General features: G+C 55.4%; 56 protein-coding genes, 1 tRNA gene and 1 rRNA gene (1 of these 58 only partly in view). 28 read left to right on the top strand and 30 right to left on the bottom strand.

All coding sequences use genetic code 11. The features are described from left to right. Together lysS and prfB are read right to left on the bottom strand one after the other, a co-directional pair. A protein-coding gene (gene lysS, locus INT20_RS03360) for a lysine--tRNA ligase (protein WP_193055188.1) crosses the window boundary here: on the bottom strand, window positions 1-1,074 show its 5' portion. The gene continues 438 nt to the left of window position 1, outside the view; 1,074 of the gene's 1,512 nt are visible here — the first part of the coding sequence; the start codon lies at window positions 1,072-1,074; its stop codon lies off the left edge, out of view. A 34-nt stretch (window positions 1,075-1,108) separates the two neighbouring features. Further along, window positions 1,109-2,207, bottom strand: a protein-coding gene (gene prfB, locus INT20_RS03355; RefSeq protein ID WP_172118525.1) for a peptide chain release factor 2 whose coding sequence is annotated in 2 segments (ribosomal slippage) — window positions 1,109-2,131 and window positions 2,133-2,207 — 1,098 coding nt in all. Because the reading frame shifts where the segments join, the coding sequence is not laid out codon by codon here. Here prfB and INT20_RS03350 point away from each other — a divergent pair. After that, window positions 2,206-2,376 (top strand): hypothetical protein, encoded by a 171-nt coding sequence (locus INT20_RS03350; protein WP_193055187.1) that lies wholly within the window; start codon window positions 2,206-2,208, stop codon window positions 2,374-2,376. The genes prfB and INT20_RS03350 overlap by 2 nt on opposite strands. A gap of 84 nt (window positions 2,377-2,460) precedes the next feature. Here the strand turns inward: INT20_RS03350 and INT20_RS03345 are convergent, their stop codons facing one another. Next, entirely contained in the window at window positions 2,461-3,813 is a 1,353-nt protein-coding gene (locus INT20_RS03345; protein WP_193055186.1) for an OmpP1/FadL family transporter, read from the bottom strand. 304 nt (window positions 3,814-4,117) lie between these two features. On the opposite strand from INT20_RS03345, the gene INT20_RS03340 reads away from it, so the two are divergent. Then, window positions 4,118-4,546: a MerR family transcriptional regulator gene (locus INT20_RS03340; protein WP_193055185.1), complete on the top strand. Its 429-nt coding sequence runs from the start codon at window positions 4,118-4,120 to the stop codon at window positions 4,544-4,546. Further along, a complete protein-coding gene (locus INT20_RS03335; protein ID WP_226912031.1) occupies window positions 4,543-7,053 on the top strand; it encodes a heavy metal translocating P-type ATPase in 2,511 nt (836 codons plus the stop codon). The genes INT20_RS03340 and INT20_RS03335 overlap by 4 nt, the downstream gene beginning before the upstream one ends. 73 nt (window positions 7,054-7,126) lie before the next feature. Here the strand turns inward: INT20_RS03335 and INT20_RS03330 are convergent, their stop codons facing one another. The 11 genes from INT20_RS03330 to INT20_RS03280 form a co-directional block, all read right to left on the bottom strand. Further along, window positions 7,127-7,744 carry a YitT family protein gene (locus INT20_RS03330; protein WP_193055184.1) on the bottom strand — a complete coding sequence of 206 codons (618 nt, stop codon included), beginning with the start codon at window positions 7,742-7,744 and terminating at the stop codon, window positions 7,127-7,129. A gap of 69 nt (window positions 7,745-7,813) precedes the next feature. Next, window positions 7,814-9,568 (bottom strand): single-stranded-DNA-specific exonuclease RecJ, encoded by a 1,755-nt coding sequence (locus INT20_RS03325; protein WP_193055418.1) that lies wholly within the window; start codon window positions 9,566-9,568, stop codon window positions 7,814-7,816. 63 nt (window positions 9,569-9,631) lie between these two features. Continuing rightward, the gene (gene thrC, locus INT20_RS03320; protein WP_193055183.1) at window positions 9,632-11,020 is read right to left on the bottom strand and encodes a threonine synthase; all 1,389 of its coding nucleotides are present in this window, start codon (window positions 11,018-11,020) and stop codon (window positions 9,632-9,634) included. A 6-nt stretch (window positions 11,021-11,026) separates the two neighbouring features. Next, window positions 11,027-12,343, bottom strand: a complete 1,317-nt coding sequence (locus INT20_RS03315) for a homoserine dehydrogenase (protein ID WP_172118532.1) — start codon at window positions 12,341-12,343, stop codon at window positions 11,027-11,029. A gap of 209 nt (window positions 12,344-12,552) precedes the next feature. Continuing rightward, complete coding sequence (locus tag INT20_RS03310; protein WP_172118533.1) at window positions 12,553-13,344, bottom strand: DsbC family protein; 792 nt, start codon at window positions 13,342-13,344, stop codon at window positions 12,553-12,555. After that, a complete protein-coding gene (xerD, locus tag INT20_RS03305) occupies window positions 13,319-14,200 on the bottom strand; it encodes a site-specific tyrosine recombinase XerD (protein WP_193055182.1) in 882 nt (293 codons plus the stop codon). Before xerD ends, INT20_RS03310 begins: the two co-directional genes overlap by 26 nt. A 138-nt stretch (window positions 14,201-14,338) precedes the next feature. Continuing rightward, a complete protein-coding gene (rplS, locus tag INT20_RS03300) occupies window positions 14,339-14,695 on the bottom strand; it encodes a 50S ribosomal protein L19 (RefSeq protein WP_087110090.1) in 357 nt (118 codons plus the stop codon). A 191-nt stretch (window positions 14,696-14,886) separates the two neighbouring features. Next, the gene (gene trmD / locus INT20_RS03295; protein ID WP_193055417.1) at window positions 14,887-15,648 is read right to left on the bottom strand and encodes a tRNA (guanosine(37)-N1)-methyltransferase TrmD; all 762 of its coding nucleotides are present in this window, start codon (window positions 15,646-15,648) and stop codon (window positions 14,887-14,889) included. A 62-nt stretch (window positions 15,649-15,710) separates the two neighbouring features. Continuing rightward, the gene (rimM, locus tag INT20_RS03290) at window positions 15,711-16,256 is read right to left on the bottom strand and encodes a ribosome maturation factor RimM (RefSeq protein WP_172118535.1); all 546 of its coding nucleotides are present in this window, start codon (window positions 16,254-16,256) and stop codon (window positions 15,711-15,713) included. A gap of 45 nt (window positions 16,257-16,301) precedes the next feature. Beyond that, complete coding sequence (gene rpsP, locus INT20_RS03285; protein WP_009724081.1) at window positions 16,302-16,550, bottom strand: 30S ribosomal protein S16; 249 nt, start codon at window positions 16,548-16,550, stop codon at window positions 16,302-16,304. Between the two features lie 274 nt (window positions 16,551-16,824). Next, window positions 16,825-17,814 carry a LacI family DNA-binding transcriptional regulator gene (locus INT20_RS03280; protein ID WP_193055181.1) on the bottom strand — a complete coding sequence of 330 codons (990 nt, stop codon included), beginning with the start codon at window positions 17,812-17,814 and terminating at the stop codon, window positions 16,825-16,827. Between the two features lie 211 nt (window positions 17,815-18,025). Here INT20_RS03280 and INT20_RS03275 point away from each other — a divergent pair, with 211 nt between their 5' ends. The 5 genes from INT20_RS03275 (at window position 18,026) to INT20_RS03255 (ending at window position 22,785) form a co-directional block, all read left to right on the top strand. Continuing rightward, complete coding sequence (locus INT20_RS03275; protein WP_193055180.1) at window positions 18,026-19,066, top strand: ABC transporter ATP-binding protein; 1,041 nt, start codon at window positions 18,026-18,028, stop codon at window positions 19,064-19,066. Continuing rightward, complete coding sequence (locus INT20_RS03270; protein WP_193055179.1) at window positions 19,063-20,196, top strand: extracellular solute-binding protein; 1,134 nt, start codon at window positions 19,063-19,065, stop codon at window positions 20,194-20,196. The genes INT20_RS03275 and INT20_RS03270 overlap by 4 nt, the downstream gene beginning before the upstream one ends. Window positions 20,197-20,296: 100 nt before the next feature. Beyond that, window positions 20,297-21,178, top strand: a complete 882-nt coding sequence (locus tag INT20_RS03265) for an ABC transporter permease (protein WP_226912030.1) — start codon at window positions 20,297-20,299, stop codon at window positions 21,176-21,178. Continuing rightward, the gene (locus INT20_RS03260; RefSeq protein ID WP_193055178.1) at window positions 21,175-21,987 is read left to right on the top strand and encodes an ABC transporter permease; all 813 of its coding nucleotides are present in this window, start codon (window positions 21,175-21,177) and stop codon (window positions 21,985-21,987) included. The genes INT20_RS03265 and INT20_RS03260 overlap by 4 nt, the downstream gene beginning before the upstream one ends. Before the next feature lie 30 nt (window positions 21,988-22,017). Beyond that, window positions 22,018-22,785, top strand: a complete 768-nt coding sequence (locus INT20_RS03255; RefSeq protein ID WP_193055177.1) for a metallophosphoesterase — start codon at window positions 22,018-22,020, stop codon at window positions 22,783-22,785. A gap of 77 nt (window positions 22,786-22,862) precedes the next feature. Here INT20_RS03255 and ffh read toward each other — a convergent pair whose 3' ends face one another. After that, window positions 22,863-24,290 carry a signal recognition particle protein gene (ffh, locus tag INT20_RS03250; protein WP_172118541.1) on the bottom strand — a complete coding sequence of 476 codons (1,428 nt, stop codon included), beginning with the start codon at window positions 24,288-24,290 and terminating at the stop codon, window positions 22,863-22,865. Window positions 24,291-24,499: 209 nt separating this feature from the next. Here ffh and INT20_RS03245 point away from each other — a divergent pair, with 209 nt between their 5' ends. Together INT20_RS03245 and INT20_RS03240 are read left to right on the top strand one after the other, a co-directional pair. Further along, entirely contained in the window at window positions 24,500-25,297 is a 798-nt protein-coding gene (locus INT20_RS03245; RefSeq protein WP_193055176.1) for a cytochrome C assembly family protein, read from the top strand. An 87-nt stretch (window positions 25,298-25,384) separates the two neighbouring features. Beyond that, entirely contained in the window at window positions 25,385-26,665 is a 1,281-nt protein-coding gene (locus tag INT20_RS03240; protein WP_172118542.1) for an HlyC/CorC family transporter, read from the top strand. A gap of 88 nt (window positions 26,666-26,753) precedes the next feature. Here INT20_RS03240 and INT20_RS03235 read toward each other — a convergent pair whose 3' ends face one another. After that, window positions 26,754-27,359 (bottom strand): 1-acyl-sn-glycerol-3-phosphate acyltransferase, encoded by a 606-nt coding sequence (locus INT20_RS03235; RefSeq protein WP_225733772.1) that lies wholly within the window; start codon window positions 27,357-27,359, stop codon window positions 26,754-26,756. 53 nt (window positions 27,360-27,412) lie between these two features. After that, complete coding sequence (locus INT20_RS03230) at window positions 27,413-28,027, bottom strand: TetR/AcrR family transcriptional regulator (protein ID WP_172118544.1); 615 nt, start codon at window positions 28,025-28,027, stop codon at window positions 27,413-27,415. 190 nt (window positions 28,028-28,217) lie between these two features. On the opposite strand from INT20_RS03230, the gene INT20_RS03225 reads away from it, so the two are divergent. Both INT20_RS03225 and INT20_RS03220 read left to right on the top strand, forming a co-directional pair. Then, a complete protein-coding gene (locus INT20_RS03225) occupies window positions 28,218-28,904 on the top strand; it encodes an SOS response-associated peptidase (protein ID WP_193055173.1) in 687 nt (228 codons plus the stop codon). Next, entirely contained in the window at window positions 28,904-31,744 is a 2,841-nt protein-coding gene (locus INT20_RS03220; protein ID WP_193056434.1) for an insulinase family protein, read from the top strand. Before INT20_RS03225 ends, INT20_RS03220 begins: the two co-directional genes overlap by 1 nt. A gap of 13 nt (window positions 31,745-31,757) precedes the next feature. Here the strand turns inward: INT20_RS03220 and sbcB are convergent, their stop codons facing one another. From sbcB to minC, 4 genes are all read right to left on the bottom strand, one after another. Beyond that, a complete protein-coding gene (gene sbcB / locus INT20_RS03215; protein ID WP_193055171.1) occupies window positions 31,758-33,251 on the bottom strand; it encodes an exodeoxyribonuclease I in 1,494 nt (497 codons plus the stop codon). 82 nt (window positions 33,252-33,333) lie between these two features. Next, window positions 33,334-33,585 (bottom strand): cell division topological specificity factor MinE, encoded by a 252-nt coding sequence (gene minE / locus INT20_RS03210; RefSeq protein ID WP_018918334.1) that lies wholly within the window; start codon window positions 33,583-33,585, stop codon window positions 33,334-33,336. Beyond that, window positions 33,582-34,400, bottom strand: a complete 819-nt coding sequence (minD, locus tag INT20_RS03205; RefSeq protein ID WP_172118548.1) for a septum site-determining protein MinD — start codon at window positions 34,398-34,400, stop codon at window positions 33,582-33,584. Before minD ends, minE begins: the two co-directional genes overlap by 4 nt. A 148-nt stretch (window positions 34,401-34,548) precedes the next feature. After that, entirely contained in the window at window positions 34,549-35,301 is a 753-nt protein-coding gene (gene minC / locus INT20_RS03200; protein WP_193055170.1) for a septum site-determining protein MinC, read from the bottom strand. A 183-nt stretch (window positions 35,302-35,484) separates the two neighbouring features. Here minC and INT20_RS03195 point away from each other — a divergent pair, with 183 nt between their 5' ends. Continuing rightward, on the top strand, window positions 35,485-38,301 hold the full coding sequence (locus INT20_RS03195; RefSeq protein ID WP_193055169.1) for a DUF349 domain-containing protein: 2,817 nt from the start codon (window positions 35,485-35,487) through the stop codon (window positions 38,299-38,301). Between the two features lie 99 nt (window positions 38,302-38,400). Here INT20_RS03195 and phbB read toward each other — a convergent pair whose 3' ends face one another. Beyond that, window positions 38,401-39,147: an acetoacetyl-CoA reductase gene (phbB, locus tag INT20_RS03190; protein ID WP_193055168.1), complete on the bottom strand. Its 747-nt coding sequence runs from the start codon at window positions 39,145-39,147 to the stop codon at window positions 38,401-38,403. Window positions 39,148-39,421: 274 nt separating this feature from the next. Between phbB and INT20_RS03185 the strand changes: the two genes are divergently transcribed. Then, window positions 39,422-39,498: transfer RNA gene (locus tag INT20_RS03185), tRNA-Met, on the top strand. Window positions 39,499-39,750: 252 nt separating this feature from the next. On the opposite strand, the gene INT20_RS03180 is transcribed toward INT20_RS03185, so the two are convergent. Both INT20_RS03180 and INT20_RS03175 read right to left on the bottom strand, forming a co-directional pair. Beyond that, a complete protein-coding gene (locus INT20_RS03180; RefSeq protein WP_193055167.1) occupies window positions 39,751-40,731 on the bottom strand; it encodes a D-2-hydroxyacid dehydrogenase family protein in 981 nt (326 codons plus the stop codon). A 75-nt stretch (window positions 40,732-40,806) separates the two neighbouring features. Further along, a complete protein-coding gene (locus INT20_RS03175; RefSeq protein ID WP_193055166.1) occupies window positions 40,807-41,490 on the bottom strand; it encodes a GntR family transcriptional regulator in 684 nt (227 codons plus the stop codon). Window positions 41,491-41,670: 180 nt separating this feature from the next. Between INT20_RS03175 and INT20_RS03170 the strand changes: the two genes are divergently transcribed. From INT20_RS03170 to INT20_RS03150, 5 genes are all read left to right on the top strand, one after another. Beyond that, window positions 41,671-42,666 carry a Bug family tripartite tricarboxylate transporter substrate binding protein gene (locus INT20_RS03170; RefSeq protein ID WP_193056433.1) on the top strand — a complete coding sequence of 332 codons (996 nt, stop codon included), beginning with the start codon at window positions 41,671-41,673 and terminating at the stop codon, window positions 42,664-42,666. Window positions 42,667-42,770: 104 nt separating this feature from the next. Next, the gene (locus INT20_RS03165; protein WP_226912029.1) at window positions 42,771-43,223 is read left to right on the top strand and encodes a tripartite tricarboxylate transporter TctB family protein; all 453 of its coding nucleotides are present in this window, start codon (window positions 42,771-42,773) and stop codon (window positions 43,221-43,223) included. Between the two features lies 1 nt (window position 43,224). After that, on the top strand, window positions 43,225-44,739 hold the full coding sequence (locus INT20_RS03160; protein WP_193055165.1) for a tripartite tricarboxylate transporter permease: 1,515 nt from the start codon (window positions 43,225-43,227) through the stop codon (window positions 44,737-44,739). Then, window positions 44,726-45,796 carry an AbrB family transcriptional regulator gene (locus INT20_RS03155; RefSeq protein WP_319022158.1) on the top strand — a complete coding sequence of 357 codons (1,071 nt, stop codon included), beginning with the start codon at window positions 44,726-44,728 and terminating at the stop codon, window positions 45,794-45,796. Before INT20_RS03160 ends, INT20_RS03155 begins: the two co-directional genes overlap by 14 nt. Before the next feature lie 258 nt (window positions 45,797-46,054). Beyond that, window positions 46,055-46,993, top strand: a complete 939-nt coding sequence (locus tag INT20_RS03150) for a co-chaperone YbbN (protein ID WP_193055164.1) — start codon at window positions 46,055-46,057, stop codon at window positions 46,991-46,993. A gap of 3 nt (window positions 46,994-46,996) precedes the next feature. Here the strand turns inward: INT20_RS03150 and INT20_RS03145 are convergent, their stop codons facing one another. After that, window positions 46,997-48,160, bottom strand: a complete 1,164-nt coding sequence (locus tag INT20_RS03145; RefSeq protein ID WP_193055163.1) for a MalY/PatB family protein — start codon at window positions 48,158-48,160, stop codon at window positions 46,997-46,999. Between the two features lie 37 nt (window positions 48,161-48,197). On the opposite strand from INT20_RS03145, the gene INT20_RS03140 reads away from it, so the two are divergent. The 6 genes from INT20_RS03140 to INT20_RS03115 all read left to right on the top strand — a co-directional run bounded on the left by INT20_RS03140 (window position 48,198) and on the right by INT20_RS03115 (window position 51,466). After that, window positions 48,198-48,629 carry a hypothetical protein gene (locus INT20_RS03140; protein ID WP_193055162.1) on the top strand — a complete coding sequence of 144 codons (432 nt, stop codon included), beginning with the start codon at window positions 48,198-48,200 and terminating at the stop codon, window positions 48,627-48,629. Window positions 48,630-48,732: 103 nt separating this feature from the next. Continuing rightward, entirely contained in the window at window positions 48,733-49,557 is an 825-nt protein-coding gene (locus INT20_RS03135) for a hypothetical protein (protein ID WP_193055161.1), read from the top strand. A 50-nt stretch (window positions 49,558-49,607) separates the two neighbouring features. After that, a complete protein-coding gene (locus INT20_RS03130; protein ID WP_193055412.1) occupies window positions 49,608-50,009 on the top strand; it encodes an acyl-CoA thioesterase in 402 nt (133 codons plus the stop codon). Between the two features lie 38 nt (window positions 50,010-50,047). Continuing rightward, window positions 50,048-50,350 (top strand): hypothetical protein, encoded by a 303-nt coding sequence (locus INT20_RS03125; protein WP_193055160.1) that lies wholly within the window; start codon window positions 50,048-50,050, stop codon window positions 50,348-50,350. Window positions 50,351-50,362: 12 nt separating this feature from the next. After that, the gene (locus INT20_RS03120) at window positions 50,363-50,884 is read left to right on the top strand and encodes a DUF501 domain-containing protein (RefSeq protein WP_193055159.1); all 522 of its coding nucleotides are present in this window, start codon (window positions 50,363-50,365) and stop codon (window positions 50,882-50,884) included. Between the two features lie 36 nt (window positions 50,885-50,920). After that, window positions 50,921-51,466, top strand: coding sequence for an LOG family protein (locus tag INT20_RS03115; RefSeq protein WP_193055158.1), 546 nt, complete (start codon window positions 50,921-50,923; stop codon window positions 51,464-51,466). Between the two features lie 29 nt (window positions 51,467-51,495). Here INT20_RS03115 and INT20_RS03110 read toward each other — a convergent pair whose 3' ends face one another. Then, the gene (locus INT20_RS03110) at window positions 51,496-52,002 is read right to left on the bottom strand and encodes a hypothetical protein (RefSeq protein WP_193055157.1); all 507 of its coding nucleotides are present in this window, start codon (window positions 52,000-52,002) and stop codon (window positions 51,496-51,498) included. Between the two features lie 19 nt (window positions 52,003-52,021). Further along, entirely contained in the window at window positions 52,022-52,516 is a 495-nt protein-coding gene (locus tag INT20_RS03105; RefSeq protein WP_193055156.1) for a tetratricopeptide repeat protein, read from the bottom strand. A 250-nt stretch (window positions 52,517-52,766) separates the two neighbouring features. Here INT20_RS03105 and INT20_RS03100 point away from each other — a divergent pair, with 250 nt between their 5' ends. Together INT20_RS03100 and yaaA are read left to right on the top strand one after the other, a co-directional pair. Beyond that, on the top strand, window positions 52,767-53,798 hold the full coding sequence (locus INT20_RS03100; protein WP_193055155.1) for an NADP(H)-dependent aldo-keto reductase: 1,032 nt from the start codon (window positions 52,767-52,769) through the stop codon (window positions 53,796-53,798). Between the two features lie 112 nt (window positions 53,799-53,910). Beyond that, window positions 53,911-54,690 (top strand): peroxide stress protein YaaA, encoded by a 780-nt coding sequence (yaaA, locus tag INT20_RS03095; protein WP_172119060.1) that lies wholly within the window; start codon window positions 53,911-53,913, stop codon window positions 54,688-54,690. A 16-nt stretch (window positions 54,691-54,706) separates the two neighbouring features. On the opposite strand, the gene INT20_RS03090 is transcribed toward yaaA, so the two are convergent. Continuing rightward, window positions 54,707-55,282 carry an isochorismatase family protein gene (locus tag INT20_RS03090; protein ID WP_193055154.1) on the bottom strand — a complete coding sequence of 192 codons (576 nt, stop codon included), beginning with the start codon at window positions 55,280-55,282 and terminating at the stop codon, window positions 54,707-54,709. Window positions 55,283-55,426: 144 nt separating this feature from the next. Between INT20_RS03090 and INT20_RS03085 the strand changes: the two genes are divergently transcribed. Beyond that, complete coding sequence (locus INT20_RS03085) at window positions 55,427-56,278, top strand: Tim44 domain-containing protein (protein ID WP_172119062.1); 852 nt, start codon at window positions 55,427-55,429, stop codon at window positions 56,276-56,278. 92 nt (window positions 56,279-56,370) lie between these two features. Here the strand turns inward: INT20_RS03085 and INT20_RS03080 are convergent, their stop codons facing one another. Together INT20_RS03080 and rrf are read right to left on the bottom strand one after the other, a co-directional pair. After that, complete coding sequence (locus tag INT20_RS03080; RefSeq protein WP_193055153.1) at window positions 56,371-56,559, bottom strand: hypothetical protein; 189 nt, start codon at window positions 56,557-56,559, stop codon at window positions 56,371-56,373. Window positions 56,560-56,887: 328 nt separating this feature from the next. Beyond that, window positions 56,888-57,003: ribosomal RNA gene (gene rrf, locus INT20_RS03075) — 5S ribosomal RNA — on the bottom strand. Between the last annotated feature and the right edge of the window lie 138 nt (window positions 57,004-57,141).

The following is a 57,141-nucleotide window of genomic DNA, read 5'->3' as shown; positions in this document are numbered from 1 at the left end:
CTTGATGCCCAGCGCCTGAGCGGTCACGCGCGCCGCTTCAAGGCTATCCAAATCAGCATCGCTAATGCCGTTACCGTGATCCAGAATCGACTGTTTAAGCGTCAAACGCTTGAACGGCTGGCCAAAGTCGTAGCTTGCCCCTTGGTACTCAAGCGTGGTGGTGCCCAGCACTTCTTCGGCTGCAGTGCGCAGCATCGCTTCGGTCATATCCATCAGGTCGTTATAGTCGGCATACGCCCAGTAGAATTCGACCATGGTGAATTCAGGATTGTGCCGCGTCGAAAGACCTTCATTACGGAAGTTGCGGTTGATTTCGAAGACTTTCTCGAAACCACCCACCACCAAGCGCTTAAGATAAAGCTCAGGCGCGATGCGCAGATACATATCCATATCCAGCGCGTTGTGGTGAGTCACAAACGGACGCGCCGTCGCACCGCCAGGAATCGCCTGAAGCATCGGCGTTTCCACTTCCATAAAGCCACGCGTTTCAAAGAAACGGCGCATGGAGCTGATCACCGCCGCCCGCGTTTCAAACGCTTTGCGCGACTGCGGGTTCATGATCAGATCCACATAGCGCTGGCGATAGCGCGCCTCCTGGTCCGTCAGGCCGTGGAATTTATCCGGCAGCGGGCGCAAGCTCTTGGTCAGAAGCTGGGCATCGACCATCATCACGTACAGGTCGCCCTTGCCGGATTTATGCACCGGGCCGCGCGCTGCCACGATATCACCAATATCCCAGCTCTTGATGTCATCAAGCACATCCGCCGGCAGGCCTTTTTTATCCACGTAAAGCTGGATCTGCCCCGCCACGTCCTGAATCACGATAAACGGACCGCGCTGGCGCATGATCCGCCCCGCCACGGATGCGTGATGGTCAAGCGTTTCCAGCTCGGCTTTTTCCTTCTCGCCCAGCCGTTCCTGCAGCTCAACGGTCAGGCTATCGCGGCGAAAGTCATTCGGGAAAGCACTCTTCCCTTGCTCTGCGGCCAGTTCACGACGCGCGGTGAGCTTGGCGCGACGTTCGGCAATAAGATGATTTTCGTTTTCAGGAGAAGACGCGTCTTGGTTAGCCATGGGGCACCCTATTCATGTTCGAACGCTAAAAAGATTACAAACCCTGCTTGAGACTGGCGACGATAAACTGGTCCAGGTCGCCGTCGAGTACCTTGTCACAGTTGCTGGACTGCACGCCGGTGCGCAAATCCTTGATACGCTGGTCATCAAGCACGTAAGAGCGAATCTGGCTGCCCCAGCCGATATCGGCCTTGGAGTCTTCCGCTTCCTGCTTGGCGGCATTACGCTTTTGCATTTCATGCTCCCAGAGCCTCGCCTTTAACTGCTTCATGGCGAAGTCACGGTTGGCATGCTGGCTACGCTGGTTCTGGCAAGCCACCACAATACCGGTAGGTTCGTGGGTAATCCGCACCGCTGAGTCGGTGGTATTAACGTGCTGACCGCCCGCACCGCTGGAGCGATACGTATCAACGCGCAGGTCCGAAGGGTTAATATCAACCTCGAAACTGTCATCAACTTCCGGGGACATGAATACCGACGCAAACGACGTATGACGACGGCCGCCGGAGTCGAACGGGCTTTTACGCACCAGCCGGTGAACACCGGTTTCAGTACGCAGCCAACCGAACGCATAGTCGCCCTGAACATGCAGCGAGGCCGACTTGATACCTGCGACTTCGCCTGCGGAAATTTCGGTTATTTCAGCCTTGAACCCGTGACTTTCTGCCCAGCGCAGATACATGCGCAGCAGAATATTGGCCCAGTCCTGCGCTTCCGTACCGCCCGAACCGGATTGAATATCCAGGTAGGCGTTATTTTCATCCATTTCGCCGGAGAACATGCGACGAAATTCGAGCTTTTCAAGCGCGACCTGAAGGCCATCAAGCTCTTGGCGCACTTCTTCAACCGTGTCCTCATCCTCTTCCATCTCGGCGAGTTCCAGAAGGTCGCGGCTGTCGCCAAGGCCTTGGTCCAGTTCGTCGATGGTTGCCACAATGGCTTCCAGGGAAGAGCGCTCTTTACCCAGCTTTTGTGCGTAGTCCGGGTCGTTCCAGACATTCGGGTCTTCGAGCTCGCGAGAGACTTCTTCTAGCCGATCTTTACGCTCGGCATAGTCAAAGATACCCCCTAAGAACGTCTGTCCGCTCAGACAGGTCCTTGATCTGGTTATGTATCGGGTTGGTTTCCAACATGGATCGCCCTGGCCTTGGTCAATATGACATGGTTCAAAAGAAAGACGCGCCGCTGTGGCATCTTGGCTTGATGATTCCAAGCCAGCACCACAGCGGCGAAATTCTGAAAACCCATTGTAACGAAACCTGGCGTTTCTCGCATCCACTCGCCATGACGACGAATGCCTGAACCCGGCGAGTGTCGGGTTCAGGAGTAGAGCTACCGATTTAACGCGTGAGAAACGTATTTCACCAAGACGCCTAAAACATCGGCTTAAAAACGATAGGTTAGCTGAGCACCGAAACCGTGGGCTTCGTTTTTATAGCCGGCGGAGTAGGTAGATGTAATGGGAGGTGTCTGCTGTCCAGCCACAGTGAAGCTATCCGTCTTTGTTTGATCCACTTGGGTTGAGCGCTCGGTTAGATAAGAGTAAGCGAAATCAAGCGTTAGGTCCGGTGTAGGGCTCCAGCCAGCACCCAGCGAGAAGATACGCCGGTCATCAGAAGGAATACGCACACTGCGTGTCGTATCCTGCGTTGGTGTAAAGTCCAGCGCTACCCCTGCTCGCAACGCCAGTTCAGGTGTCAACTGGTACTCGCCGCCGGTGGAGAATGCCCAGGCATTGGAATAATTTTGCTGTTCGTTAGTGATCTCTTCACGCTCAGTGCCGGTAACAAGGATTTGATCAAAGCGACTCCAGCGAGCCCAGGAAGCCCCAAACATGAGTTTGAGGTTGTCGCTCATTTGCTGGGTTATCGAGAAGTTAACCGTCTCAGGCGTAGTCAAGTCCAGTGCAGCCGTATCCGTTACGGTTCCAATACCTAACTGATCAAGCACAGGGGAGCTTGCGGAAAAGCTACCGTCCAAATTGAAGTCAACTTTTGAGCGATACGTTAAACCAAACGTGGTTTCAGGCACCGGTTGGTAAATCACCCCCAGGTTATATCCCCATGCATCATCATCGCCTTCAACACGTGAATCCACCTCAGTAACGATCGGAGCCCCATTAGCTGCCTGCCCAACCGCAACGGGCACCTGTCGGTGCAGTTCGCCATCAACGCGGTTATAGGTAATCCCCAACCCGACGCCCCACTGCTCGTTAAAGCGGTAGGAGACGGTTGGCTGGGCAGTCATTACCTTCACCTCCGTATAATTCCCCTGGTTACGCCCCTCGAAACCACCTTCATACTCTGTTTTTGAACCAAACGGTGCATATACGCCGAAACCAAACGCTAACTGCTCATTGACCGGTTGTGCATAAAAAGCAAAAGGAACCAGCGTACCGGGCACCATGTCACCTTCATTGGTTCCTTCTACTGATCCCAAAGGCAGTGAGCCCGCAGGCGTTTCCAAAGAACGCCCAGAGGTAGCATTATTGACGTCAGTATTGACATGAAGATAGGTGCCCCCCACCGTGATCTGCGCACGATCAAGGAACGACATACCTGCCGGGTTACCGTACACAATAGAGGCATCGTGTACGTTAGAGCTGCGCCCAGCATGACCATAGCCTTGGCCGCTAACGCTTTGCTCGTTAATTTGATAACCGCCAGCGTGTGCCTGGCTTGCAAAGACAGCAGCTGAAACCGCAGCTGCTAGAGTGAGCTTATTAAATTTATTATACATGGTTGGCCTCTTGTCCCGATGATCCTGTGGATGGCGACATCCGCTGGTACTGTTTTTATAGCGTAGGCATACACTTCAGTTTTCGCCCAATGTGGCCTTTGGTTCAAGGGCAAACGAGCGTTTTATTTTGTTTTTCGCTCATACATTAGTCGTACGACCGTTTTAAATCATTGTTTTGTTCGTTTTAAGCCCTTTTTAGAGAATTATTGAACAGTCCTTCTTGACCTGCGTGTCACCCATAGGTTTTACACTACGTGCATTCCCACCGTTTACTAACAGCGGACAAAAACGTAAGGAGTGCGCGATGAAAGTCAGCGAGCTTGCCAAACAGGGCGGTGTAACGGCAGAGACAGTGCGCCACTACACCCGCGAAGGCTTACTTCTCCCGAGCCGCCATCCAGATAACGGCTATCAGCTTTTCTCAAGCACCGACCTTGAGCGGCTGCACTTTATTCAGCGTGCACGCAAGCTGGGGTTTAGCGTAGCGGAGATACGCGACATTCTCCTGCATGCCGACCAGGGCGACTCGCCCTGCCCGCTGGTGCGCGACCTGCTCGCCAGCCGCCTGCCGCAGATCCGTACACGGATTGCCGAACTTGAAGCGCTGGCCCAGCGCATGGAGCAGGCGCTGGAAAGCTGGGAGCACATGCCAGACGGCACACCTGATGGGCATAGCGTGTGCCGCCTTATTGAAAGCTTTCCCGATGAGCCCTCTTCCAGGGAGGCCTTATGAACGACACAACCACTCCACGTCATACGGTTTTCCGTACGGTAGGTGGCATGAGCTGCCAGGGCTGCGTTAAGCGGATGCGCGAGGCGATTCAGGCAGAAGACCCAGCGGCTGAGGTAGTGGGCATCCTGGCTGAAAAACGCCTTGAAGTTACTACAAGTCTGGACGATAGCCGCCTGAACACGGCGCTGGAAAAAGCCGGCTACCCGGCCAGCAGCGAACCCGACTCGCCGACAGTGCCTGAATCCCCGCCAGAGGCAACTGAGGTACCGGCCACGACTGGCACCAACCTACGCTTGGCAATTAGCGGCATGACCTGTGCCAGCTGCGTTAAAAGCGTTCAGAATGCACTGAAAAACACCCAAGGGGTGGAAGCCGCCAGCGTTAACTTCGCGACCCACACCGCCCAAGTGGTGGGCAGTGCCGATGCGCAAGCCCTTATCAACGCAGTCTCCTCAGCGGGCTACACGGCGGAGCCGATTGTGGATATGCGTGAAGCCGAGCGCGTTCGCGCCGAGCAGGATGCCACCACCTATCGGCAGCGGCTGCGGGGCAGTGTCATCGCGCTGGCATTGGCCATTCCCCTGATGCTCAGCATGTTTATCTATCATCCCCACGTTATGGGCCTGGGCCGGGTTTACTGGCTGGTGATTGGCCTCTTGACCCTGGGCGTGCTTGCCTTTCCCGGGCGCCACTTTTTTGTCAATGCGTGGAAGAATCTCAAACGCCACCAGGCCAATATGGATACATTGGTGGCGATGGGTACGGGCACCGCTTGGCTCTATTCCATGGCGGTGGTGCTGTTTGCACCCTGGTTGCCTGAAATAGCTCAGGGGATCTACTTTGAAGCCTCAGCGATGGTGATTGGGCTTATCCTGCTGGGTAACGCCATGGAGCTTCGCGCCCGTGGGCGTACCAGCAACGCGCTAAAGCGCCTGCTTGATTTGCAAAGCCGCACGGCACGCGTCATTCGCGACGGCCAGGAGCAGGAAATAGACGTGGATGAGGTTCGTGAAGGCGACCAACTCCGCGTGCGCCCCGGCGAGCGCTTACCTGTTGATGGCGAAGTCACCGAAGGCCAGAGCCATATTGATGAATCCATGTTGACCGGTGAGCCGCTGGCCGTCAGCAAGCAATCCGGAGATGACGTCAGCGCAGGCACGGTCAATGGCCAAGGCGGGCTGGTGTATCGCGCGACCCGCGTGGGCCGCGATACCCGGCTTGGGCAAATCACCGAGCAGGTCGCCAGCGCCCAGAATTCGCGCCCACCAATTGGTGAACTGGCGGATAAAGTATCGAGCATCTTCGTGCCGTCCGTCATCATTATTGCCGTACTGGCGGCACTTGCGTGGTTTAACGTCGGCCCTGAGCCACGCGTGATTCATATGCTAGTGGCGGCCACCACCGTGCTGATTATTGCCTGCCCCTGCGCGCTGGGCCTTGCCACCCCCATTTCCACCATGATTGGCGTGGGCAAGGCCGCCGAACAGGGCGTGCTGGTAAGAAGCGGCGAAGCGCTACAAACCGCCAGCAAGCTCACCACGCTGGTGGTGGATAAAACCGGCACGCTCACCGAAGGCAAACCCAGTGTCACCGATGCACAGCTGTTTGGCATGGATCAAACCACTGCGCTGGGCCTGGTTCATGCCCTAGAGCGCGGTTCTGAGCATCCGCTGGCAACAGCCCTTATCGCTTACGCGGATGCGCAGGGCGCCGCGCCTGCTGAGATTCAAGGGTTTGAAAGTGTTACAGGCGGTGGCGTAAAAGCCGAAACCCGCGATGGCAAAGCGCTGCTGTTGGGCAATGCGCGCCTGCTTGAGGCTGCCGGGGTTGACCTTTCATTTGCCCAGCAAGCGGTTAACACGCTACAACACAAGGCGCGTACGCTGGTATATCTGGCAGTGGATAATCAGCTAGCGGCGCTCTTCGGGATTAGCGACCCACTACGTCACGATGCCGTCGCGGCCGTTAAGCGCTTGCAGCAGGATGGCCTGAACGTGGTCATGCTGACCGGCGATAACCAGCATAGCGCCGCGGCGATTGCCCGCGAAGTGGGCATTACAACGTTCAAAGCGGGCCTGACACCCGAGGACAAGCACGCCGAGATTGAGCGCTTACAAAAGGCAGGCGAAATCGTCGGCATGGTGGGCGACGGTATTAACGATGCCCCGGCGCTGGCGCGCGCTAACGTCGGCTTTGCGATTGGTCAGGGAACGGATATTGCCATGGAAAGCGCGGGGATCACCCTCATGCGTGGATCACTTCACGGCGTGGCCTCAGCGATTGAAATCAGCCGCGCCACGCTTGCCAACATCAAGCAGAACCTGGTGGGCGCCTTTGGTTATAACGTGCTGTGCATCCCGGTTGCGGCAGGCTTGCTCTACCCGGTGACCGGCATGCTGCTTTCACCGATTATCGCCGGGGTCGCCATGTCGCTCTCCTCCATCACCGTGGTGAGTAACGCCAATCGCCTACGATTCTGGAAGCCCGCTCAACAGGAGGTCTCATGAGCTTTTTGGTTAACGCGGCAGGCCTGGGGCTCATTGCCCTGGTCGTTTGGTGGTTCTGGCTTAGCTAAACACGCTAGCTCACGCCGATATATCGCCCGGGCTTATGGTTAAGGGCGATAATCAAGTTCAACGTCAGCGCCCCCAGCACCGAGTAGCCAACGCGGTCTAACGGTAGCTGGGTAAGCGCTACTAGCAAAATCACCCCATCGATGCCTAGCTGCACATAGCCCGCCCGCAGGCCGTGGCGGTCCTGCAGGTAGAGCGCCAGAATGTTGATGCCGCCCAGGCTTGTACGGTGGCGAAACAGCATCAGCATGCCAATGCCCATCAATGCCCCGCCCATGAGTGCCGCATAGAGCGAAGGCACGCTTTCAAACTGCACCCAGCGCTGGGTTAGTTCAGAAAACAGCGACACCAGACCAATGGCAATAAAGGTACGCAGCGTAAAGCTCCACCCCATACGCTTGATCGCCAGGTAGTAAAACGGCAGGTTGATGGCAAAAAACCACAGCCCAAACCCCCACTGCGTCACGTAATTAAGCAGCAGCGCCAAGCCCGCAGTGCTGCCAGTTAGCAGCACCGCTTGGGTATAAAAGGTAACGCCCAAGGCAACGAAGAACGTGCCCAGCAGCATCGCCATTACATCCTCATAGAGGCGGTGCGGGTCCTTGGGTAAATCGTCCACGCGCATTTTTAAACGCCCTTATGAAGTGTGCTGGGGTGATGAACAGGGTTAATGAACCGGGTTGATGAAAGCGTTTTAAACTGCGCTTGCGTGCTCAACCATCAACTGCAACGACTCCCGCCCCCGCCAGCGGTTACGGTTAAGCTTGTAAGCGCAGTGCAGCGTGTCGCCGATGGCGAACGCGGGCAGCTCACCTGGCGTTAAGGCACGAAACCAGATTGCTTTACAGGTGATGGCACCCATGGAGAGCTCAAGCATCAAGTGCGCGCCATCGGCACCCACTGGGCGCAGCGCTTCGACGATAAAACGCCCTTCAAAAAGCGGTGCGTCAAATTCACGCCCATAGGGCCCCAGCGCGTCGATCTCCTCAAGCGTGGCAAGAGAGAGCTGCGCAGTAGAAAGCTCGCCGTCCGTCCATAGCCTGGGATAGAGCGAACGCCCCTCCAACAGCTCCGCTACGGCTTTGAGAAACGCCTGTTTAAACACGTCCAGCTGTTCGCGGGGAACGCCCACCCCAGCGGCCCCGCTGTGCCCGCCAAAGCGTGGCAGCGCCTCTGGGGCCAGCTCAAAAGTACGCTGCAACGCATCGCGCAGGTGCAAGCCATCGATTGAGCGCCCGGAGCCGGTGAGCATATTGGGTGCCGCCGCCTGCGTCAGCACCAGCGCAGGGCGCCCGTAAGACTGCACCAGCCGGGAGGCCACAATGCCTTGAACGCCGGGGTGGCCATCTTCCAGAAACACCACCACAGCAGGCTCATCGGCTAACAGCGCACTGGCGGCCAGCGCCCGTGCCTCTTCGGCCATATCAGCCTCAATCGCCTTACGCGACTGGTTATCCTGATCCAGCACTTCCAACTGACGATTAGCGACAGCGTCGCTCTCGGCCAGCATGAAATGCAGCGCGGCGTAAGGGTCATCCAGCCGCGAGCGCGCATTGATCCGCGGGCCCATCTGGAAGGCCAGGGTTTCGGCGTTGAACGGCACGCTGTCCGCCCCCAAGCGCGCGGCCATGGCGCGCCAGCAGGCGGCGTCCATGCGGTTGATCAGAGTTAATCCATAGCTCACCACGGCGCGGTTAGCGGGGCTTCCGCCCAGCGACACGCAGTCCGCCACGGTGCCCAGCGCCACATAGGAGAGCCACGGCGAAAGTTTGGGCGTAGCCTCGGGCAAGGCCCCCCACTCCACCAATACGCCACGTGCCAACGACATCAACAGCCACGCCACCATGCACCCGGCGATGGTTTTATCCGGATAAGTGCAATCGTCACGTGTGGGATTTACGCAGGCGTAAGCCGAAACGGGCGGGCCTTCCAATGGCAACGCGTGGTGATCACTGACCACCACGTCAATGCCTGCCGCTTTGAGTCGCGCGATACGTGGCTCGTCGCTGCTTCCGCAGTCGGCGGTAATCACCAGGGTCGGGAATGGCTTAAGCGCCAGCGTGCGCTCAACCAACGGCAAGCTGATCCCGTAGCCATCGTGAATACGGTGGCCAATCAGGCTATGCAGCTTGTGCTCGGGCACACCAAACAGCTCAACTAGCGTGCGGCGAATAACCACGTGGGAGGTAATCCCATCCACATCGTAATCGGTCAGAATCCCGATGGATTCACCCTCCGCAACCGCCTGAGCAATACGCTCGGCAGCGCGGCGCCCATCGGCAAGCTTTTCCGGGTGAGCCAGATAGCGCAGGCTAGGCGTTACCAGCGGGGCAAGCTCGCCCTGATAGCCGGGCAGCCGTGAGGCGAGAAGGCGCGCCTGAAGCTCGCTCAAGCCTTGTGCCTGGGCACGGGCGTAGACAGCCTCGTCCAGCGGACGAGGCTCCAACATTAGCTGCGTGGTGTGCTGAGGTGTAACAGGCGGATTGGCATCTGGCAAAGCAGTCATCATGTGTTAACGACGGTTATCCGCCACAAACTGCTGTACGGCGCTCAGCTCAGCTGGCAATACCGTGTAGCGCTCTTCACGCTCCAGCAAATCATCCATATGCGTGGGCAGCGGTACGCCCTGGAAGCCTGCTTTCACCACCGCTTCAGCAAACTTGGCCGGGTGTGCGGTGGCAAGCGTTATCATTGGCGTTGAGTGATCAGCGCGCACTCGCTCAGCAGCGCGGTAGCCCGTGGCGGTATGCGGGTCGAGCATTTCACCAGTACGATGATGCGCTTCGCGAATGACGTCCAGAATGGTCGCATCGTCCACACTAAAACTTGAGAACTTCTCACGCAGCTTGGCAAGCGGCGCATCGGCAAGTGCGGTGGGCTCTTGCTGAAAGCGCTCCAGCAGTGCCGCCACGGCCGCACCATCGCGCTCATAGGCGTCAAACAGAAGACGCTCGAAGTTCGACGACACCACGATATCCATGGAAGGCGCGAGCGTTGCCTCAAGTTCCTTCTTGGAAAAGTCGTTGGCGGCCAACGTGCGGTGCAGAATGTCGTTGGAGTTGGTGGCAATGATGAACTGCTTGACCGGCAGCCCCATTTTGTACGCCATGTAGCCCGCAAACACGTTGCCAAAATTGGCCGACGGCACGCAGAAGCTGACCTCGCGATGCGGTGCCCCCAGCGCGACACCCGCCGCTACGTAGTAAACGATCTGAGCCATGATGCGCGCCCAGTTAATCGAATTGACCGCCACCAGGCGCGTGCCGTTCAGAAAGTCCTGATTGGCAAAACTTGCCTTGACCATGGCTTGAGCGTCGTCAAAATTGCCTTCGATAGCAATATTGAAGACGTTATCGGCCAACACCGAGGTCATCTGGCGGCGCTGCACTTCGGACACCCGCTGGTGCGGATGCAGGATAAAGATATCCAGGTTGTCGCAGTGGCGGCAGCCTTCAATCGCCGCCGACCCGGTATCACCCGAGGTGGCGCCCATGATCACCGCGCGCTCGCCGCGCTTTTTCAAAAAGTGATCAAGCAGGCGGCCAAGCAGCTGTAGCGCGACGTCTTTAAATGCCAGCGTCGGGCCATGGAACTGCTCAAGCAGGAAGTGATTGGCGTCGAGCTGCTTGAGCGGCACCACCGCATCGTGAGTGAAGGTGGCATACGCGTCGGTCACGATGGTGCGGAAAGTGTCGTCGTCAATCTCGCCGTTCACAAACGGCTTCATAACGCGAAAAGCAATCTCAGCGTAAGAGAGCCCGGCCATATCGGCCAGCGCTTCTTTCGAGAGGGTGGGCAGCTCTTCCGGCACGTAAAGGCCGCCGTCGCTGGCCATACCGGTTAGTACGACTTCTTCAAAGGAGAGCGCGGGCGCCTGCCCACGCGTACTGATATAGCGCATAGTGGGTTACTCCCCTTCGCTCAGGCTTTCCACGCGGATGCGTGTCACCGGTCCGGCGATATCGGCCATCGCTTCGATTTCACGAATTGCTTCGTTCATCTGCTTCTCTTTGGTGCGGTGCGTCAGCAGAATAATCGGCACCAGCTCGCCTTCGGTTGCCTCTTTCTGGATCAGTGCCTCAATAGAGATGCCCTGCTCCGAAAGAATGGTGGCTACGCGCGCCAGTACACCAGGGCGATCCACCGCCAACAGGCGCAGATAATACGCCGTAATGATGTCTTCCATCGGCATAATCGGCAGTTGGCTGACATCTTCATCAATACCGCTGAACGCCAAATAGGGCACGCGATAGTGGTGGGCAGTTGTAATATCACGAGCTACATCCAACACATCAGCAACCACGGCGGAAGCCGTTGGTTCAGCACCCGCACCGGCACCGTAGTAAAGCGTGGGGCCTACCGCGTCACCCATGATGGCAATGGCGTTTTTGACGCCATGCACATTGGCTAGCAAACGCTCTTTGGGGATCAACGTGGGGTGAACGCGTAGCTCAAGCCCCTGGTCGGTACGCTTGGAAATACCCAAGTGCTTAATAACGTAGCCCAGGTTATCGGCCTGCTCGACATCTTCAGCGGTAATCCGTGAAATACCTTCGGTGAAGGCTCTTTCAAACTGAAGCGGTACGCCGTAAGCAATCGAGGCCAGAATGGTCAGCTTGTGCGCCGCATCGATACCTTCCACGTCAAACGTGGGGTCGGCTTCGGCGTAACCCAGTGCCTGCGCTTCGGCAAGCACGTCTTCAAAGGCTCGGCCTTCGTCGCGCATGTGCGTCAGAATAAAGTTGCCGGTGCCGTTAATGATGCCGGCCACCCACTCAATGCGGTTGGCACCCAAGCCTTCACGCAGCGATTTGATAACCGGAATACCGCCTGCAACGGCGGCTTCAAAGGCGACAATAACGCCCTTTTCATGGGCGGCTTTGAATATCTCGTTACCGTGAACAGCAATCAACGCCTTGTTGGCAGTAACCACGTGTTTGCCATTGGCAATCGCGGTGAGTACCAATTCACGCGCCATGTCATAGCCGCCAATCAGCTCGACCAGCACATCAACGTTAGGGTTAGTTGCCACCTCGAAAACATCGGTGGTTGCGTTAATACCGGTAATATCGCAGTCAGGGTGAATACTGCGATGAGCCACCTGCTCAATCACAATAGGGCGGCCTGCACGGCGTGCAATATCATCCGCGTTGCGCGTCAATACATTGAACGTGCCGCCGCCAACCGTGCCTAGCCCACAAATGCCTACTCTTACCGGTTTCAAAATACATCCCCTTTCGTGGTGGGCGCCCTTGGCGCCTGGTCTTAAATTCAGTGTCTCAGCGTCACCGCTCGTTAACGGTGCTCTCTATTGGTGGGCACTTGTTGGGCGTGCCTATTGCTATGTTTCTGTTGCTACGTTTCTGTTGCCAGGCGCCTGCTTCAAAGCGCCTGCTTCAAAGCGCCTGCTTCAAAGCGCCTGCCAGATCAGGCTTAGACGTCGCCCAAGCCTAACATGACGGCAAGCCTTTCTGGCGGTACATAGCCTGGTACCATTTGGCCATCGGGCAGAATAATCGCGGGCGTGCCCTGTACACCCAGCGCCATACCCAGCTCATACTGTTCAGCCACCGGGTTATCGCAATCCGAAGGACCCGATAACGGCTGGCGCTGCTGGGCACGGGTCATCGCTTCACTACGATTATCCGAACACCACGCTTGCTGCATGGAGGTCGCCGCATCGCTGCCCATACCCGCCCGTGGGAATGCTAAATAGTGTACCGCAATCCCGCGCTCATTAAGCTCAGGCACGGCTTCGTGAAGACGCTCACAGTAGGGGCAAGTGGGGTCGGTGAATACTACCACGGTGGCTTTTGGCTCATCGACACCGCGATACACAACGCGCTCAGACTCGGGGATGCTTGCCAGTGCCGCAACACGCTCCTGATTTTTGGACTGCTCGGTTAAATTGACCAGCCCCGTCTCGGCATTTTCGAAAAGATCACCCACCAAAAAGTGGCTGCCATCGGCGTTGGTGTAAAACGACTCGCCGCTTTCCAAGCGCACGTGGTAAATGCCTTCCATCGGAGTCGTCGTTACGTGCTCAACCGGCATCGGCTGACCATTAACGCTCAGCGACTCACTCAGTCGTTGCGTGACGGCATCTGCGTGAGCGGCGACCGGCAAAACGCTGGCGATGGCGAGCGTGAGTAATGCCGTGCGTAAAGAAGGAGTAACCGTACGTTGACGCATTCTATCTTCAACCTCGCGGATGGTGTTCGGCATGTAAATGCTCCAAGCGGGCTTGGGCAACATGCGTATAAATTTGAGTCGTAGATAAATCGCTGTGGCCTAACAGCAGCTGTACGACCCGTAAATTGGCCCCATGATTCAATAAATGTGTCGCAAAAGCATGCCGCAGCGTATGCGGAGATAACGGACGCGAGATACCAGCCGTGATGGCATGCGCTTTTACACGGTGCCAGAAGGTCTGTCGCGTCATGGCTTTATCATGGCGCCCTGGAAAAAGCGCTGGCCTGGTCGGGTCGCTCATTAGCGCAGGTCTGGCCGTTTTCATATAGTGCGCAAGCCAATCTGCTGCTTCCTCCCCCATGGGCACCAAGCGGTCTTTATCCCCCTTACCGCGCACACGCACCACATTTTGGCGCAGGTTCACCGCATCGCCGGTTAACGACACAAGCTCCGACACGCGCAGCCCACAGGCATACAGCAGCTCCAGCATGGTGCGGTCGCGCACGCCCAGCGGTGTATCAACATCAGGCGCCATCAGCAGGCGCTCAACCTCCGCCTCTTCCAGCGTATTGGGCAGGCCTGGCTGCACTCTGGGAAGCTTAACATCCACCAGCGGGTCGCTAACCACATGCCCGTGTAAGCGTGCCCAGCGATAAAAACTTCTAAGGCTTGATAACAGCCGGGCGTTGCTTCGCAGTTGATAGCCTTGCTCTCGGCGGGCACCCAACCATACGGGAAGCCGCTGCCCCGTGGGAGACAATATATCCTCACCTTCTGCTACCAGATAGTGCTGCCACGCGGTTAAATCGCGCCGATAGGCGGCTAACGTATGATCACTGGCGCCTTGCTCTAACCATAGGGCGTCCAAGAAAGCATCAATGACGCTCATACGTTAATCGTCTCCTGCTGAGTATATGAACACATAAACAAAACCCCGCCCCGCAAAGCGGTGACGGGGTTCTTGTATCCGGTGCGACACGTGCCCAAGACGTACGTCAAGAACAGTGCGCGCCCGAGAAAGCGTCGCTTAGGACAGCTTTTCTTTGATACGTGCTGACTTACCGCTACGCTCACGCAGGTAGTACAGCTTGGCTTGACGCACGTCACCACGACGCTTGACTTCAAGAGAGTCAACCAGCGGGCTGTAGGTCTGGAAAGTACGCTCAACGCCAACACCGTGAGAAATTTTACGTACGGTGAAAGCGGAGTTCAGACCACGGTTACGCTTGGCAATAACAACACCTTCAAACGCCTGCAGACGCTCGCGGGTGCCTTCCTTAACTTTTACTTGAACGATAATGGTGTCGCCCGGCGCAAAAGAAGGAATCTCTTTGCCCATCTGCTCGTTTTCGATCGCCTGGATCACCTTGTTCTTGCTGCTCATCTTCATACTCCTAAATAACGGAATGGTTTGCCACGCAGTTGTGGAAGGGGCAAACCGTGATCCCGGCGCTCGAATCGAGCCACACGGGAGTCGTTATGGGTGACACAGGTCCGTAGGCTTGCCGTCAATATGTAGACGACGTGCCCTTTCCGTCCTGCACCGCCGCTCTGCACCAAGTCGTTGAAAATAACCTACTTGGCAGACAGAGCGTGTTCCTCGATAAACTCGTTCAGCAACTGCTGTTGCTCAGCATTAAGCGCGCGCCCTTCTAACAGGTCGGGACGGCGCTGCCATGTGCGGCCTAACGACTGCTTCAACCGCCAGCGCTTGATGGCTGCATGATTACCGCTTAGTAGCACATCCGGCACCTGGCGCCCGTCGATACTTTCTGGACGGGTATAGTGCGGGCAGTCCAAAAGACCGTCATTAAACGAGTCTTCGATAGCGGAGTCCTGATGCCCCAATACACCGGGAACCAACCTCGCCGCTGCGTCAATCAGCACCATGGCGGGCAGCTCACCGCCGCTCAGCACATAGTCGCCAATCGACCACTCTTCATCGATGTCACTCTCCACCACACGCTCATCAATCCCTTCATAGCGCCCTGCCACCACCACAAGGGGGCCAGCAGCGGCTAATGCCTGAGCGCCTTTTTGATCAAGCTTACGCCCCTGGGGCGAAAGATAGATCACCGTAGGCACCTGGCCGGTGGCTTGATGTGCCCGCTCACGGGCATCGTGGATAGCGCCACGGAGTGTATCGACTTTCATCAACATACCCGGGCCGCCGCCATAAGGGCGGTCATCCACACTGCGATGGCGGTCGGTGGCGTAATCTCGCGGGTTCCAGAACTCCAGGCTAATACGTTGCTTCTCTATCGCCCGACCTACTACGCCCTGTTGGGTGAGTGCATCGAACATTTCAGGAAACAACGATACTACGCCGATCCACATAGCGGGCGTATCCACATCATTGCCAAGCACCGCTGTTTGCACATCGGCCGCTTCGTCATTGATCAAAACTCAGGGTCCCAGTTAACGACCATACGGCCATCTTCAAGGCTGATTTCGACAATCACGTCATCAGGCAAAAACGGGAGTAGCCGCTCGCGTTTGTCGATCGCGTCGTCATCGCCGCGAACCACCATGACATCGTTGGCGCCGGTTTCAAACAGGTAGCTTACCCGTCCTAACCGCTCGCCGGCTTGAGTGAAGACAGCCAAGCCTTCAAGCTCATGCCAGTAATACTCATCGGCTGCCAGTGTAGGCAGTGCATCTTTGGGCAGTAAAATATCCGCTTGCGCCAGTGCTTCAGCGGCATTGCGGTCATCCACGCCTTTAATCTGCACAACAAGGCCTTTACCTTGCCGACGTCCCTGAACAATGGTCATTCGCGTCAGGGTTTCCCCTTGGCGCACCCACCATTCGGGATAATCCAAAATGCTGTCCATGGGGCTGGTGTAAGAATACACCTTGAGCCAACCCTGCACCCCGTGGGGGCTAGTCAGCTTGCCTAACACCACATGCGTGTCGTCAGTTTGGCTTGTTTCAAAACGCGTCATCGACGACCTCAACGTACAGCAGTCCAGACTCTACCGTGAACAGACTTACGCCTGTTTACGCGCTTCTTTAACCAGCTCAGCAACACGACCAGACAACTGGGCGCCTTGGCTCTGCCAGTGAGTAACACGCTCTAGATCAACGCGCAGACGCTCTTCCTGACCACGGGCAACCGGGTTGAAGAAGCCGATACGCTCGATGAAACGGCCGTCACGGGCGTTACGCGAGTCAGTAACAGTCAGGTGATAAAAGGGACGCTTCTTGGCGCCACCACGTGCCAAACGAATGGTAACCATACGATAACTATCCTTCGGTTGAGGTTACGAGAGTGGAAAATAGCGCAAACCGCCACCAGAACACTCATCATACTGTTTTCTTGATACGCGGCTCACTTGAAGATAAGTGGCTGCTTTGTACCATTTTAGGCCTTCACAACCGGATGTGGCGGCAATGCTTACACATATTTTGCCAACACCCACGCATGAAGAGGCCGCATTCTACGCAAATGCGCCCTGATTGGAAAGCCTGACAGCCAGAAAACTCACAATACGTCAACCACTGCATTAACGGCTAAGCACTGACACGCTCAACAAGTGTCACGCCAACTCTCACGACCTGCGTGGCGCGCGTAGGCGTCTTTACTCTTGCTTCAAGCAGGCGCAGTGCTTCAAGAGCCGTTTCCTGTACCGGGTTACGCACCGTCGTTAAAGGGCAGCGCCCCCAAGCAGCGCCTGGAACATCGTCAAACCCCGTAACCGCTATCTCATCCGGCACCCGCATACCGCGCTGTGCAGCGGCTTCGACAACGCCCAGCGCCATGGCATCGTTGGCGCAGATAATTGCATCCAATGACTGTCCTGCATCCAGCAGCGCCAGCCCTTCATTCAGCCCACTTTGCAGCGAGAAATCTCCCCGGTGCACGGCCATTAACGCCAAGCCGTGGTGGCTCAGCGCCTGCTCGACGCCCAGCCTGCGCTCCTGGTCAGAAAACGTATCCTCAGTGCCGCCCAACCAGGCAATCCGTCGGCGCCCTTGCTGGACCAACCGGTCCACCAGCAAATGCATACCTTTTATATTGTCGCAACACACGGCATCAGCCCCACTGCTTTCCAGCACGCGTCCAATCAATACCAGCGGCGCCCCTGAAGCCCGGCAGCGGTCGGCGATCTCGCGACTCACCGAGCCTGCCGCCACAATAGCCCCCTCAACCTGATAGGCCAGCGCATGGTCGATCACCTCGGTGACGTTACCGCCGCGCAACGCTGGCAATAGTAGCGGCTGATAGCCACGGGAGCTGAGCTCAAACACCAAATGCTCAAGTAGCCAAGCCTCATAAGGACGCGATATCTCTCCGGCCACCACCGCGATCAATCCAGTGCTACGCCCCGTCAGCCCCCGAGCGATAAGATTGGGCCGATAACCCAGCGCCTGAGCCACGGCTAAAACGTGTTCGCGCTTTTTTGCCGACACCGACGCTCCGGGTGTAAAAGCGCGTGAGACCATGGCGCGCGATACGCCTGCCGCTTGGGCTACATCATCGGCGGTTACGCGTATCGGCATGCGCCAGCGCCTCGGGTGTTTTTCAACATGATGACCGCTCAATCAACAAGATAATTCCGCCATCCTAGCACCCCTTGGTTGCCTTTTAAGCGTTTTAAAATGTACATCAAAGCGTCATCAACGCCTCGTAAAATCACCTTATTAAAGTTTTGCACGCGCGTTCAAAAATTACGCTTGTTATCCGTCTTCTACCTTTTATGGAGCCCCGAGAATGAGCACCGAGGCATTGACGCTCAATGACGTGACGATTGACCTCAGGCAGAAACGCATTCTGGAAAACATCCATCTTGATGTCGCGCCAGGAAGCTTCACCTGCCTGCTGGGTCCATCCGGCGGCGGAAAAACGACGCTGCTGCGCGCCATTGCTGGCTTCACACCTCTAAGCCGTGGCGACATACGTTTAGGCAAACGGTCTATCACTCATCTGCCGCCTGAAAAACGCCAGACCGCCATGGTGTTTCAGTCCTACGCGCTCTGGCCGCATATGAGTGTGGGGGAAAACCTTGGCTACCCGCTGAAACTGCGCGGCGTCCCTCGCGAGGAGCGCGCCCGAAAAGTTGCCGCCATGCTGGAGCGCATGGAGCTTGGTGGTTTTGAAAGCCGTGCGGTCACGCAACTCTCTGGCGGCCAGCGCCAGCGTATCGCCCTGGGGCGTGCGCTCATTATTGACCCACCTTTATTACTGCTCGATGAGCCACTTTCCAACCTGGATGCCGCGATTCGGCGCAGCCTGCGCAGCGAACTGCGCCGCCTACAGAAGTCGCTGGGCATTACCACCATCATGGTGACCCACGACCAGGAAGAAGCGCTCCAAATGGCCGACCAGATCGTCCTGATGCGCGGAGGCCATGTCGTGCAGGTAGCGCCACCCCAAACGCTTTATCACCAGCCGGCTGACGTGGCCGCCGCACGCTTTTTGGGTGTGGATAACACCGTTGCTCGGCAAGCCTCGGACCCCGCGATGGCCTCTGCTGCCACCACATTTGGCTTTCGTACGCGTGACGCCTTGATCAATGTCCCCCAGCATCCTGCGATGCTGACGCGTAAAGGGCGGGTTACTGACTGCGTTTATACCGGCGATGGCTATCAAATATCGCTTTGTGCCGAACAGGCTGAGCTTTGTGCTACGTCGGCCACTCCTATTGCTCCGGGTACCTTTGCCGTTGTTCAGGTACCGCAATCGGCCCTGATCCCTTTTGGGCCGGACGATCGGCATCTGCCGCCACTTGATCGACAAGAGGATATTGCATGAAACCCTTCGCCCTTACGCTCAGCCTGATCGCCAGCGCCATCACTGCGCCCGCCATGGCCGCCACAACGCTTAACGTGTTTACGGCAGGCGACGACAACATGGTCGAGTACATTAATGAATTTCTCGCTCCTCGCTTTGAAGCCATGCATCCGGATGTCACCGTCCGCGCCATGGGCACCGGCCCCGGCGATGCGGGTAGCCAAGCTATTTACGAAACCCTAAGCGCTCAGCGTGATAAAGAGACGTGGGGCGTCGACGTTGCAGTCATCCACCAGCGCATGGCCGGGCAGATGGTGGAAGAAGGTTTACTAAGCACCTATACCGGCGCGCTTGAAACCGGTGATTTGGTCAGCGCGGATAGCGCGCGTAATGCGCTGGGCGTTGATGTCGAAGGCTATGTTATGCCGATGTTTCAGAGCCAGATTGCCATCGCCTATAACCCGGCCCTTTTAGAACAGCCGCCGGAAAGCTACGCAGCGCTTGCCGACTGGGTTGAGGAGAACCCCGACCAGTTTGGCTATAACGGCATCACCGGCGGCATGGCAGGCGTAGGCTTTGTCTTCGGCTGGATGTACGCCTTTACTGATATGGCCGACACGCTGCAAAACGGCCCTTGGGAAGAGGGCGCGTCTGAGCGCTGGACAACAGCACTTGATCAGCTGCGTACTTTTAACCAGCACGTCACCCTGACACCCGGCAATGCGGGCACCATGGACGCCATGAACCGCGGCGAAATCGCCATGGGTCCGGTGTGGATGGACATGTACTACACCTGGATGGCCGATGGTCGCCTCAACCCCGATTTCCGCCTGCTACTGCTCGAACCCGGCATGCCCGGCCAGCCGATGTACTACGCGATTCCTGAGCGCGCAGAGCATGCTGAGTTGGCGGCTGAATTCATTGCTTTGGCAACGAGTCCTGAGGTACAGGCTGAAGGTATTGTCGGCACGTTTAACTGGTTCCCCGGTATTGATGCCGAACACGTTCGCAGTGAACTGAGCGACGAACAGTGGGCTCAGCTCTATGCTGACGTATCGCCAGAGACACTTGCTGAACGTGGCCGCTCCATGCCGCAAGCGGGCTACTTCCGTGCCATTCTCGAAGCCTATGAAAGCCACGTCAGCCGCTAAGCGCTGGACGATCAAGCGCTCGATGATGACGCTTTGATGATAAGGCATTGATGATCACTACAGGGGGGCCGTCGCGCCCCCTTCACTGTGGAAAGCGTTTATGACGACTTCGCCCTCTTCAACCTATCTCATGGCAATGCCTGGCAAGCGGTTCCCACGAATAAGCCTGGGTATCTTGCTGGTGCTGCCCGCGCTAACCGCGATTACGCTGCTCTATGCGCTGCCCTTGCTACGCTCACTGGTGACAGCTTTTCGTAGCAGTGATGGCGGCTGGACTACCGACCACCTCGTTCGCGCCTTTTCGCTTTATGGCCGCGACGTGCTTTTTTCTATCGGCGTCGTATCAGCAGCACTTGCGCTCATCGCCGTTATCTCCATTGCGATTTCAGGTTATCTGGTGCTGAGCAGCACGCCCTGGGCCGTTCGCTTATTGCGCTGGCTCTACCGCTGGCCGCTGTTTATTCCGTTCGTGGTAAGTGGTCAGATTGCCCGCTCATTTTTATCGACCAACGGCATGATGAACGGCGTACTGATCGAAACTGGCCTAATGATGCCCGAGAGCGCGCAGAGCTTTTTGGATTGGCGAGGATTAGTGCTGACCTTTGCCTGGAAACAGATCCCGTTTGTGACGCTTCTCTTGGCCGGTGCCATGGCCGCGATTGACCGCAGCCATATTGAAGCCGCCCGCAACATGGGCGCGAGCCGCCTGCGCTGCCTTTTCGGTATTATCCTGCCTCAGGCAGCGCCCACCCTCTGGGTCGGGTTGATTCTGTCGCTGGTCGCGATGCTTTCGGTCCTCTCGGTACCGATGATGCTGATTGCCGGTAACCCCACCATGATGACCTCAATGATGGCCCATCGAATCACGTACTACGGTGACTACGGCGTCGCCAATGCGCTGGGGCTGTTCTCCTACGCGTTAACGGCGGTAACCGCATGGATCTATTTGCGTCTGACCCTGCGCCGCGAGGTGACCTCATGAGTATCACCCGAGCACTTTCGCCGATAGGGCTGGGCCTTTTACTGGGCGTGGTTGCCTTTATTATTTTCGGGCCGCTGTTGAATCTTGCTCTTTGGGCCTTTGCCGAGCAGTGGTTTTACCCGAATCGACTGCCTACTGGCTGGGGCTTTTCCTTTTGGGAGCGCGTGTTCCGCCCACGTGCCGGCGCTTGGACATCGCTTTTCAATACCGTACTGGTTGCCTTTTCCGCCGTTATACTTTCAATGGCGCTGGCCATTCCTGCAGGCTACGCCTTGGCACGTCAGGCGTTACCCGCGCGTAATGTGATTATGCTGTTTTTTTTATTGCCCCAGGCATTTCCCAATCTGCCGATTTTCGTCAATATCGCCGCCATTTTTTATCAGTGGGGGCTCAACGGCACGTTAATTGGCGTAGTGCTGGTGCATTCGCTTCCGGGCCTTGTATATGCCGTTTGGATCGCGACCGCCGCATTCTCTACGGTGGACCGCTCGCTGGAAGAAGCCGCCCGCAACCTGGGCGCCTCTCCGCTGCGTACGTTTGCCGGTATCACCCTGCCCCAGGCGCTACCTGGCCTGCTTGCCGCGTCCATCTTCGTATTCCTCGACAGCATTGATGAGTTCACTGGGACGTTTTTTGTCGGCGCACCGGAAATCACCACGCTGCCACTGTTGATGTTTAACGCCTCCATGGGTGGCAACTATCAGGTGGCGGCCATCACCGCGTTGATTTTGCTGATCCCATCGGTCGGCTTCATGTTGGTCATCGAGCGTTTTCTAAAAGCCGATGTCCTGTCACGCGTGGGCCGTTAACGGCCCGCGTCACGTTATCGAGTTTTGTGCATGCTGATTGCCCATTTATCTGACCTTCATGTGTTTACTACGCAGTCTGAAACCGGCGAGTCACGTTTGGATATCGCCCACGTGGTTGAACGTATCGTGAGCGACCTTGTGTCGCTTAGCCCACCGCCCGATCTTATTGTGATCAGCGGTGACCTGGCCGACGGCGGGACCGAAGACGACTATCGACTGATTCGCCGCTTGCTGGCACCACTGGAAATGCCCATTCTGGCCGTCCCGGGCAACCACGACCGGCGTGAAGCCATGCGCGCAGTGCTGGGCGACCGACTTTCGGGCTTGCAGCCAGGCAAGTTTCTACACTCCAGAGTAGAGGCAGACGGTGTCACGTTACTGGGCCTGGACTCAATTATTGCTGGCAAACCCCAGGGCGCGCTATGTAGCGAACGCCTGGATTGGCTGGAAAACCAGCTTGGGCACACCAAGCCGCTAACGTTTCTGGTGATGCATCACCCGCCCTTTATGACGGGCAACCCTCACTGGGATGACTACAGCCTGATCGAGGGCCGAGAGCGTTTCGAGGCTATTATCAGTGCGTCTCCCAAACGCATTTTATGTGGGCATATTCATCAGCCCTTCCACACCTTGTGGGGACAACACTACAGCGCCATTGCGGGCAGCCCTGCGTTTCAATACAACCTGGTGCCGGGCAGTCAGGCGAAGCCGACACTCAGCGATGTGCCTTACAGCTATCCGCTACATGACTGCCAGCCAGATGGCAGCGTTCTGGTTCACCTGCGCCATATAACCTAAAAGCCAGCACCGAAGGGTGCTGGCTTTTAAAGCGTACGGGCCTTTAATTGGCCCGCTACCAGGTTCCAAGCGTGTGCTTAGCGCCAGGGCAGGCCACCGGGGCCACCCATACCGCCACCGCCCATGCCGCCCATTCCACCTGGGCCGCCAGGGCCTCCGCCGCCGCCCATCATGCCGGACATGCCGCGCATCATTTTCTGCATGCCGCCTTTCTTGCCCGCTTTCTTCATCATCTTCTGCATCTGCTTGTGCTGCTTGAGCAGACGGTTCAGGTCGGGCACCTGCAGGCCAGCACCGGCGGCAATCCTGCGCTTGCGCGAGCCGTTGATGATATCCGGCGCGCGGCGCTCCTTGGGCGTCATGGAGTTGATCAGCGCTTCAAGCTTGCCCAGCTCTTTCTCAGGCCCAGGGCCTTGAGCCATTTCGGCCATTTGCCCCATGCCAGGCAGTTTGCCCAGAAGACCACCCATGCCGCCCATCTTTTTGAGCTGTTGCAATTGGTCGCGGAAGTCTTCCAGATCAAAGCCATCGCCTTTTTTAACCTTGCTGGCTAGCTTGGTAGCTTTGTCTTTATCAACCGTGCGCTCGGCTTCCTCGATCAGCGACAGCATGTCGCCCATGCCGAGGATACGTGATGCCACACGATCCGGGTGGAAGGGCTCCAGAGCGTCAACTTTCTCGCCCACCCCCATAAACTTGATGGGCTTACCAGTAATATGACGTACCGACAGCGCCGCACCGCCACGCGCATCACCATCAGCCTTGGTTAAGATAACCCCGGTCAGCGGCAGCGCATCGTGGAATGCTTTCGCGGTATTAACCGCATCCTGGCCAGTCATCGCATCGACGACGAACAGCGTTTCTTGCGGTGAGATCGCCTTATGCAGCGCCTGGATCTCCGCCATCATGGCTTCATCAATTGCCAAGCGACCCGCGGTATCTACCAGCACCACATCGTGGAACTGGATTTTGGCGTGCTTGATCGCCGCTTCGGCAATATCAACAGGCTTCTGGTCAGAGCGCGACGGGAAGAAGTCGACTTCGACCTCTTTAGCCAGCGTCTCCAACTGGTCGATGGCTGCCGGGCGATAAACGTCGGCCGACACCACCAGGACTTTTTTCTTCTCGCGTTCGCGCAGGTAGCGGGCAAGTTTGGCTACCGACGTGGTTTTACCCGCCCCTTGCAAACCGGCCATCAACACAACGGCTGGCGAGCCTTTGAGGGTTAGGCCTTCGTTGGCCTCGCCCATAATGGCTTCCAGCTCCTGCTGGACGATTTTGACGAACTGCTGACCGGGCGACAGGCTCTTGGACACCTCTTGCCCAACCGCCCGCTCGCGAACGCGTTCGATAAAGGCCTTGACGACCGGCAGCGCTACGTCGGCTTCAAGCAGCGCTTTGCGCACTTCGCGCAGGGTATCTTTGATATTGTCGTCGGTCAGGCGCGCCTGACCTTTGATCGACTTCAACGTCTGGGAAAGACGCTCACTGAGATTCTGAAACATGGGGCCTCTCTGCCTCCGTCGCTGTCGCCGGGCCTACGCCCCTAGACTGATGTACATGGATTATACGCGCTCACGCCTTGAGTCTCCATGACTGTCCGCGCGGGCTAACGATGGCTGTGCGATACTGCTTTGATTGGTTATAGTAGTCGGTACACGTTAACTTAACTGTTTTTTACTGCAACGCGCGAAATGCGCACACGGATAGCATCATGCAGGCGCTGCCTTTCGCCACGATCGCTTTTGTACTCTATGTTGCTGCTGCCACTTGGCAGGGCATGACCCTTTTTCGCCGCGTGCCGCCACGCCAAAGCATGGTGCGCCTGCTGGGTGCCTTGGGCCTATTGCTCCATATCCCGGTGGTCGTCCAACTGATGGGGCAATCCCCAGGCCTTCTGCCTGGGTTTACCACCAGCGCGACGCTTTTCATGGCGGTCGCCGTTAATGTGCTGTTGATAGCGAGCCTTTTCAAGCCAGTGCTTAACGTCGGCATCGTTCTCTTTCCTTTAGCGGGTGTCGCGCTGATTACCGCCACCTGGCTCCCCAGCCACACTAGCCACACGGGCCTGACACCCGGCATTCTACTGCATGCCATTAGCTCCGCGCTGGCGTTTGCCATGCTCGCAATTGCGGCGATACAGGCAATCCTGGTGGGATTACAAAACCAGGCGCTACGCCATCACCATATTCGCGGCATCGTGCAGTCGCTTCCTCCGTTAACCACGATGGAACGCGTCCTGTTTGAGTTGGTCTGGGCAGGCATTTTGCTACTAACGCTCTCGATTGTGAGCGGCTTTATCTTTCTTGATAATATTTTTGCCCAGCATTTATTACATAAAACCGTTCTCTCGTTAGGTGCGTGGGTTATTTTCACAACCCTACTCATTGGCCGCTATCGTTTCGGTTGGCGCGGCATGCGCGCAGTACGGTGGACGCTGGGTGGTTGCACGCTTTTGATACTGGCCTACTTTGGCAGTAAGTTTGTGCTTGAGATACTGCTCAATCGCTAAGCCCATATACACGGCTATGACTGTCTTGACACACCTTCTTCTAGCTTCTACAAACCGTGCTTGATACGGCATAAAGGAATTTTCGACTTGAGCGACGACTTCCCCTTGGGATTACTATTCGGCCTTCTTGGCTTACTAGTACTGCTATCGGCTTTTTTCTCCAGCTCTGAAACCGGCATGATGTCGATTAATCGTTATCGCCTGAGCCATCAAGCCAACAGCGGTGATCGGCGCGCCAAACGGGTCATGCGCCTGCTTACCCGCCCTGACCGCTTGATTGGCGTCATTCTAATCGGCAACAATTTCGTCAATAACCTTGCGGCATCCATTGCGACTATCATCGCTATTCACTTTTTCGGCGAAGTATCAGGCCCGGCGATTTCTACTGCCATTTTAACGATTACTATTTTAATTTTTTCCGAGGTTACCCCCAAAACCTACGCGGCGATTAAACCTGAGCGTATTGCCTACCCCAGCTCTATGGCGCTGGAGCCGCTTTTGAAGCTGCTTTATCCGCTGGTGTGGCTGGTGAATATGATCTCGAACGGCCTACTGCGCCTACTGGGCGTGAAAAGCGTGGAGAATGGCGGCGACAACCTTACCCGCGACGAGCTGCGTACCGTGGTACATGAGGCGGGTACGCTGATTCCCTACCGCCACCGGGCCATGCTGCTGTCGATCCTGGACCTTGAGAATGTCACGGTCAACGACATTATGGTGCCGCGCCATGAAGTGCTGGGGATAGACCTGGACGACTCGTTGGAAGATATTCTGACCCAAATTCGTACCAGCCAGCACACCCGCTTACCGGTTTATAAAGGCGACATCAATAACATCATCGGCATGCTGCACTTGCGCAATGCCGCGCGCTTTTTATCCCGTGACGAAGTCACCAAGGCGGCCATTGTCCAGGAAGCACGCGAACCCTACTTTATTCCTGAGTCCACACCGCTTCATACCCAACTGCTTAACTTTCAAAAGCAGAAGCGGCGTATCGGTATCGTGGTAGATGAGTATGGCGATGTCGAAGGGTTGGTAACGCTTGAAGATATTCTGGAAGAGATCGTTGGCGAGTTCACCACGGACGTATCGGAAGATGAAGAGATTCATCAGCAGGACGACGGCAGCCATGTCATTGAGGGTACGGCTAACATCCGTGAAATCAATAAAATGCTGGGGTGGCACTTACCAACCGATGGCCCCAAGACCCTAAACGGGTTGATTTTAGAGCACCTTGAAGCGTTCCCCGAAGGCCCCGCCAGCCTGCAAATTAACAATATCCGTATGGAAATACTGGAGATCCGCGACAACCTGATCACCTCTGCCCGCTGCTGGCAAAACGTGCGTCTTCCAAGACGCCAACCCTGACAGCACTTGAGACAGATAGCGTTTGAGATGGCTAGCACTTGAAATGGACAGCACTGGGGACGACATGAACAAGTAGCGCTGAAGCGCGTTAGCGCGCGTCAATATCTTTATCGGCGGCCACTTTTAGCGCTCGCACCCGCGTTTCCAAATAGCTACGCAGCGTAACCCCATCCACCTCTTGCACATTAATGGGTGGGCCAAAATGCAGGCTAACCGGCGCCCTAAAGCGGCTTGGCCACTTTTTCAGCGCTTTACCGTTGTAGTGTGATGTCCAGGAACCCCACAAGCCTGCCAGCCCGGCAGGAATCACCGGCACATTATCGCGTGCCAGAATAGTTTCCAGCCCGCGTCTGAAGGTATGGATATCACCGTCTGGCGTTAACCGCCCTTCCGGAAATACCATAACGACTTCCCCACGGCGCAGTGCCTGGCTCACTTCATCCAGCGTACGCCGCAAGGCGCCGGGGCTACGCCGCTCGGACTCAATGGGAATAGCGCCGACAAGCTGAAACCACCACTTGAGCCAGGGCGAATCGAAAATTGGCTGATCCATAACAAAACGCAGTGGCCGAGGGCTGCCGCCCCCCAGGACCAGAGCATCCATAAAGCTTACGTGATTGCACACAACCAGCGCACCGCCACGTTTGGGGAGGTGATAACGCCCATGCACATGCAAGCGATAGCAAAGTCGCATAGCCAGATAAATCAGGCTACGCAGCACTTTGCGGACAGCGTTGATCCACCATCTCACGACGCCGGCTCCCGGCGCCGAAGCCCTGCCAGCACCGTACTGACCAACTGATCCAGCAGTTCATCCACTTTAAGCTGCTGGCCTTGCCAATACCCCAAGCGTTCATTTAAGCCCAGCTGTACAAGCCCATGTACGCTGCCCCATAGCGTGCGCCCCAGACGCCGAGCTTCGAGATCGTCAAGCGTGGGCTGATACTCTTTGAGAGCGGATTCCACCTGGGTAAACAGCGCTTCAATGAGATGGCTTTGACGCTGATCAAGCTCCCCTTCTTGCGCCAAAGGATAATCAAACAGCAGCTTCCAGCGGTAGCAGTCTTGCTCGGCGAAGTGCCAGTACGCATGCGCCAGCGCACGCAGCCAAGGCTCTGGCGCGTCTGCCGATAATGACGTAATGGTCTGCTTCAAGCCCGCCAACGTCTCGACGTTAACGTGCTGCAATAAGTTGTTAAAGCTGCCGTAAAGTTTAAGCAGCGTACTGGGCGCACAGCCAACCTCTCTAGCCAGGGCACGCAGGGATAAATCGTGGACTGACTGTACAGCCAACCAATCATCACAAGCTTTCATGACCTGCGCATGGAGGGCATCGGGCGCATGCTGTCTAGGACGGGCCATGGCGATCTCTTCAGGTCAACGAATAACAAGAAAGAATGCCTCACAGCGCTTTAGCGTGAGCAAGGGGTAATATAGGATACCTTATATCGAACACTGTTTTCGACACTAAAACGCCACATTTAGCGCATTCTTGTGCATCTGTAATCTCTCCCATGACATGATTGAGCCGATTCTGCTTAAGGAGACTGGCATGACCGGACGCCTACATGTACACAACTTACCGCTCAAGCGTCTTCTGCCCTCACTCAAGGCGACATCCGCGCTGGTGGAATCCCCCAATCTGGCACCCCGCCAACCCGTTTCGGCTATTCGTTTAGCCCAAGGTGAATTGCAGCTCGAATCAGTTTTTTGGGGGTTAACCCCCCCGTGGTTAACGGTGCTGGATCACGCTCCACACTGCGCTAGAGCTGAGACACTCAGTTCAAAAGCCATGTTCCATGAAGCGTTTCAGGCTCGTCGCTGCGTTATTCCTGTCAGCGGTTTTTACGTTTGGAAAGCACTGCCGCGACACAAACAGCCTTATCTGGTCACAGAGGTGAGGCGCGCGCCCTTACTGCTCGGTGCGTTATGGTGTCGCTACCATACAACGCTTACCGCGTTTACTGACTCAACAGCACTGATTAGCGTACCGGCCAACGCATGCCTGGCACCGCTTAGCGACCGATTGCCGGCGGTCATTCCCCCTCATGCGTTGACCACATGGCTTGACCCCGACAGCCCTTTGGAAACCGTTAAAACGTTATTAACACCCGCGCCCTTGGAACTATTAGGTGCGTTTCCAGTATCCAAGCATGTCAACAATCCTGCCTATCAATCAGCCGCTTGCGCCCACCCGGTTGGGCCAATGCTGCAATGGACCGTCCCACAGGAGCCGTAATGTTACGACCGAAAAGTAGACTATTTTATTCGCGCGTTGTACTGGCAGCGGTGCTCAGCTCCGTATGGTTTTCTCCCGGCGTGCTGGCCGCTGGTGATGACCCGATAGAAGACATTGTCATCCCGATTGCCAGCCCCTTTGACAGTCGCGACTATCGCGTGCTGACGCTTGAAAATGGTCTACAAGCGCTATTGGTAAGCGATCCTGACGCCGATAAAGCCGCTGCATCCATGAACGTCCGAGTCGGTAGCGCCCAGGATCCAGATGACCTGCAAGGGCTTGCTCATTTCCTTGAACACATGCTGTTCCTGGGTACCGAGGCGTATCCCGCTCCAGACGCCTATCAGCGCTTTATTTCTGACCACGCGGGCTCCCATAACGCCTTTACCGCTCAGCAAGATACCAACTATTTTTTTGATATCGAGCCCTCCGCTCTGCCGGAAGCGCTTGATCGCTTTAGCGAGTTTTTCCTGTCACCGCTGTTTAATGCCGACCATTTAGAGAGCGAGCGCAATATCGTTCATTCTGAGTACATGGCAAGAATTCGCGATGAGTCCCGACGCGAAAACGACGTGCTTAACCAATTGCTCAACCCTGACAATGCCACCACAGGATTTGCCGTTGGCAGCCGCGAGACGTTAGCCAGCCCACCGGCGGGAGAAGCGACGCTACGCGAACGTGTCATCGATTTTTATCACCAACATTACGATGCCAACGTAATGAACCTGGCCGTCGTTGCCCCTCAGTCGCTTGATACACTCGAAGAGTGGGTGGTGGAGCGTTTTGCGGATATTCCTGACAATGGCCTGAGCGTTCCTACGATTGATGCACCGCTGGTAGATACCGATACCCTGCCACGCTACGTTGAGCGTCAGTCACTGCAAGATCGCCGCCAGCTGCGTTTTTACTTCCCCATCCCTGACCCCGAAAATGAGTACCACGCAAAACCCACTCATTTAATGTCGCATTTGCTGGGCGATGAAGGGGATGGCAGCCTTTTGGCGGTACTGCGTAATGCAGGTTTGGCCGACGGCCTGTCCGCAGGTGTTCAGCGCGGTGATGGTCAGGACGCCCTGTTTACGGTTTCCATTAGCCTGACGCCTGCCGGTGCCGAGCGGCTTGATGATATCCAGGCTACGCTATTTGCCGCCATTGATCAGCTGCGTGACGATGGGTTGGCTGACTGGCGCTATACTGAACTGCGCGATTTGAGCGAGCAGGCATTTCGTTTTCAACAGCACGGCGCACCCCAGCAGGAAGCCACTCAGCTCGCCATGAATTTGTCCCGCTACCCGGCTGAGGATGTGCAGTATGCCGCGTATCGCATGGATGCACCGGACACTGAGCGCCAGCAAGCGTATCTGGCTGCGTTAACGCCGGACAACATGCTGCGCTTTTACTCTGCGCCCGAGGTGGAAAGTGACACGGTTTCGCCCTGGTTCTCGACCCAGTGGCGAGAACAACCGCCTGTTCAAGAAGGTCTCGCGCTTGAAGGTTTGGCCCTGCCTGAACCCAACCCCTTTATTGCCAGCGACCTTGCCCTTATTGAAGGCCAGGACGAGCACCCAAGCCTAATGATCGACACGCCATTCTTTAAGGTTTGGCACATGCAGGACTCACGCTTTAATACACCAAGCGTTGAGTGGCGGGTCAGTTTGCAGTATCCCGACGCCAGCTATTCGGCCGAAGAGGTCGTACTGACGCAGTTGCTGGCTGGGTGGCTAAACGACAGCTTGAATGAATCACTTTATCCCGCATGGATGGCCGGTCAGTCGTTTAGCGCCTACCCGCACGCACGTGGGATGACGCTATCATTTTCCGGTTGGCGTGATGGTCAGACACCGCTTATTGAGCAAGCCATTGATCAGCTTAAAACGGCTGAGATTAGCGAAGGCGCCTTTGATCGCGTGCAATATCAGCTGCAGAGAGAGCTGGTTAATGCGCCGCAATCATCGCTTTATGGCCAGGCAAGCCGCACGCTGGGTGAAGCACTGCTGACCCCACGCTGGTCGACAGCCGAACTACTTGACGCCAGTCAGCGCCTTGACCAGCAGCACCTTGAGAACTTCCGTAAGCACTTTTTGGGCGGGCTCTATATCGACGCCATGGCGATTGGCAACCTGGATAAAGCACTCGCCCAGGAACAAGCCGAGCGGGTGCGCAGCAAACTGCGCCCAGGCTTGACGCGAGAAGATATTCCAACGCTTAGCCCGCTGGCCATTGACACGACTTCCAGCGTACTGCACCCGCACAGCACCCGCGACGAGTCCCTGGTGCTGCGTTACTTACAAGGGCGCGACCAGAGCGCTAAAGAACAAGCAACCATTAGTGTGATTGCCCAGTGGCTGGAGACGCCCTTTTATCAACAGCTGCGCACGGAAGAACAGCTGGGCTATATTGTGAACGCGGGTTATTCACCCCTGCTTGAGGCACCTGGCATTGCACTACTCGTTCAATCGCCGGATGTGGACAGCGAAACGGTCGCTGCGCACATGGATGCCTTTTTAGCTGACGCTGGCGAAGCACTTAAGCAACTCGACGATGCTGAACTCGACGCCTATCGCAAAGCGGTCCATGCCAGTCTGAGCGAGCGTGATACCAGCCTTGCGGGCATGGCCAACCGTTACTGGCAGGCCACCGCGCTGGATGAGATCCGCTTTGACCGTCGTGAAGAGCTGGCCAACCTGGCACTTGAGGTTAGCGCTGCGGATATTCAAGCTGCATGGCCAGAGCTACTTGGCCACCAGCTTGATATACGCTTCAACCCGGGTGATGAGCCCAGCGATGTAACGCCTTACCGCGAAGCACTAACGCCGTTTACCCAGCGCAACACTCCGTAAATGAATGTGCCGCTCAGGCATCGAACGCCTGGGCGGGCATCATGGCCTCGACAAACATCACCAGTTCTTCAAGGATCTGCCGCTCACGCTCGCTGAGCGGCTGCTGATTGTAGCGCTCGATCTCTCGAGCAAAGGCCTTAAGCGTAAAGCCGGACATCGCCGGATCATTAATTCGCATCCAGCGAAACGCCTCCCACTGCTCGCGCTCGTCACCTTCCAGCGTGTCAGGGTAGCTACGCGCCCGATAGCGAAACAGCATCTCCTCAAGACGCGGATCCTGAAAGGCAAACCGTTGCCCTACCAGATCCCAGGGTTCCATCTCACGCACCTGCTCCATCTGCTGCCGGTCGGCGGCGGAAAAGAAGCTGCCGGAGTAAAGCATCATGTCAGGGTCGTGGGGTGCGTCATCAAAGTTGGTCTTAAAGACCTCGGCCACTTTAGGCGTCACTCCCTGGGCGCTGCGCAAGGTTTTCCAGTGCTGGCGGCACGTTGCAATATCCAACCCAAGGCGCTCAACAATCGCGCCATACGCTCCTTTTTGCGGCCCCTCTATGTCCTTGAGCACACTCGATGGAAAGATCACCGGGCAACGGTTGATATGAATGACCTTGAGTGGAATACGCGCCTCACCTTCCGCTAAATCCTGCTGACTGACAAAGACGCGCTCGCGTATTTGCTCAGGCGAAAGCGTAAGAAAGTCGCTTGGATCAACACTCAGGTCGTACACGATCATCCCATTAGGGTTGGTAGGGTGCTCAGCTAACGGCATTACCAGGGCGCTGCAACCACGGCTGGCCGGGTAGCGGCGGGAAATGTGCAAAAGCGGCTTGGCATTAGGCAGGTCAAGCTGCTGGGCAACCGCGCGTTTGCCGCGCAGGCCAAGCAAGTAATCGAAGAGCTTAGGGTTACGCGTTTTGAGCAGTCGCGCCAGGGCAATGGTTGCCCGAACGTCGGCCACCGCGTCATGCGCACCTTCATGCTCAATCCCGTTGGCTTTGGTTAAATGCTCAAGCTTAAAGCTTGGCGCACCATCTTCACGTAGCGGCCACTCAATGCCATCCGGGCGTAGCGCATAAAATGCGCGCACCACATCAATTAAATCCCAACGGGAGTTACCGTTTTGCCATTCGCGGGCGTAGGGGTCGATCAGGTTGCGATAGAACAGGTGACGAGACACTTCATCATCAAAGCGTAAGCTGTTGTATCCCGCAACACAGGTGCCCGGCTCGCTCATGTGGCGCTGCACTTCACTGGCAAACTGCGCTTCAGGCAGACCGTGACGTCGCGCTTTTTGTGGGGTAATCCCGGTAATCAAACACGCAGCAGGATGAGGCAGGTAATCGTCTGCTGGCTTGCAGTAGAGCTCGATAGGCTCACCGATCTCGTTTAAGTCCGCATCGGTACGCAGCGCAGCAAATTGAGCGGGCCGATCTCGACGCGGATCGGCCCCGAATGTTTCATAGTCATGCCACAAAAAACTGGCAGGGGCGGCATTAGGTGGCGCCATGAACAAGCACTCCGCAAGGCAGCAAAAACCCTAGCCTAGCACACCCAGCGCCTTTCTCGCCGCCTGTTGCCCTCCTGTCTTGTCAGCTTTTGGGCAACGTCACATTCAGCTCAAGTACTGAGCAGTTATCTTCGCTATCCAGCGAAATCTGAATGGCATTGTCGTCAACATGTACATAGCGACGAATAACTTCGAGCAGTTCGCGCTCAAGTAGCGGCATGTAGTCAGGCTGACCACGCTGGCTTCGCTGATGCGCCACGATGATTTGTAACCGTTCTTTGGCCACCGAGGCGGATTTCTTGCGCTCACGCTTCAAGAATTCCAAGAGTTTCATCGACGGTTACCTCCAAACATACGGCTAAGCAGACTTTTGCGCTGCACCTCATGAAAACGTAACGGAATCTCCTCACCCAGCAGACGTGAAACGGTATCCGTATACGCCTGACCTGCATCACTTGATGCATCGTGAGTGACCGGCACCCCTTGGTTCGAGGCGCGAAGCACAGCTTCGGACTCAGGAATCAGGCCCAGTAAATGAATGGCCAGAATTTCACGAATATCCTCAAGGGTAAGCATATCCCCGGAGGTCACCCGTTCAGGGTTATAGCGAGTAACGAGCAGGTGCTCTTTAATCGGATCACCACCCTGCTCAGCACGCCGGGTTTTTGATGCCAAAAGGCCCAAAATACGGTCAGAATCGCGTACCGATGAGACTTCCGGGTTGGTGACCACAATCGCTTCGTCGGCAAAATACATGGCAAGCTGCGCACCACGCTCAATACCAGCAGGCGAGTCACAGATAATAAAGTCAAATTCTTCTCGAAGCTTTTCCAAGACCTCCGCCACCCCTTCCTGGGTTAGCGCATCTTTATCCCGGGTTTGTGAAGCGGGCAGGATATACAGATTTTCAACACGCTTATCACGGATCAACGCCTGGTTAAGGCCGGCTTCGCCCTGTATAACATTTACAAGGTCATACACTACACGACGCTCGCATCCCATAATCAGGTCAAGGTTTCGAAGCCCTACATCAAAATCAATGACCACGGTTTTTTTACCACGCAGGGCCAGACCTGTTGAGATTGCTGCAGCGCTAGTGGTTTTACCGACCCCCCCTTTACCTGAGGTCACAACAATAATTTTAGCCAAGATTCACTTCCTTCTTGAAGTCGTTCATCGCGAGCGCATGACGCTGAACGAATAACGGGAACGTCAATGTCACAAAAGCCCTACTGTAACGGATAGGCAAGGCAGCGTCGCTAAGCATTAAGCATGGATGCACGCTACGTTGAAAGCATCAACCCAACGGCTTAATTTCAAGCTGCTCTCTTATAAAATGAACTTCTGCGGCGCGGCCCAAAAGCCGGGGATCAACATCTTCGAGGCGTTTGTAATTCCCAGCCACCGAAAGCAGCTCAGCCTCAAGCTCGCGGCAGTAAATACCGGCCTGAGTATTACCATGAATACCTGCCAGCGCCCGCCCCCGCAGAGCACCGTAAATATGAATACTACCTGCTGCTAGTACTTCTGCCCCCGCATTGACGGCACCAATAACGATCAGATCCCCATCCGATGCACTGACCTGCTGGCCTGAACGAACGGTACCGCGATAAAGCCGTGTTGCCGCACTCTTGGCGTGTGCCTCAATACGGTCGTCGTCAGAGGCATTGTTTTTTGAGGCTTCCTCTTTGCTGCTGACGCTCTCCAGTGCCCGAGCGCGCGTCTCCTCTACAGGTGCAAACCACCCAAGCCCCAATGCCCAAGCCGACTGGCGTACCGGCTCTGAACCGCCGCGCACCGCAACGGGTAAAAGTTTGTGATCCCGGCAAACGGCGCATATTCTTTCCAAAGCCAAATGAGGCTCATCAAGCTTTTCCACGCTTAGCACAACCGGTGTATGCTGGAAGAAGGCAGGAGACTGAGACAGTTTACCGGCCAACTGCCGCCGGATATGCTCAGGGTCAGCGCTACTTAATTCCATGACGGTCATCGGCAGCATGCCGCCTTTAAAGGTAAATGCCATGTTGGCACTATCGGCGTTGAGGCTCATAGCCGAACTCCATGTCATGTTCAGGTAAGATAAAGGTAGCGCAATTTGGCGCCTTTGGGTGTGAAGAATCAATTTCTATTACACCCTGGTAAGGCAAAGCTAAGCGACAGCGCCAGTGACTGCAACCGCTGTTCAATAATGGCTAATTTTTTTCATGCTACGCACCTCTACGCAGGATGATCCATGCACGGACTGTTAAGACGCCTGTTCGCTCCTCGTTGGCAACACCCCGACCCCGAGGTACGCCGACAGGCCCTCTCTCGACTTGACCCCCACCAGGCTGAACAGCGCGAAGCGCTGCAAGCACTCGCGCACGATAGTGACAGCAGCATCCGCTTGGCGGCCCTGCTCGCGCTGGATGATGTCGAAGGATTGGTGGCGGGCTACCCTGACCACAGCCAGCAAGAGGCATGGTTCAATGCCGTGAGCCAGCGGCTTAGCGGTCTTGAAGGCAGTACCGAACTGCAACAACGCCAAGCCCTGGTGGAAGGGCTGGACGAGCCGCGGCTTTTAAACGTGATTGTCTTGCAAGGCGACAACCTTGATCTGCGCCTGACCGCTCTTGCCCGACTAACCCGTGAAGACGACTTGATTAAGCAAGCGTGCCAAAACGGTGTCGCGGCTGTTCGTCATCGCGCCGCCGAGCGCATTGAGACAGAAGAGGGCCTAAAGCGCCTGCTTAAAGATGCGCGACGTGATCGTTATGTAACTCGCCTTGCCCGCGAAAAACTCGGCCAGCAGCGAACCGATGCCGAATGGCTGGCTCGCCAACAGCAGCAGCTGGAGCATCTTCTTCACCAGATGGAACAGCAGGCTCGCGCGCCTTGGGAGCCGCTATATGGCGGTCGCTTTCGCCATTTAGAGCGCGAATGGAAGAACCTGACGCCCCCGCCCAGCGCCGAGCAAGAGCAGCGCTTTCATCAAGCCATGCTGGGCTGTCGTAAAACGCTTCACGACCATGAAACGCAGGAGCAGGCTCGCCAGCAGAGCCTTGCCCGCCGAGAGGAAGCGGATCAGACACGTGATCAGCTGCTTGATGGGCTAGAGGAGACGCTTGAAAGCCTTCATCATGCTACCGAGCTGACCGTTCAGGATATTGACAGCCTGCGTGCCCAACGCCAACTTTTCAGCCAACGCTGGCAAGCACTCTCGGACGTACACTCGCCCAGCGAACCTGCAAGCCAACGCTACACGCAAGCCATTATTCAATATGAGCAGTGTCTGGATGCCTGGCAGCGCTGGCAAGGTGTTAATGTCGCGCTTGAGCAAGCGCTTGCGGATAATGACCACCACGTCATGCGTCGCCTGCTGAACGAATGCTACTGGCCAGAAGCATTTACGCCGCCTGCGTTGATACAGCGCGCTCAAGCAACACTTGCCAGCGAGTCTCACACACCGGCAGCTACCCCACACACCTCGGTTTCATTAAGCACTTATGAAGCAGAACTCGATAGCTTTGAGCACCTACTTGAGCGTGGCGCCTTCAAAAGTGCCAGCCATCTTCACCAGCGCTTAAAGCCGCAAATCGAAGCCCTGCAAATGGAGGGAGCCAAGCCGCTGAAGGCACGCTTCAAGCAGTCCGGCGCGCGCCTTGCCGAGCTACGCGATTGGCGCGGCTTTGTCGCAGGGCCCAAGCGCGAGCAGTTATGCTCAAGCATTGAAGCACTGGCCAACGACCCGCACATGGCGGAAACCGCGCTTGACCGCCACCACCGCCAGCTAGTGAAAGAGTGGAAGTCGCTGGGCGATGCCGCCGCCAATCGCGAACAGTCCGCGCGCTTTCGTGCCGCATCTGACCGCATCCACGAGCGGTTAGCCCCATGGCGCGACCAACTAGGTCAGGAGCGTGAAGCAAACCTGCAGGCCCGCGAGCAGCTGTGTGAACAGCTTGAAACACTGCTCTCCCAGCCAGCAGAGGACGCCGACCCGGATGTACTACGTGAAATTCGCGACAAGGCACGCCATCAATGGCGCCACTACTCACCGGTGCCTCGCGAGCGCTCTGAGGCCGTTGGTCAGCGGTTTGGAAAAATCCGCCATCAGTTGCAAACATTAATTGATCAGCGGGCCGAGCAGATCGCCTCTCAAAAGCAGGCGCTCATTGAAGAAGTGCGGGCGCTTCGTCACGACCAGCAACAGCCTTTGGCTCAACGCATTACACAAACCAAGCAACTACAGCAGCACTGGCGTCAGTTAGGGCGCGCACCCAAAGGGGCGGAACAAACCCTTTGGAAGGCGTTCCGGCACGAGTGCGATCAGCTGTTTGCTCAGCGCGAAGCCTACAAGAGTGAGCAGGCTGCCCATCAGCAACAGCAGCTTGAAGCCATGCAAATACTTATCGATCAAATGGACAGCTGGCAACCCACTACCGCCAATGAAACCAGCACGCTGGACGACTTTTTGAACCAGGTCAGCCAGCTTGAGCCACTGCCGCGAAACCGGCGTAGCGAAGGCATGCAGCGTCGCTTAAGCGGTATTGTGCGCGCCAAGCGCGAGCGTTTGAGTCGTCTGAAGATTGCGGATACCGTTCAGCAATGGCAGCTTATTTTACCGCTCGTTAACGCACACCTGGCCGCCGATCAGCGCTATCTGGACGGCGGGGCCGCGGAAATTATTAACGCTGACAATATCATCAGCACGCCGCTTCCCAGCGTATTTGTCGAGGCGCATCAGACGCGTAACCACCAGCGTCAATCCACGCCACTCCCTTTGTCGCTGGACGATGAGGCAGCACGGGCAGACGCCATTTCTCGGCTGCGGGTGCATCTGTCTTTATTAACCAGCGGCAGCATCCGGCAAAGCGACGAGCCTTTGCGCTTGGCGATTCAGGTAGAGCGCTTGAATGAAGGAATTCGCCAGGAGCGTAGTCGCGAAGAAGAAATTATCGATGTCTTAGCCGCGCTATTAGCGCTTGGCCCGGTATCGATAGCGCAGTGGGAAAAAGAAGCCAGGGAACTGGATAGCTTATTGCGCGACCTGGGGCATATTCCGCCCCCCTGATCGCCCCATCAATGCGACAACAACACAACGGGAGGCGATTCGCCTCCCGTTTTGCATGCTCCCTTGTGAGGAATAAGCCGTCGCGTAGGCATGGGTGGCCTAGCCCATAAATTGCCCACCGTTAATATCGATGTTGGCGCCGGTAATAAAGCCAGACTCTTTATCGGCAAGGAACGTCACCAAGCGACCAATCTCTTCCGGCGTACCGTAGCGTTTCACCGGAATCGTTTCACGAATGGCTTCACGCACAGGCTCCGGAATTTTCATAATCATGTCAGTGGCAATATAGCCAGGCGATACGGTATTTACCGTAATGCCTTTGGTGGCCGTTTCCTGCGCCAGCGACATGGTTAAACCGTGCATACCGGCTTTAGCGGCAGCGTAATTAACCTGACCAAACTGCCCTTTACGGCCATTGATGGAGGAGATATTAATAATTCGGCCATAGCCATTTTCGAGCATCATCTCGATCACGCTGCGGCACGTATTAAAGACGCTATTAAGGTTGGTATCGATGACCTGATACCACTGTTCGTAGGCCATTTTTTTCATCGTGCCGTCGCGGGTAATGCCAGCACAGTTTACCAGCACGCTAATTGGACCATACTGTTCGTGGATCTCACGCGCAGCATCCAGGCATGCGTTATGGTCAGACAGGTCGACTCCAAGTGTTGTAATACTCTGATAACCGGCAGCTTGCTGGGTGTCCAGCCAGGTTTTGGCTTTTTCGGGATTGTTATACCCTGCCACTACCCTATAACCCGCATCTGCCAACGAACGACAAATTGCCGTGCCGATTCCGCCAGTTCCACCAGTTACCCAGGCGACGGGGGCTTGATTGGCCATTGACTACCTCCCTGATATGACAAATGGCTTGGACGCTAAGTACTGTTATGGTCCGTAAACCATTTCGAATAAGCGTCAAGCGCTTGTATCACCAACAGCACGCCACCGATTTTATTGTCAGGCGGCCTACCGACAGTAAGCTTTTTATTGGGACCATGGGAAGCATAGCTTTACTCTTTGCATATTGCAGTACGATGAATATCAGCCTTTGTGCTTTGTTTGCCACAAAGGGTTGACGTGGCGCAAAAAATCCGTAGAATACGCCTCACGTTGATGCGGGGTGGAGCAGCTTGGTAGCTCGTCGGGCTCATAACCCGAAGGTCATCGGTTCAAATCCGGTCCCCGCTACCAATATTTTAAAAGGCAGATCAGTTATTTACTGATCTGCCTTTTTTCGTTTACCCCCTCTTCGCATCTCCCCAGCACTACGCCACCGCACACCGTTATGCCGAGCGCATCACGCCGACGCTCGACATCGAATACCCTTACCGAAAAACCAAAGCACAGCTCCCAGCAAGCCACATAAGCAACTTACCGGACTGACTCAGGCAAACTAACTGTACATCCAAGCCCTCAAAATTAGCACCGAGACTCATTGGCCGGTTACACGCCTGCTTTTTTCTTGTCAGGGGAAATACTAACGATATTTTGCGGCTCTCCCTTTACAAAAAACGCATGGATATTATCAACCGACCCATTGAGAAAACGCGAAAAGGTCTCTTCGGTCTTCCATGCCATATGCGGCGTTATCATGACATTATCCAATGCCGCAAAGGCATTATGCTGCGGTAGCGGCTCTTCACAGAAAACATCAAGTCCCGCCCCACCAATCTTCTTACGCTGCAAAGCATCAATGAGCGCCGCTTCGTCAATAATGGGCCCGCGTGATGTATTGACCAGAATCGCCTCAGGCTTCATTAGCTCAAAATGCTCCGTCGTCAGTAACCCTTCCGTTTCAGGCACAAGCCTTACATGGATACTAACGGCGTCCGCTTGGGTGAGCAGGCTTTCTAATGACACGTACTCTGCTCCCACCTGAACGGCTCGCTCCTGGGTCAGTCTGGGGCCCCATGCAATGACTCGCATACCAAAGGCCTGCGCCATTCTCGCCACGGTACAACCAATCTTGCCCAGACCAATCAGGCCAATGGTTTTACCGCTCAAATTACTGGTAACAATCGTTGGCCACTCTCCAGTGGACATCCGGCGATCTACCTCAACAATCCGCTTGGTGAGATTAAGTAAAAACGCAAAGGTCATCTCGGTTACCGCCGCCGTAGACCCACCCGGCGTCGTTGCAATCGAAATCCCCGCTTCGTCCACTGCCTCTTTATCCACATGAGCCAGCCCCGTACCGGTTTGGGCGATCAGCTTTAGGTCAGGTAAAGCCGCGATAAGGTCTCGATCAATCAAGGTGCGCTCCCTGAGCGGGATAATCGCATCGGCCCCTTGAAGCCGGCTCACCAGGGTTTCAAAGGCAGGCACATCACCATAGACCGATACCTCAGAGAATTCGCGCAAGCGAGATACGGCAGGGTGCTCCTTCATACAGCCTTCCCAATCATCAAGAATCACCGTCTTCATATACACTCCTTCTCTAGCGCAGGCCAAGGCCGGACATAGCATTGCTAAGCCGCGTGGTTATCGCTCAATCACTGTTTAATTAAGGGCATCTCTCTTGGGCAACTGCTCTTCAAGCGCTTCCCAACTGCTCTGTATATGCCGCCGCATCAATAAGCCCGCCACCTCCACATCACCTTCCGAGATAGCTGAGGCTATGCGCTCGTGCTCATAAAGTGCGATTTTTCCACGCCCTGTAACATGCCGATGCTTATTCCTTAACAGGGTTAGCTGCGGGCGAAGCTCGTGGGTTAAATAACGCTGAATGAGTGGATTACCGGACATTCGTGCGGTAATTAAATGAAAATCATACTCCTCAGACTCCTGAAGATAGGCTCCCTCAGGATGAGATGTCACTTGGCTGGCATGTAACTGCAGTAACGTAAGGTATTCATCGGCAGTGGATGCATTGGCACGACTGGCCGCCAACATGGCGGCTTCAGCCTCAAGAGCAGCTCTGACCTGGTAGATCGCCCGGGCATCTTCGTACCGCATTTCACGCACGTGCGCCCCACTGTTCGGCACGATAGTAACGAGCCCGCACTCGCTAAGGCTTTTGAGCGCCATACGCACCGGCCCCCGACTAACACAAAAGCGCTCAGCCAACGCGACCTCTCCAAGACGAGTCCCAGCCTGCAGCTGCCCTTTAAGTATTTCATCGTACAAGCCACTAGCCACTCGCTCAGCTGCCAAACCATGCGTTTCTTCTTTTATTGTAGACAAAATATTTATCCTCCGAAGACAACACACTCTATATAATTTTCAATAATTTCCAAAAAACATCTGAAAAAATAGATCTTTTGTTTACATATCCGAGGATTGACAGGAACTACTATATGTACTTCTATATTCACGCACAAATGATTGTCTTACAATTGTCTATGATGAAGCGGAGTGACCACCATGATCGATAAGAAGAAAGTCATCGCTACAGCTATGCTGGGTTTCTCCCTGGCAGCTGCAATTACCCCCCTCACCGCCGCAGCCCAGGAAAGCTGGCCAACACAGAAAATCACTTTCGTTGTTGCGCTTGGCCCTGGCGGGTCCGCTGACCGCACCGCTCGCGCGCTGGCTCAACGGCTCCAGGAAGACCTGGGCACGCCGATTTCAGTCATTAATCAGAATGGCGGCGGTGGTCACGTAGGTCATACTTACTTCCACAACATGCCTGCTGATGGCAGCTATTTCCTTGCCTCTTCAATCCACCCTTACGTCTCTAATGCGATTCTTGGCTTTGATGCCACTTATGATTTGTCAGACTTCGCATTCATTAACGGGCAGTGGAATGATTACGATCTTTTCGCCGTTAATGCTGATACGCCTTATGAAACGCTGGCGGATTTCATGGCGGCAGCCAAGGAAAATCCAGGAAAACTTAGAGTTTCTGTCGTACCTGGCTCGACCGGCGCTATCAACCTTGAACTCGCTCTTGAGGCCTTTGGTCTCGATAAAACAGACGTCAACATTGTCACCTATCAGTCTGGTGGCGCTGCGCGCACGGCGGTCGCTGGCGGGCAGGTAGACATGACCGTATTAGCTGCAGACGGCACGCTATCAATCCAGGAATATATACGTCCTCTTGCCCTCGCGGCTGATACCGCATCGGAGGACTGGGATGCACCAACGCTTAATGCAGCGCTTGAAGAGAGCGGTCACGAGCCGGTTCCGGTGCTTGCAGGATCAATGCGAGGCCTTGCCGCGCATGCTGACTTTAAAGAGAGCAACCCCGAAGCATTCCAACAAATGGTCGATGCCTATCACAGTGCGCTGCAAGATGAGGCGTTCGTTAGCCGACTAGAAGCCCAGGATATTGGTGCAGAGTGGCTTGGTCCTGAACGTACGACAGAGATCATTGAGTCCAACTTTGAAATTTTGAAGCAATACACATCAGAAGAATAAATGATTTCAATGCTGGCACATGTGCACTAATGCTTTTCGCTTAATCGTCACGGGACCAACTTACGCTTGGTCCCATTATTATTTCAATGTGGAGGCGCTATAAAATGGTGACAGGAAAGATTTCTGCAACACATGCCTTTTTGTTAGGCCTTGTACTGGCTATAGCGGGCTTTATTACCTGGAGTGCTACTCAGGCTTCCACAACGCTGAACAATCTGGTGGTAGTGGCCCCCACCGCGATAATCATCGGCCTTCTGTCCATTGGGATTGTCGCTAAAATCTTGCTGAAGCCAGTTCCAGCTCCCTCATCCAGCAGTACGGATAAACCATCGTTATGGGGCGACATACTGCTTCTCGCAGGATTTGCCGTCTTCTGCTTTGCGTTAACCAATGTCGGCTTCGATGTTGCTACTTTTGTTTTCGTCTGGGTTGGCATTCTTATGTGTGGGAGTAAAGGTAAATGGCAACCGCCTTTGTACGCACTTTTGTTTACTGTTTTTCTCGTCAAGGGCTTTGGCTCTCTCTTCCCTTACCCAATGACCACACTAGTGCTTTAACATGATTGATCAATTCGCATTATCTCAGGCGTTTTCCCATCTTTTTACTGATCTAAGCCCTTGGCTTTGGGTTATTCCGGGCTTATTAATCGGTCTCGTTTTTGGGTCGATTCCCGGGCTGCAAATTTCCATGGCCATGGCCGTTTTCTTGCCCGTAACCTTTGGTATGGATTTTCTTCAAGCCATGCTGTTTTTAACCGCCATATTTACTGGCGGTGCCTACGGTGGCGGGGTAACCGCTATTCTTATGAACATCCCGGGGTCATCCTCGTCAATTGCGACGGCATTTGACGGATACCCTATGGCGCGAAAGGGACAACACAATGAAGCCTTGGGCCTGGGCCTGTGCGCTTCAGTTGTGGGCGCTTTCGTGGGTTATAGCCTGCTGATGTTGTTAATCAATCCACTGGCTGCTTTTGTACTTAAGATAGGCCCGCTGGAAATGGTCGTGGTGGTGCTGTGGGGATTAACCCTCATCGCGACACTCAACGATAGCAGTATGGCCAAGGGCCTGCTGGCTGGCTTCCTGGGGCTCATGCTCAGTCAAATTGGTATGTCCACGACGGGTATTATGCGCACGACGATAGGCAACCCCTACCTCCTTGATGGCATCCCAGTAGTACCCGCCATGATCGGCATCTTCGCCGCTTCTGAGTTGTTACGCCTGAGAGGAAGCTCATTTCTGGTACAAAATGAGGCTCAACGTAATATATCTTTTGCGCTTATTCTCAAAGGCGTTGGGCAGACATTTCGCCATCCCGGCATCTTACTACGAGGTAGCCTCATCGGCGCAGTGATCGGCGCCATCCCAGGCGTGGGCTCATCGGTAGCTAATCTGGTCTCTTATGGTGAGGCCAAACGAACGTCGAAAACGCCTGAAGCGTTCGGCCAAGGAGCACCCGAGGGTGTCGTGGCAGCCGAGTCCGCGAACTCCAGCTCGGAGGGAGGCTCAATGACGGCGCTATTAGCGCTTGGCATTCCTGGTGGGGCTGCGACTGCAGTGCTTCTGGCCGCATTCTCTTTTCACAACATTATTGGTGGGCCATCGTTTATAAGAGACCAGACCGATATCGTCTATTCGATTATTCTCGGCAATCTGGGCCAAGTAGTACTTCTCGCATTTCTGGGATTACTTAGCCTGCGCTTACTGGGCATGGTGGTGCGCGTTCCCTTGGCTTACCTAGTGCCCAGTGTATTAGCAATGTGTGCCTGGGGCGGCTATGGCATAACCGGCACTATCGCTGGGCCGCTAACAGTTGCCGCATTTGCAGGACTTGGCTGGCTCATGCGACAAAACAACTATCCCGTCGCGGCAACAGTCATCGGTTTACTGCTTGGCCGCATGATGGAAGGAGAAGTCGTGCGCACCTTACAGGTGTCCGGTGGCCGACCTTTTGAATATATGATGGAGCGGCCCATTGCTCTTGCTCTTTTCATCATAATGCTGCTTGTTTTAATTGGAGCCCCCGCATTAAAAGCCTTCCGCTCCCGCCGCGCTAGCCATGAATCTAATTAAACAAATGCCTCCTCAACTTCGGGGAGGCATTACCTTTGGCATCGGCACGTTAGGCGGACTCGCTTTTTTTGCACTCTCTCTACCGTTGCCATGGGTACTGGGCAGCCTAACGGCATCACTCTTGTGCACTCAGACGACGTCTTTTCAGCCTCGTTTTCCAAACCCTTGGCGCAGTTACGCTATGGTCGCTATCGGCACGATGCTAGGAACCAGTTTTACCCCAGAAATCGTACGACAAGCCGGGGACTGGACCATAAGCCTGATTGTCATGAGTGTGTTATCGCTGGCATTTTGTTTCATTGCCTATCAAATATTCTATCGCTTCGGGAAAATGGATAGAGTAACTGCTTTGTTCGCCGCCATACCCGGAGGACTCTCAGTCGTTTCAGTTTTGGCAGAGAATTACCGAGCCGAAGTCAGCCGCGTAGCCCTTTGTCATACCGCGCGCTTAGTGGTATTGCTAATTGCAGCGCCCATCATCATCCAGGCGACATCCGGTATTAACCTCGCTGACGCTAGTCTTGCAAGCTTCACTCACGCGGAAGCAATCGATCCTATTAACCATGGAATCCTGGCCCTGGTGGCGATAGCCAGCGGCTGGCTAGCCTGGCGATTAAACTTTCCCTCAGCGATGCTATTGATTCCATTACTCAGCTCGGGATTACTGCACGCGACTGATCTTTTAACGGTGCATGTCCCTCCCTTGCTTTCCAGCGCAGCACAGATTGTCATTGGCGCAGGAGTAGGAGCGCGATTCGCGAATTACTCCCTTCCACAAATTTTAAAAGATGGTTGGCTAGCGGCGGTGATCGGTGTACTCCTTACCTTTGGCTCCTTCGTTGCAGCCCTGTTGTTTGCGCCCATTATAGGGTTGGACAACACGCCTTTGTTCTTATCCTATTTACCTGGGGGGGCGCCGGAACTTGGCGTCGTAGCGCTTGCGTTGTCCATAGATCCCGCCATGGTGGCAGCCCACCATGTACTGCGTGTTTTCTTGATCGTAGCGATGCTACCCCTCATCGCTAGTTGGCTAGGAAAACAAATGCAGCAAGGCTAACGATAGCGCTTACGAGGCTAAATGGTGATGCTATCGCGCGCTGCACGCATTGGCGTCACCGTCTCGTCGAAGCCACTCTCAAGAGCTGTCGATATAAAGTGCTAATAGACTCCTTTAGAGCAGTGCTTGCTCCTATATTTTTCCTCTTGGCCTAGCCTTCTCTTCAGATTTACATGATTAGCATCGTTCCGGCTTGAATATGGCGGTGACTGCCTGCATATCATAAGCAATTATTTTTCTGCGAAGCTGAGCTTACCCATGTCAATCATTGATCCTCGCACCGGCAAACCGCTGACAGCGGATACCGCAAGCACGAATACTGCTGACACCGAACGTGCGCCAGTGCGCCCTGAAGATGTGATCGTCGAACTTGATGCGAGCAACATTCAGCAAGTGCTGGAAGCGTCAATGCAAGTGCCAGTACTACTGGGCTGCTACTCACCAGCCGATAGTAGCTGCGCCACACTGCTGACGGTACTGGAGAAGCTGGCGCTCGAATACGCGGGCACCTTCCTGCTTGGTAAGCTAAATACAGACGCTAACCCGGAAATTTCTGCACAGTTGGGTGTGCGGGCGGTACCGGACGTTAAACTGGTGAGCCAGGGCGGCCTTGTGGATAATTTTCAGGGCGCACTGCCCGAGAAAGAGGTGCGTGAATGGTTAGGCCGCTACTTCCCTGCCCCAGCCGATGCACCAGAAAGCCCTGAAGAGCAGGCCGAGGCGGCGCTTGAGCAAGGCGACACCGTAACAGCCCACGGCATTTACCAGGACCTGGTGACGCAATACCCGGAACACTACGCCTACCAAGTGGCGTTTGCCCGCGTATTAGTGGCTGAAGGGCGCGGAGATGAGGCGCGCAGCGTGCTGGAAAATCTCCCCCCCGAAGAGCGCGATGGCCCCGCAGCACGTGGCGTACGCGCCAGCATTACGTTCAGTGAACAAGCGCTTTCTGCAGAAGACATTGCGGCCTTGGATGAGCGCGACGATAGCGAAGCGCAGTTCCAGCGCGCCCTGCGCCAAGTGGCCGATGGTCAATACGATGCAGGGCTTGAAGCACTGCTTACGCTAATGAAGCACGACCGTACCTACAACGACGACGCGGCACGTAAAACGCTGTTGCAGGTGTTTGATGCGCTAGGCGCCGACCACCCGTTGACGGTCGCCTATCGCCGCAAGCTGTTTGCGCTGCTTTATTAATGGCTAAGGCTTCAATAGCGCATCCATGCGCGTTAATGCTGCTTCCAATTGAGCACCCGTAGTACCAAAATTTAGTCGAACAAAGCCGGGGTAGCCAAACGCTGCCCCGTCTGAAAGCGCCACACCGGCCTGCTCCTTGAGCGTTTGGTAAGGCGTTTCTCCCAGCCCCGCTTCCCTCATATCAAGCCAAGCCAAATAGGTTGCCTCCGGTGCGCTTAGATGCACACCCGGCCAGTTGGCAACGCGTGCTTCAAGCGTGGCGCGGTGCTGACGCAGCACATCCAGCAGCGCTTGACGCCACGGTTCACCCTCGCGATACGCCGCTTCTGCCGCCACTAATCCCAGCACGTTAACATCGGGCAACAGGCCCTTGCAGGCAGCGGCAAACCGCTGGTGCACTTCGGGGTCAGGGATGATCGCACATGCGCTGCTTAACCCCGCCAGGTTAAAGGTTTTAGAGGGCGCCCAAAGGGTAATCGTGCGTTTGGCTAGTTCAGGAAACATAGCCGCTAACGGGCGATGCTGAGCATCTTTATCCAACAGTAGGTCGCAGTGTAGTTCGTCAGAGACAACCCATAGATCGTACTGCTCAGCCAGTTTCACCAATGGCGCCAGCTCTTCACGGCTCCAAACCCGCCCGGTCGGATTATGCGGATGGCACCAGAGTAATATGCGTGTTTTGGGCGTGATGGCGGCTTCAATCGCGCTAATATCCAACTGCCATGGCTCGCCTGGGCGTTTAGGCGCGGCCAGCATGGCCTGCTGGGGCAAACGCCCGGTACGCTCAGCGACGGCTAAAAACGGTGGATAAATAGGCGCTACCGTTAGCACGCCATCGCCTGGCTGGGTTAACGCCAGCGTGGCGAAGTGGAGCGCGGCCACGACACCCGGCAGCCAGTGCTGCCAGTCGGGCTGGATCGTCCAGTCATAGTGCGTAGCGCTCCATGTGCAGAGCGTTTCTGTTAACGTAGCAGGCACTTCTCCGTAGCCGTAAACACCATGAGCGACCCGTGCTTGTAGCGCCTCAATCACCGCGGGCGGCGAATAAAAATCCATGTCGGCAACCCATAGAGGCAGTACTTCACCGTTATAGCGATGCCATTTTTGGGATGAGTAGCCACCTTCGGGGTGGCGTCGCTCGATAGGCGTGGCAAAATCAAAAGCCATAACAGATCTCACTTATTGACGAAGGTTGGTAACGAGCATGCCGCAAGATGATTTTTATACCAAGGTACGCACAGGATTATCAGCGCTATTGCGGCAATGGCAAGCGCTTGGTCAGGCCGATGCTGACCAGTTAGCGCTCATACTGGCGGAAACCGCACGGGTTGCCAAACTGGGCACGCCGGACACGACGCCCGATGGGGCAATGCTTAAACACTGGAGCCAAACACGTGAGGATGACATTCCGCTGTGGGCACCCCGCACAGCGGTTTTTCTGCTCAACCAAATGCCTGCCAAGCCAACACCTCAAAGCGAGGCTGAAGCCAGTGCCTGGGCTTACTGCTGGCTGCGCAACCGCACGTTTAACACGTTAGAGGCCGCGCACTCTGCGCTTCCAGCCCACCTTCAAGTACCACTAAAAAGTGCTTTGGAGGCGGCCTGGCGCGATCAGCAGGGACTACGTTTAGTATAAAAAAACGTTAACGTTTTCGATAGCGCGGCCTGGTGTGCCGCGCGCGGATATACTGGCTGACAAACGAAGAAAAATGTTTAATCAATTATAAGGATAGTCATTGATGCTGGACGTTCCGATTAGCTGGCAATTAGCCAAAGTAGCGGTGTCAGTCACGATGGTGCTGGGACTGGGGGCGATTGCTGTACGTGTGAGTCCCAAAGTGGCAGGGCTTTTATCAGGCTACCCTTTGGGTACCGCGCTGGCACTGTTCTTTATTGGTCTGGAGATATCCCCAACGTTTTCCGCTGAAAGTGCCATTCATACACTCGCGGGCTTTACCGCGACCATGGCACTTGGCGCGGGTTACTGGCTTTGCGGCCGTAAACCCGGCTTGAAGGGTGTTGCTAGCGGAATGGCAGGCGCGATCACTCTATGGCTTATGGCAAGCCTGGTGCTTGCCCAGTTCGATTTTACTCGCTTGACGGGTACGCTGGTGACGCTTTGCGCTATCGTATTTTTTACGTGGATTTTCCGGCGAATACCCGACAGTCTGGCCACTGCACGTCAGTCTTTCTCATGGGGTGCTTTATGTATTCGCGCCTTGCTGGCGACGCTTATTGTCTTTGCCATCACAAGCCTTGCCCATTGGGTACCGCCTGCCTGGGCAGGCACGTTGGCGGCTTTCCCCGTCACCATGCTGCCTTTCCTGCTAATTTTGCATATAACCCAAGGCCCCGCGCCTACCGCGACCGTTATCAAACACTACCCCGTGGGGCTGGGCTCGCTGTTAAGTTACGCCCTGTGTGTCTCTTATACGTATGAAACGTTGGGGCTTGCCTGGGGCACGCTGGCCGGTTTTTTGGTAGCAACGCTATGGCTGCTGGGCTGGCTACAAGTCCAGCGCTGGTTTTCCAAGCGACGCGAAGGCAACAGGCAAACGGCTTGACCGAACGCTTGCCTGAATTTACAACTCCTGCCAACGATAAGGTGATTGCCATGTTTACCCGTACGATTGAGCCGGCGTTTTACGATACGGATGCGCTGGGCCATATTAACAATACGCGCCTACCCGCCTGGCTTGAGCTGGCCCGCAACGACCTATTCAAGCTTTTTACACCTGACCTGAACCCGAAGCAGTGGCGTTTGATAATGGCGCGGATGGAAATCGACTACCGTGCAGAACTGTTTTACGGCCATGACGTCGAATTACGCACCTACTTAACGCGGCTGGGCAATAGCTCATTTACCGTCACTCAGGAAGCACGCCAACATGGCACGCTCGCCAATCTCGGCCACACGGTGATGGTACAGTACGATCACCAGGCTAAATGCGCCGTACCTATTGAGGGCACGCTGCGCGACGCCTTGTCGACTCACTTACAAGATGCGCCCGCCTAACGCACCAACCCGCCGGACGGGGCGACCAGGAGCACAGCATGGCCATTCGCTATAATCTCTGGCTGGACCCTGACAATACCGCGCAGCATCGCGCTGTCGAAGCGGATATTGAGCGCTATTTTATTGAGCGCTTTGCAGACTATCCGCATATCCGCTTGTTTGGGGCTGACCCTTACGATTATGATGCCCCGTTTAACCGCCTTTATGACGTACTAATGGCGCGGGCCGCCGAGTATTGCGAGCGGACATGGTGCTATGTAGCGTCTCCTGAGCAGTTGAATCGCTGCTTTTTTCGTGCTGTTGGCCGCTCCAATAAATTTGTTCAAGACGACCGTTCGTGAGAGACCAACCTAATGGTGATCCGCACCAACCAGGCGCCCGATGAGCGTCAGCTGGCGATTATTACCCAGCAGTTAGGCCGCGCACCACGTGGCATCGAAGCCGTTGCCGCCACTGATAGCGAAGGCACACCGCTGGTGCTGCGTATGGCGCCGATTGTTGATAGCAAACCCTTTCCTACCCTGTACTGGCTCTGTTCTGATGTACTAAAGGTAGAAATTTCACGCATTGAAGCGGTGGGGGTTATCAAATCACTTGAGCAGCGCCTGCAAGAAGAGCCAGAATTTCTAGCGCATTATCAGCAAAGCCATCGTGACTATGTAAAAGCCCGCTGGGATTATATGAGCGACGCCCAGTGCACAGAGGTTGCACGGCTGGGATACACCGATGTGTTGACCGAGCGTGGCATTGGCGGTATCAGCAACTGGCAACAGATACGCTGCCTGCACACTCAGTATGCCCATCATTTATGTGGCGATAATGTGATTGGTCAGTGGATGGATGAGCACTACCAGGTAGACCAGCACCTTCCATAACACCGCTTCTCTCATAAGCGTTAAGGAACCCAATTAATGTCCCGAATTTGCGTTTATCTCGGCTCACGAGAAGGTAACAGCCCGACTTATCGTCAAGCGGCCCAGGCATTAGGTACTGTGCTGGCAGAGCGGGGGCACACCCTGGTATACGGCGGCGCGCGTATTGGCCTAATGGGCGAGCTTGCTAATGCGTCGCTGGCGGCAGGCGGCAACGTGATAGGCGTTATGCCGGACCATCTGGTAGAGCGCGAGCAGGCGCACTTTGGACTCACCGAGCTGATCCGCGTGCCCAACATGCATGAACGCAAAGCCACCATGGCCGCTAACGCCGATGCGTTTATTGCCATGCCTGGCGGTATCGGTACCTTTGAGGAGCTGTTTGAGATTTGGACCTGGGGCTATTTAGGCCTGCATGAGAAGCCCATGGGCCTACTGGATACCGAGGGGTTTTATACACCACTACTGGCATTTCTCGACAACACCGTGACGCAGGGTTTTCTAGCTCAAACGACACGCGATATGCTGCTGGACGCGGTAACACCAGAGGCGCTACTTGACGCGCTGGAGAGCCAGCTTAGGTAGAGGTGAGCAAGGCAGACATGGCAAGCGCGCTACGCGCCGTGGATAACGTTGCGGGTGCGCTGATAGGTGAGCTGGAGCAGACGGGCATCGTCTCCCGCTCGGTGACGATGGATATCGACCTCGGTAATCATGGCCTCTTTGGTACCGCTCCATATCGCTTGCTGCTCTTCGCTCAACAAAATGCGCAGCGCCTCCAGGCGGAAGCGAGGCAGCATGCCGGCATGGTGGAACAACAGCGAAAGCCAGGTATTATCGTAGCCCCAGCTGTCGCTGTACGCTTTGCCTAACCCGCTTAACTCATCGTTGAGCCATTGGGCCACCTGACGAACAGGGTGCCCTTCCTGGTACAAGCGATCACGCGAAATACCGTGCAAGAGCTCTGCTTTAGGGTCCCAGTGCGTCCACTCATCCAGTGGCTGAATAAGAAACGCGCAGCAGCTACCGTCAGCACGTGCAATGCCGACTTCTATGGGATAACTACCACGCCCAAATCCGGACGCTTCAATATCTAATACAGTGGGTAGCGTCTCGGACACTGACTTCCTCATTCAATCATTACGCGGCGGTCACATCGTTGTGCGGATGATGTTCAGCGAACTGTTCCCAGTAGGTAGCCTGGCTCGCATCTATGCTTAAGCCTAGCTCACCCAAACGATAGGCGCTGGCCAGCCGCTCAGCAGCCAAATAGTGACCGGACTGCGCCGCACGGGCATACCACGTTACTGCATAATCTTCACGGCGCGGGTACTGCGCGCAGCCGTGCTCGTAGATCTGGGCCACCTGGTACTGCGACTTCACATCACCCGCTTGAGCGGCTTCCACCACATAGCGTGCCCCCCGCGCTTTGTCCTGCGGCGATAAGCTACGATGAAACAGCATATGCCCGTAAACGGACAGTGCATCAGGATGCCCCGCTTCAGCGCAGCGCTTGAACAAACGCATGGTAAGACGCTGTGTGCGCTCTGAACGCGGTAACAACCAACGGTTTTGAAACAGCCGTTCAGCTAAACGAAACTCTAGCCGAATAAACAAAGATGATGCCTGCGGCATGGCAAACCACCCTGCCAATTTGTTGAGATATTGAATTAGCGGTCACTACATCATTTGACTGCCAATCACACGAAAAACCGGGGTCAGCCGGCCAATGGGGTGGCAAGCATACGCCTGCCTTTGCAACGACTCAACCCCATTGATTTGCTGCTTTCAAATAGCCTCGCTAACATGCCTCTCACACACCGTCATTCATCACCTTTACAAACGCCCATTCGGCGATAATTTTCGCTTTAGCGAGGAGACAAAAATGCAAACGCGCCCACTTGGCAGAACGGGAATTGAGGTCAGTCGGCTCTGCCTTGGTACGATGACGTTTGGCGAGCAAAACAGTGAGGCAGAAGCTCACGAACAGCTGGATCGCGCCGTCGCTTTCGGTATCAATTTTATCGATACAGCTGAGATGTACCCCGTACCGCCCAAAGCCGAAACGCAAGGATTAACGGAAACCTATGTGGGCAGCTGGCTGAAACAGCGTGGCGACCGCGATGACGTTATTATCGCCACCAAGGCGGTAGGCCCCGGGCCTGAGCATATCCGAGGTGGCCCACGCTTAACGCGTGACCATATTCACCAAGCCATCGACGCAAGCCTTGAGCGCTTACAAACGGACTATGTCGATCTTTATCAGCTGCATTGGCCAGACCGCAACACCAACTTTTTCGGCAAGCTGGGCTACGCGCATCAGGAGAATGAAGATGCCACGCCGCTTGAAGAGACACTTTCTGCACTCAAGGAGCTGGTGGATGCTGGCAAGGTCAGATCGATCGGCCTCTCCAATGAAACCCCGTGGGGCGTCATGCGCTCGCTTCAATTGGCCGAAAAAATGGATCTACCGCGAGTGGCCTCCATACAAAATCCTTACAACCTGCTTAATCGCTCGTTTGAAGTGGGCCTGGCGGAGATTGCTCATCGCGAAGACGTAGGCTTGCTGGCTTATTCTCCCTTGGCCTTTGGCGTTCTTTCTGGCAAGTATCTTAATGGCGCATGGCCCGAAAAAGGCCGCCTGACGCTTTATGAGCGTTTTAAGCGCTACACCTCACCAGAGGCGGAGGCGGCGACAAAGGCCTACGTTGAGCTGGCCCGCGAACATGACCTTGACCCCGCACAAATGGCACTGGCGTTTATTAATTCACGCAGCTTCCTTACCAGCAATATTATTGGTGCCACCACACTGGACCAGTTGGAAAGCAACCTGGCCAGTGAGAGCCTTAAGCTGGACGACGATGTGCTTAGCGCGATTGAGGATATTCATCGCCGGATGCCAAACCCCTGCCCCTAAGCATTGATACACACGCTATTAAAGCGATAGCCTCGGCCAACGCCGAGGCTTGATATACTATCGGCCATGATTTTGTTCTTATCTGGTTTTGCATCGGCCGAAGGAGCTCACCTTGCTAAGCGTTATTTCGCCAGCGAAAACGCTGGATTTTGAAACGCCCTCCACCACTCACCAGGTGACACAGCCCGGTTTTCTAACGGAAAGCCAAGCGCTGATCGATATCCTGCGTGATTATTCACCTCAGCAGATCAGTGAGCTGATGGGCATCAGCGACAAGCTTGCTGGCCTTAATGCAGCACGCTTTGCTGAATGGGAGCCGCCGTTTTCACTAGAGAATGCCAAACCTGCCGCTCAAGCATTCCAAGGCGATGTTTATACTGGCCTGGAGGCGCAAACATTCAGCGATGCGGATAACCGGTTTGCCCAGCAGCACTTGCGTATTTTGTCAGGCCTGTATGGCTTACTGCGCCCACTGGATCTAATCCAGGCGTACCGACTGGAGATGGGCACCAAACTGTCTAATCAGGCGGGTAAGGATTTATACGCGTACTGGAAGCCTACACTGACCAACGCCCTTGATCAGGCTATTACAGAAAGCGGCTCAAAGGTTCTGGTGAATCTTGCTTCTAATGAGTACTTTAAAGCGGTAGATGCCAAAAAGCTGAACGCCCGCGTCATCACGCCGGTGTTTAAAGATGAGAAAAACGGCACGTTTAAAATCATCAGCTTTTATGCCAAAAAGGCTCGAGGCTTGATGAGCGCTTGGATTATTCATCAGCAGGTGAATGACCCTGAAGCGCTTACAGCATTTAACGTGGCAGGCTACCAATTTGATGCAGCGGCTTCTGAGGGCGATACGCTGGTGTTCACACGCAAAGAAGCCGACCGATAAACGTTTCCCCCTTTTGCTAAAAAAAAGTTACGCCGCGTGAGGAGCGCGGCTTAAGCAACCGGCGATGCACCTCTTTAAATAGCGCGGTATCACAGCGATCAAGCCACTCGTAAGCCACCATATCCGCCGTCACCGCAATGGCGCCTTGAGCACAAGCACGCTCACGCGCAAAGCGAGCTTCCTCACAACGTCGGCTGGCTGTCGCTTCACTTAGCCAGTACACACTATATCCAGCTTCCAGCAAGCCAAGCGCGCTCTGCAACACACAGATGTGTGCTTCTGTGCCACAGATCACGACTTGTTGCACCGACTGGGCCTTTAATGCTCGGGCAAATTTTGGCTCTTCCATGGCGTTGAAATGATGTTTTTGCCAAACCTGATGCTCACCCAACTCCCTTATCAAACCAGGCGCTGTTCCCCCGAGTTTTTCAGGGTATTGTTCGGTAAGCCATGCAGGCACTGCCAAGGCTTCTGCTACGTTTGCAAGCCAGGCGGCCTCCTCTATTACCTGCAAACCGCCTTCAACCACCGGCAGTAATCCTGCTTGAAAGTCGATCATTAACAATAGGCTACGATCTCGTTGTAGGCGCATACCTTCCTCTTATTCTTTATGCTTATTAGTGCCATTAAGATAGCCCATTCTGACAGCTGAGGCGCTAAACTAGCTGCCCAACGCTTTCTACACGCTCATTACATTGGGCTTATTTTCTTAAGGCTTTGAACATTGGAGATTGCCATGTTACGACAATTGTTTGTCATGCTGCTGGTCAGCGTTATGGGGTTTAGCGTTGCGGTGGAGCATGCGGAAGCGCGTCGTATGGGGGGTGGTGGCAATATGGGCAGCATGTCCCGTTCTGCGGACCGCCCGGCCAGCACTCCCAGTACACAACAAGCGCAAGGTGGCCAGCAACAGGGCCAAGCGGGTGCGGCAGCACGTAGAGGCGGAATGGGCGGTATGATGGGCGGTCTTCTGGCTGGTGGGCTAATTGCCGCACTCTTTTTCGGCGGTGCCTTTGATGAGCTAAGAATGATGGACCTGCTCATGGTGGTCGGTATCGCAGTGCTTGCGATGATCGCTTTCCGTGCGTTTATTCGCCAGCGACGTCCAGCGCATGCTTCCGAACCCAACTACCAACGCACACAGCACGTACCATCAGCGCCTGCTGCTGGCTCAGTAGGCGCTGTGCCTGGTAGCCTGGCAAGCAACCTGCAAAGCACGCCGACCTGGTTTGATAAAGAGCCGTTTTTAAACGGTGCTAAAGAGCATTTTATGACGCTGCAGCGCGCCTGGGACAATAACGACTTTAGCCAGATTCAGGAGTATGTCACTCCCGAGCTCTATAACCTGCTACGCTCCGAGCGTGCTCAGCATCCTGCCAATAACCGTACCGACATCGTACGTTTATTTGCCGAATTGGGGGATATTAACGAATACGAAGGGCATGCTGAGGCAAGCGTGATCTTTCATGGCGTTATAGAGGAGAATGGAGAGCAGACCGAGTTCAACGAGTCGTGGCACTTAACCCGTGCAATGCGCGACCAAGCGCCCTGGTATGTGCAAGGTATTGAGCAAAACCCTGGCGCTTAAAACGCGGAGCTATACCTTCAAACGGCCGCTTTTAGCGGCCGTTTTTCTTTCCACAGGGCAACCTAATCAACCGTTTAAATCAACATAGTGAATTAGTTTTCAGCAGCCTCTTCGATACTCTCACCCGCGCTTTCAATGCTTTCGCCGGCGCTTCCAATACTATCATCAATACTTTCACCTGCCTCTTCAGCAGGCCCCTGGTTATCACAGGCAGCCAAACCGCCCGCGAGCAGAGCCATCAATACCGCCGCTGATAATTTCTTGATCCATTGTCCATTCATGTTGTTTCTCCTCCTGAGATAAAGCGCAGATTACCCTTCCATCAACGTGCCATATCATTCTAAAGACAACAGTGCGTCATAACCACCCATATCAGGATAGCTGCCTGACGCAAAAAAGCGTAAATAGTAAATTCCAGCCATGTTTTGTAGGCATTATGGATTGACCTGCCTCTACATTGTGGGAGCTGGCTTCAGCCGGCGATGCAGCACAAAGTGCTGCTGGGGTTAGCGGCTGATCCATCACGCTGAAGAGTGCCTTGCCGCCTTTTCCTGCATGCAAAAAAAAATCCCCCGAGGCGCGAGCCCCGGGGGATTTTTCACAATAAGTGCCTGACGATGACCTACTCTCGCATGGGGAGACCCCACACTACCATCGGCGCTAAGCGGTTTCACTACTGAGTTCGGCAAGGGATCAGGTGGTTCACGCTCGCTATGGTCGTCAGGCGTAACTTTCAATGCACATCATGCTGTGTCGTGTGATCGTCTCTCGTGCCAGGCGTTCTTTCTCGCCCAGCGCGCGTATCCGGTAGTCATCGTTGTCACTGCGACCAGACCCCTTGGGTGTTATAGGGTCAAGCCTCA

This window comes from Halomonas citrativorans (assembly GCF_014898005.1).
GTDB classification, from domain to species: Bacteria; Pseudomonadota; Gammaproteobacteria; order Pseudomonadales; family Halomonadaceae; genus Vreelandella; species Vreelandella citrativorans.
The sequence above is the reverse complement of the archived record's forward strand: the minus strand, read 5'-3'. Positions and strand labels throughout refer to the sequence as shown.

Coding starts and splice junctions, on each gene's coding strand:
- INT20_RS03350 (WP_193055187.1), top strand. CDS start 2,206: ATGGATCGCCCTGGCCTTGGTCAATATGACATGGTTCAAAAGAAAGAC.
- INT20_RS03345 (WP_193055186.1), bottom strand. CDS start 3,813: ATGTATAATAAATTTAATAAGCTCACTCTAGCAGCTGCGGTTTCAGCT.
- INT20_RS03340 (WP_193055185.1), top strand. CDS start 4,118: ATGAAAGTCAGCGAGCTTGCCAAACAGGGCGGTGTAACGGCAGAGACA.
- INT20_RS03335 (WP_226912031.1), top strand. CDS start 4,543: ATGAACGACACAACCACTCCACGTCATACGGTTTTCCGTACGGTAGGT.
- INT20_RS03330 (WP_193055184.1), bottom strand. CDS start 7,744: ATGCGCGTGGACGATTTACCCAAGGACCCGCACCGCCTCTATGAGGAT.
- INT20_RS03325 (WP_193055418.1), bottom strand. CDS start 9,568: ATGTTGGAGCCTCGTCCGCTGGACGAGGCTGTCTACGCCCGTGCCCAG.
- thrC (WP_193055183.1), bottom strand. CDS start 11,020: ATGCGCTATATCAGTACGCGTGGGCAGGCGCCCGCGCTCTCCTTTGAA.
- INT20_RS03310 (WP_172118533.1), bottom strand. CDS start 13,344: ATGCCGAACACCATCCGCGAGGTTGAAGATAGAATGCGTCAACGTACG.
- xerD (WP_193055182.1), bottom strand. CDS start 14,200: ATGAGCGTCATTGATGCTTTCTTGGACGCCCTATGGTTAGAGCAAGGC.
- rplS (WP_087110090.1), bottom strand. CDS start 14,695: ATGAGCAGCAAGAACAAGGTGATCCAGGCGATCGAAAACGAGCAGATG.
- trmD (WP_193055417.1), bottom strand. CDS start 15,648: ATGTGGATCGGCGTAGTATCGTTGTTTCCTGAAATGTTCGATGCACTC.
- rimM (WP_172118535.1), bottom strand. CDS start 16,256: ATGACGCGTTTTGAAACAAGCCAAACTGACGACACGCATGTGGTGTTA.
- rpsP (WP_009724081.1), bottom strand. CDS start 16,550: ATGGTTACCATTCGTTTGGCACGTGGTGGCGCCAAGAAGCGTCCCTTT.
- INT20_RS03280 (WP_193055181.1), bottom strand. CDS start 17,814: ATGCCGATACGCGTAACCGCCGATGATGTAGCCCAAGCGGCAGGCGTA.
- INT20_RS03275 (WP_193055180.1), top strand. CDS start 18,026: ATGAGCACCGAGGCATTGACGCTCAATGACGTGACGATTGACCTCAGG.
- INT20_RS03270 (WP_193055179.1), top strand. CDS start 19,063: ATGAAACCCTTCGCCCTTACGCTCAGCCTGATCGCCAGCGCCATCACT.
- INT20_RS03265 (WP_226912030.1), top strand. CDS start 20,297: ATGACGACTTCGCCCTCTTCAACCTATCTCATGGCAATGCCTGGCAAG.
- INT20_RS03260 (WP_193055178.1), top strand. CDS start 21,175: ATGAGTATCACCCGAGCACTTTCGCCGATAGGGCTGGGCCTTTTACTG.
- INT20_RS03255 (WP_193055177.1), top strand. CDS start 22,018: ATGCTGATTGCCCATTTATCTGACCTTCATGTGTTTACTACGCAGTCT.
- ffh (WP_172118541.1), bottom strand. CDS start 24,290: ATGTTTCAGAATCTCAGTGAGCGTCTTTCCCAGACGTTGAAGTCGATC.
- INT20_RS03245 (WP_193055176.1), top strand. CDS start 24,500: ATGCAGGCGCTGCCTTTCGCCACGATCGCTTTTGTACTCTATGTTGCT.
- INT20_RS03235 (WP_225733772.1), bottom strand. CDS start 27,359: ATGCGACTTTGCTATCGCTTGCATGTGCATGGGCGTTATCACCTCCCC.
- INT20_RS03230 (WP_172118544.1), bottom strand. CDS start 28,027: ATGGCCCGTCCTAGACAGCATGCGCCCGATGCCCTCCATGCGCAGGTC.
- INT20_RS03225 (WP_193055173.1), top strand. CDS start 28,218: ATGACCGGACGCCTACATGTACACAACTTACCGCTCAAGCGTCTTCTG.
- INT20_RS03220 (WP_193056434.1), top strand. CDS start 28,904: ATGTTACGACCGAAAAGTAGACTATTTTATTCGCGCGTTGTACTGGCA.
- sbcB (WP_193055171.1), bottom strand. CDS start 33,251: ATGGCGCCACCTAATGCCGCCCCTGCCAGTTTTTTGTGGCATGACTAT.
- minE (WP_018918334.1), bottom strand. CDS start 33,585: ATGAAACTCTTGGAATTCTTGAAGCGTGAGCGCAAGAAATCCGCCTCG.
- minC (WP_193055170.1), bottom strand. CDS start 35,301: ATGAGCCTCAACGCCGATAGTGCCAACATGGCATTTACCTTTAAAGGC.
- INT20_RS03195 (WP_193055169.1), top strand. CDS start 35,485: ATGCACGGACTGTTAAGACGCCTGTTCGCTCCTCGTTGGCAACACCCC.
- phbB (WP_193055168.1), bottom strand. CDS start 39,147: ATGGCCAATCAAGCCCCCGTCGCCTGGGTAACTGGTGGAACTGGCGGA.
- INT20_RS03180 (WP_193055167.1), bottom strand. CDS start 40,731: ATGAAGACGGTGATTCTTGATGATTGGGAAGGCTGTATGAAGGAGCAC.
- INT20_RS03170 (WP_193056433.1), top strand. CDS start 41,671: ATGATCGATAAGAAGAAAGTCATCGCTACAGCTATGCTGGGTTTCTCC.
- INT20_RS03165 (WP_226912029.1), top strand. CDS start 42,771: ATGGTGACAGGAAAGATTTCTGCAACACATGCCTTTTTGTTAGGCCTT.
- INT20_RS03160 (WP_193055165.1), top strand. CDS start 43,225: ATGATTGATCAATTCGCATTATCTCAGGCGTTTTCCCATCTTTTTACT.
- INT20_RS03155 (WP_319022158.1), top strand. CDS start 44,726: ATGAATCTAATTAAACAAATGCCTCCTCAACTTCGGGGAGGCATTACC.
- INT20_RS03150 (WP_193055164.1), top strand. CDS start 46,055: ATGTCAATCATTGATCCTCGCACCGGCAAACCGCTGACAGCGGATACC.
- INT20_RS03145 (WP_193055163.1), bottom strand. CDS start 48,160: ATGGCTTTTGATTTTGCCACGCCTATCGAGCGACGCCACCCCGAAGGT.
- INT20_RS03140 (WP_193055162.1), top strand. CDS start 48,198: ATGCCGCAAGATGATTTTTATACCAAGGTACGCACAGGATTATCAGCG.
- INT20_RS03135 (WP_193055161.1), top strand. CDS start 48,733: ATGCTGGACGTTCCGATTAGCTGGCAATTAGCCAAAGTAGCGGTGTCA.
- INT20_RS03130 (WP_193055412.1), top strand. CDS start 49,608: ATGTTTACCCGTACGATTGAGCCGGCGTTTTACGATACGGATGCGCTG.
- INT20_RS03125 (WP_193055160.1), top strand. CDS start 50,048: ATGGCCATTCGCTATAATCTCTGGCTGGACCCTGACAATACCGCGCAG.
- INT20_RS03120 (WP_193055159.1), top strand. CDS start 50,363: ATGGTGATCCGCACCAACCAGGCGCCCGATGAGCGTCAGCTGGCGATT.
- INT20_RS03115 (WP_193055158.1), top strand. CDS start 50,921: ATGTCCCGAATTTGCGTTTATCTCGGCTCACGAGAAGGTAACAGCCCG.
- INT20_RS03105 (WP_193055156.1), bottom strand. CDS start 52,516: ATGCCGCAGGCATCATCTTTGTTTATTCGGCTAGAGTTTCGTTTAGCT.
- INT20_RS03100 (WP_193055155.1), top strand. CDS start 52,767: ATGCAAACGCGCCCACTTGGCAGAACGGGAATTGAGGTCAGTCGGCTC.
- INT20_RS03090 (WP_193055154.1), bottom strand. CDS start 55,282: ATGCGCCTACAACGAGATCGTAGCCTATTGTTAATGATCGACTTTCAA.
- INT20_RS03085 (WP_172119062.1), top strand. CDS start 55,427: ATGTTACGACAATTGTTTGTCATGCTGCTGGTCAGCGTTATGGGGTTT.
- INT20_RS03080 (WP_193055153.1), bottom strand. CDS start 56,559: ATGAATGGACAATGGATCAAGAAATTATCAGCGGCGGTATTGATGGCT.